The following is a 57671-nucleotide window of genomic DNA, read 5'->3' as shown; positions in this document are numbered from 1 at the left end:
TTTTTCGGTCTTTTTAACAACTTCTTCAATTCTTGCAGGATGAATTCTACCATCTGTAACTAATTTATGCATAGATAAACGTGCAATTTCTCTACGTACAGGATCGAAACAAGAAAGTATAATTGCTTCTGGAGTATCATCTACAATAATTTCTACTCCTGTTGCAGATTCTAGGGCTCTAATATTACGTCCTTCTCTACCAATAATTCGTCCTTTTACATCATCTGATTCTAAGTTAAATACAGAGACACAATTTTCTACTGCTTGTTCTACACCAACTCTTTGTATAGTACCTAATACAACTTTTCTTGCTTCTTGTTCTGCTGTTAATTTAGCTTCTTCAATAGATGTTTGTACAAAAGCCATTGCTTCTGTTTTAGCCTCATCTTTTAATGATGTAACTAATTCTACTTTTGCTTCATCTGCAGATAAACCAGAGATTTGCTCAAGCATATCTACATGGCGTTTATGCATTTTATCAAGTTCTACTTCTTTAGTATCTAAAAAATCTAATTTCTTAATAAAATCGTTTTCTTTACTTTCTAAAGATTTATTTAGTCTTTTGTTTTTATCTACTTCAGATGCAACCTGAGATTCTCTATCCCTAATGCGCTTTTCAACATCAGAAATCTTTTTCTCTCTACCAAGAATTACTTTTTCATGATCAGATTTAAGTTCGATAAACTTTTCTTTAGCTTGTAATATTTTATCTTTCTTAATAGATTCTGCATCTATTTTGGCTTCTTTTAAAATTGTTGCTGCTTCTTTTCTTGTAGCATTTAGTAATTTTTTTCCTCTAGATTTCTCCATAGCTTTTGCTATTAAAAAACCAATTACTATTCCTATAATTGCTGCCAAAATTGGCAGTATCATTCCATCCATAATTTTAATTTATATATAAAAAAAGCCTACATTAGTTTGGTTTTTTTAAACTCCATTATGGTATTTATAGGACTAACTAATTGGTCAAGAATCCACTTGTTTACAGAATTAATTCTGAAAACTATGGCCTGCTTTTACAATTAAGACTCATCCTTCATAATTGAAACGTGTTGAGTTTAATAAACAATTTACTAACGTAGGCAGTGTGTTGTTAATGTGTATTTTAATGAACTTATTCTAAATGAGAATTAACTAAACTAGTTAACTCTTTTATTTTATCTACTACTTCTCTACTTGTAGAATCTTTTTCAATTGATGCTATTTCTACTTTTGAAGCAAATTGTAAAGCACACATAGCTAAAACATCTTGTTTGTCGCTAACCGCATAATTTTCTTCATACATAGAAATTAATTTATTAATAGCATTTGCGGCTTTTCTCATCCCTTCTTCTTCTTTAGTGTTATTAACACTTAAAGGATAGGTTCTACCTGCTATTACAACATTAATTTTAAGTTTTCCCACAATTTAAAGAACTTTATTCATGTAACTGAATGATACATTTATCGATTTCTCGAATTAAAGCGTTTATTTTGAGTTTTGTATCTCTTGTATTTGTACTACTGCCTTCAATAGTTTTTGCAATTTTTAGCAAATCATATTGTTTTTTCTGTTCTGCTATCAATTTTTCTCTTTCAATTATTTGATGTTGTAATTTGGTGTTACTTTGAAGCAATATCTCATTTTCATTCTTTAAAAATTCATAATTAGAAAGTAAACTTTCTAGCTTACCTTGTAGTAAATGAATTGCTTCTATTGTATTACTCATCTAAATTTTAAGAATAAAACTATAAATACAAAGTTAGCAATCTGTTTGAAACTTTACAACATTTTGTTGCTTTTTTAATAATACACTGAAAGATAGCAGTTTATAAAAAAAATGATTTTTACTATTTTTGTAACAAAACAATTGCATTTTGAAACAAACATTTTTGTTAATCTTATTTTTTTCGACTTTTTATGTCATCAGTCAAGAAAAATACCCAAAAGACTATTTTAGAAATCCATTAAACATTCCTACTGTTTTGGCTGGTACCTTTGGAGAATTAAGAAGTAATCACTTTCATTCTGGAGTAGATATAAAAACTCAAGGTAAAGAAGGTTTAAAAATTTATGCTGCCGCAGATGGATATATCTCTAGAATAAAAGTTGCACAATATGGATTTGGTAAAGCGCTTTACATAACACATCCTAACGGTTTTACTACTGTTTATGCTCATTTAAGCAAATATGCTGAAAAAATAGAAAAGTATGTAAAGTCTGTACAATACAAAAAAGAAAGATATGCAACAGGTAATTTATTTTTTAAAAAAGATAAATTTCCGGTTAAAAAAGGTGAAATTATTGCTTTTTCTGGTGATACAGGAAGTTCTGGTGGACCACATTTACATTATGAAATTAGAAATACCAAAACAGAACATATTATTAATCCTTTAATTTTTGGACTTAAACCAAAAGATTCTAAACCTCCTACTTTTCAATCTTTAAAAGTATACCCATTAAACAGTAATTCTAGAATTAATAACCAAAATAAAAGTTTCCTTTTAACGCTAAAAAATACAGAAAAAGGAAAATATGTAGCTAACAAAGTCTCTGCTTCTGGACTTATAGGTTTAGGTGTTAGTGTTTTTGATAGGTTAAATGAAGCACTTAATAAAAACGGAATTTTTAGCTTAGAAATGTTTGTAAACGGAAAACGTTTTTATCATCATGATGTAGAAACATTTTCTTTTTCAGAATCTAAATTTATAAATCTACATATAGACTATCAGCATTATAAAAAATATAAAAGAAGATATCAAAAGACCTATAAAGAAACAAAAAACAAACTTTCTACTTATAAAAATTTAATTAATAACGGAAAATTAAATATTAAAGATGGGTTAAATTATAACATAGAAATCATTGCAAAAGATTTTAAAGGCAATAAAAGCTCTATAAAAATACCAATTATTGGCAAAAAAAGTAATTCTATTTTTGCAAAACCAAAAGACACTACAATTTATAAGATAATTGCAACAAAGTTTCAAAAATTTAAAAAAGAAAACGTTACTGTCGCTTTTCCTAAAAACACTTTTTATGATGATTTATTTTTAGATTTTAAGGTTCAAAATGGCATTGTAAAAATACATACTCCTACAATTCCTTTAGATAAAAATTACACTTTAACTTTTGATGTTTCTAAATATTCAGAAACTGAAAAACAACAACTGTATATTGCTAATGTAGAATACCCAAAATATCCAAGATATCAATATACCAGGAAAAAAGATAGCACATTTTATACTACTACTAAAAATTTGGGTAAATATTCTTTAGTAACAGATAATCAAAAACCTAAAGTAAGTGTATTATATTTTAAAGACAATCAATGGATCTCTAAAAGAAAAACAATAAAAGTAAAAATATCTGACATGGGTTCTGGAATTAAAAATTACAGAGCTACTATTGATGGAGAATGGGTTTTAATGGAGTTTAACCATAAAAAAAGAATATTAACTTATAATTTTAGTGATAAAAAATTGGTTGGTAGCAAACATATCTTTAAAATTGTAGTCTCGGACAATGTTGGAAATACGAATTCTGTTTCTACAACGTTCTTTAAGAAACAAGTAAATTAACATTCGTGAAAAAAATATTATTTTTTTTATTCATTTTACCCTTTTTTGCTTTTGCTCAAAAAATGACAATTCTAAAAGGTACTGTTAAAAACAAAGACAAACAACCTATAGAAAAAGTATCTATTAAATATAATAATACAGGTACAATAACTGATAAAAACGGAAATTACACCATTAGAATCCCATATAAAGAAGAAATTACACTCGTTTTTAGTCATATATCGTACAAAACTTCTACAAAAAAATATATAGCTAAAAGTAGAAACGCTGTTAGATTATCGGTAATTCTAATTTCTAACACAGAAGAATTAACAGAAATAGTAATTAAAGACAACAAAAGAAGTGCAAAAGGATTAAAAAAAATTGATGTTGGTGTTGTAAAAAATGTTATTGGTGCAAATGCAGGTGTAGAAAATATTTTAATGACTTTACCTGGAGTTAGCAATAACAATGAACTAAGTACACAATACAATGTAAGAGGAGGTAATTTTGATGAAAATTTAGTTTATGTAAACGGAATTGAAGTATATAGACCTTTTCTAATTCGCTCTGGACAACAAGAAGGATTAAGTTTTATAAATCCTCACATGGTACAAAATATAGACTTTTCTGCTGGTGGATTTCAAGCAAAATATGGAGACAAATTGTCTTCTGTTTTAGACATTACTTACAGAAAACCAACAGAAGTTGGAATTAGTTTAGATTTAAGTCTTTTGGGAGGAAGTGTAACTTTTGAAGCTCCTTTAGTTGAAGATAAATTAACATCAATAAGTAGTTTTAGATATAGAGATAATAGTCTTTTTGTAAACAGCAAACAGATTGAAACCAACTTTAGGCCTAAATTTATAGATTTTCAAACTCTACTTTCATATGATGCTTCAGATTATTTAAGATTTAATTTTTTAGGTAATTTTTCTTTAAACAATTACAATTACAAACCTATTTCTAGAAGTACACGTTTTGGAACTGTTGCAGATCCTTTAGAGTTAAATGTATATTATAGTGGAGAAGAACAAGATAATTACTTAACCTATTTTGGAGCTTTTTCTACAGAATATGAAGTAAATGACTTTTTAACACTTACAAGTACAATTTCTAGTTACAATACACAAGAAGAAGAACATTTTGACATTGCTGCTTCATACAGTTTGGGTGAAGTTGATACTAACATTGGTTCTGAAAATTTTGGCGAAGTTGATTTTTCTGAAGGAATTGGTTCTCAATTAAATCATGCAAGAAACGATTTAGATGCTCTAATTAGCAATGCCCAAATTAAAGGAAAATACAAAATAGACAGAATGCAATTAGATTTTGGTATTAAATATCAAAAAGAAGACATAAAAGATCGTATTAGAGAGTGGGAAATTATAGATTCTTTAGGCTTTTCTATAAGACCTCCAAATCAAAATATTAATAACAATCAGCCATACCAACCATTTGAAGGCCCTCTAACACCTTATCAAGATATTAGAGTAGATAATGAAGTACAAATAAATCGTATTTCTGGATTTGCTCAATTTAGCGAACGCTTGTTTATGGGTAATAATGAAGTTTGGTACAACATTGGTGTTAGAGCTCATAATTGGACCGTAAAAGCAAACGGAATTTCATCTAAAAGTCAAACCACTATTAGTCCAAGAGGACAATTTTCTATAAAACCTAGCTGGAGAAAAGATATGCTTTTTAGAGTTTCTGGTGGTTGGTATTCTCAACCTCCTTCCTATAGAGAACTAAGAGATTTTAATGGTAATATTAATGTAGATTTAAAAGCTCAAAAATCTATTCATATAGTTACAGGTATGGATTATAGCTTTAAAATGTGGAACAGACCTTTTAAACTTACAACAGAGCTATACTATAAAGACTTAAAAGATGTAAACGCATATACTATTGATAATGTTAGAATTAGATATAGAGCAGATAATAATGCAACAGCATATGCACAAGGTCTAGATATTAGACTTAATGGTGAATTTGTACCTGGAAGTGATAGTTGGGTTAGCTTAGGATATTTAAAAACAGAAGAAAATATTAACAACAAAGGAAACATTGCTAGACCTTCTGATCAAAGAATAAAATTTGGAATATTATTTCAAGATTATGTACCTAATTTACCTAATCTTAAAGCATATTTAAATTTAGTTTATAATACGGGGGTTCCTGGTGGATCTCCTTCTTATTCTGATGTATATCAATTTCAAAATAGGTTAAGAGATTATAAAAGAGCAGATTTGGGTATTTCTTATGTAATTACAGGTGCTAAAAGACAATATAAAACTGGTTGGTTATCTAAATTTAGAGAATTAAGTGCTGGTTTAGAATTGTTTAACATGTTTGATATTCAAAACTCAATTACCAATACTTGGGTTAGAGATGTATATTCTAAAACTCAATTCGGAATTCCCAATTACATGACAGGAAGGGTTTTAAACTTTAAACTTTCCATAAAAATTTAAGAATAAAAAACGAGTTGATTTACATCAACTCGTTTTTTTAATAATTATATACTTAACTATAACTAAACTCAAATTATTTTTCTAATATCTGAGCAGAATGATCTTTTGTTTTTACTTTTAAAATAATATCTTCAATAACTCCATTTTCATCAATAACAAAAGTTGTTCTATGAATTCCGTCATAAACACGTCCCATAAATTTCTTTGGTCCCCAAACATTAAAAGCCTCTATAACAGCCTTATCTTCATCTACCAATAACGGAAACTGTAAACCATTTTTATCTATCCAATTTTGTTGTCTTTTAGCAGAATCTGCACTTACACCTAAAATAGCATATCCTTTTGCTAAAAAAGATTGATAATTATCCCTTAAATTACAAGCTTCTGCTGTACAACCTGGTGTACTTGCTTTTGGATAGAAAAAAATTACTAACTTTTTACCTTCAAAATCTGTAAGTTTTACTGTATTTCCTTTTTCGTCTTTAGCCTCAAACTGAGGAGCATTATCTCCAATCTTTAATGATGTCATATCTTTTTTCTACAAATATACAAAGTATCATTGTTTTTAAACTTATAATAAAAAAGTTTCAGTTAGATCTTTGTAACTTGCAACCTTTGAAACATTGTAACTCAATTAAATGAACAAACAAGAAAAAGTACAATTTGTTATTGATACATTGCAAGAAAAGTATCCAGAAATTCCTATACCTTTAGATCATAAAGACCCATATACTCTTTTAGTTGCTGTTTTATTATCTGCACAATGTACAGATGTTCGTGTAAATAAAATTACACCATTATTGTTTGCTAAAGCTGATAATCCTTTTGACATGGTTAAAATGACTGTTGAAGAAATAAAAGAAATTATTCGTCCTTGTGGATTATCACCTATGAAAAGCAAAGGTATTTATGGTTTGTCAAAAATATTGATTGAAAAATACAATGGCGAAGTTCCGCAAAGTTTTGAAGGCTTAGAAGAATTACCTGCTGTAGGTCATAAAACTGCAAGTGTTGTTATGAGTCAAGCTTTTGGCATTCCTGCTTTTCCTGTAGACACTCATATTCATAGGTTAATGTGGCGTTGGAATTTAACTAATGGAAAAAATGTAAAACAAACAGAAAAAGATGCAAAACGTTTATTTCCTAAAGAATTATGGAACGATTTACACTTACAAATAATTTGGTATGGTAGAGAGTATTCTCCTGCTCGTGGTTGGGATTTAGATAAAGATATTATTACAAGTACTATTGGTAGAAAGTCTGTTTTAGAGGATTATTATAAAAATAATCAATAAAAAAGTTGGCAAACAGTTTTGTTATAGATTGAAATGTATACTAAATTTTATTCATAAAAAAAGCCTCAACGTTAGTTGAAGCTTTTTCCACTCTTAATTCAAATTCAATTCAATGTAATCTTTTGATTTTGTTTTTACAAAAGTTAGCGATTTGGAAAAATTAATCAAAAATTGAACTGTTTCTTTTTTGGGTTGCATCTGAATATTAGATGACTTTCTTGAGTAAATTTGCATCATATACTATCTTTTATTCTTTGTGTTTCAATTAGATAACGATGCAAATTTTCTTTTATTGTTAGTTTACTAAAATTATATTATGTTTTTCTATTAATTTACGCATATTTATTAATGCATAACGCATTCTGCCTAAAGCAGTGTTTATGCTAACACCTGTGTTTTCACTAATTTCTTTAAAACTCATATCTTTATACATACGCATTAACAAGACTTCTTTTTGCTCTTCTGGTAATTCTTTTACGAGTTCTCTTACATCAGAAAAAATTTGTTCTTGTATAATTTGTTTCTCCGCATTTAGATTTCCATCACCTAAAACAGAAAAAATATCAAATTCGTCTGTATTTTTAAAAGTAGGCATTCTATTAAACTTTCTAAAATGATCTATAACTAAATTATGAGATATCCTCATAACCCAAGGTAAAAACTTACCCTCTTCATTATAATTTCCTTTTTTAAGAGTTCTAATCACTTTTATAAAAGTGTCTTGAAAAATGTCTTCTGTTATATCTCTATCTTGTACTTTACTATAAATAAAGCTAAATAATCTTTGTTGGTGTCTTTTTATAAGAATCTCTAAAGAAGCTTCTTTTCCTTGAATATAATCACTTACTAAAGTACTATCTGTAATTGAATTTTTTCGCAACATAACTACTTTTGAAAGAACAAAATGTTCTTCTAATTTAAGATTAAATTAATAATTTAAAAGTAGTTTTAAAGTATATGCGCCTAATTTTCTGATTCTTATGAATTTCAAATATCATTAATATTTTTGAAATCGACAAATTATTTAACAAATTTCATTCATATTAGTTTTATAATAGATGAAAAAAAAGGTATTTTTATCGCTTATATTTTTTATAAATGAATATTGACATTTCTAAAGTAAACCCTAAAGAAAACATTATAATTAAAGGTGCAAAACTGCACAATTTAAAAAATATTGATGTTGTAATACCTAGAAATAAACTAGTAGTAATTACTGGTCTTTCTGGTTCTGGAAAATCTTCTTTAGCTTTTGACACTTTGTACGCAGAAGGACAAAGGCGCTATGTAGAGAGCTTAAGCTCTTATGCGCGTCAGTTTTTAGGAAAACTGCACAAACCAAAAGTAGATTATATTAAAGGTATTGCGCCTGCAATTGCCATTGAGCAAAAAGTAAACTCTACAAATCCGCGTTCTACAGTAGGTACATCTACAGAAATTTATGATTATATAAAACTTTTATATGCTAGAATTGGTAAAACCTTCTCTCCTATTTCTGGCAAAGAAGTAAAAAAAGATACAGTTTCTGATGTTGTTAATTTTGTGAAAAAATTTGATAACAAAACAAAATTATTGCTTTTAGCACCTATTTCTATTGATGAAAATCGTGATTTAAAAACTGTTTTACAGGTTTTAGAACAGCAAGGTTATGCTCGTATAAAATATAAAGAAACAGTTTATAGAATTTCTGATTTTCCACAAGAGCAATTTAATAATGATGATTTATTTTTAGTTGTTGATAGAATTATTACTAAAAGTGATGAAGATTTTTACAACAGATTAGCAGATGCCATACAAACTGCTTTTTTTGAAGGAAAAGGAGTTTGTTTTATAGAAAATTTAGCGGATAATAAAGTAATAGAGTTTAGTAATAAATTCGATTTAGACGGTATGTCTTTTTTAGAACCCAATACTCATTTATTTAGTTTTAACAACCCTTATGGAGCTTGTCCAACTTGCGAAGGATATGGAAATGTAATCGGAATTGATGAAGATTTGGTAATACCAAACACAGGCTTATCTATTATGGAAGATTGCATTTTTCCATTTAAAACGCCTTCTTATCTTCATTATAAAGAAAACTTAATTGAGGTTGCTTATCAATTTGATATTCCTATTCATAAACCTTGGTTTGAGCTTACAAAACAACAACAAGAACTAGTTTGGAATGGAAATAAATCTTTTAACGGAATTCATCATTTCTTTTCTGTTTTAGAAGAGAAAAGTTATAAAATTCAGAATAGAGTTATGTTATCTCGTTACAGAGGAAAAACAAAATGTACTTCTTGTAATGGTAAACGTTTAAGACATGAAACTAATTTTGTTAAAATAAATGAGAAAACAATTTCTGATTTAGTAACACTTCCTTTGGATGAGTTATCTGTCTTTTTTAAAAATATAAAATTAGATAAATACGAAACAAAAATCGGAAAACGTTTGTTGACAGAAATCAATAATCGTTTGCAATTTTTAACAAACGTTGGCTTATCTTACTTAACAATTAACAGAACATCAAACACGCTTTCTGGTGGTGAGAGTCAGCGTATAAATTTAGCAACTTCTTTAGGAAGTTCTTTGGTTGGTTCAATGTACATTTTAGATGAACCCAGTATTGGCTTGCATCCAAAAGATACAGAACGATTAATTGGTGTTTTAAAAGATTTGCGCGATTTAGGAAACACAGTTGTTGTGGTAGAACATGATGAGGACATCATGAAAGAAGCAGATTATATTATAGATATTGGTCCAGAAGCAGGTACATTTGGAGGAAATGTTGTTGCAGAAGGAACTTTTAAAGATATTTTAAAATCAGAATCGTTAACAGCAAAATATTTAAACGAAGAATTAAAAATAACAGTTCCAACAAAACGTAGAACATCTAAAAACAGCATCCAAATAATTGGTGCTAGAGAAAATAATTTAAAAAATATTGATGTTACCTTTCCTTTAAATTGTTTATCAGTAATTACTGGTGTTTCTGGTTCTGGAAAAAGTACATTGGTTAAAAATATTCTCTATCCAACAATGCAAAAAAAATTGATTGGTTATGGAGATAAAGTTGGTCAACATACAGAAATAAAAGGAAGTTTTGATACTTTAAAACATATAGAATTTATCGATCAAAACCCTATAGGACGCTCATCTCGTTCAAACCCTGTAACGTATATTAAAGCCTATGATGATATTAGAGCCTTATTTTCTAATCAGAAATTATCTAGCATCAGAAACTACAAACCAAAACACTTTTCTTTTAACGTAGAAGGTGGTCGTTGTGAAGTTTGTAAAGGTGAAGGAGAAGTTACTATAGAAATGCAATTTATGGCAGACGTTCATTTAGAATGCGATGTTTGTAATGGAAAACGCTTTAAAAAAGAAATTTTAGAAGTTAAATTTGACGGAAAATCTATTGATGACATTTTAAACCTTACAATTGATGATGCAGTACAGTTTTTCTCTGAAAATTTAGTTCCTAAAATAGCTAATAAACTAAAACCTTTGCAAGATGTTGGTTTAGGTTATGTAAAATTAGGTCAATCATCTTCTACACTTTCTGGTGGAGAAGCGCAAAGAATAAAATTAGCTTCTTTTTTAGTAAAAGGAAATACAAAAGACAAAGCATTATTTATTTTTGATGAACCAACAACAGGCTTGCATTTTCATGACATAAAAAAACTACTAGCTTCATTTAATGCGCTAATAGAAAAAGGTCATTCAATTATTGTAATTGAACATAATATAGAACTCATTAAATGTGCAGATTATATTATAGATTTAGGTTTAGAAGGTGGTAAAAAAGGTGGAAATCTTATTTTTGAAGGAACTCCAGAAGAATTGGCAAGAAATAAAGAATCTTATACTGCTAAGTATGTAAAAGAAAAACTAAAATATTAATTTTTTAACGCTATGAAAAATAATACATTAATCTTAACTCTCATACTATTTACAACAAGTTCTTTTACTCAAAGATTAGATTCCTTAAAATACATCTCTACTTTTGAAAAGTATGTTTTCAATAAAAAAGATAGCTTAAATTATAAAGACTCATATTTTGAGTCTCTTTTCTCTATAGATTCTACTGCAAAATTAAAATCAGTTTTATTACAAAAAGATTTTACAGATAAGTTTATATCTAATTTGGATAGAGATAAAATTAATAAATCCAAAAACAAAAAAAAGATAAAATATTTATTCAATAAAATTCATGATAACTTTCTTATTAAATACGAAAACATTGTAAACTTTAATAAAATATTTGATGATGGACGTTACAATTGTGTTTCGGCTTCAGCTTTGTTCGCTTACGTTTTTGATAGTTTTAATATACCATATCAAATTAAAGAAACTCCTACCCATATATATTTAATTGCATTTCCTAACGAATCAAACATCTATGTAGAAACCACAATACCTGGTAATAAAGGTTTTTATAGTCCTTCAGAAAACGATATTAAAAAATCTGTAGATGAATTAATTAATAATAAAATAATTACCCAAATTGAAGTAAACAAAACTGGGTATAAAGAAGCTTATTTAAATTTTTTTTATGAAAAAGACTTTTTAAAACCTTCAGAATTAATAGGAGTACAATATTATAATGAAGGAATAAATTATTTTCAAAATGAAAATTATGAAAAAGCTTTTTACAATTTTAGTAAAGCTGAAAAATTTTATAATACAAAAAAAGTTAAATATCTTAAATTATCATGCCTATCATTAATGTTAACTAAATCGAATTTTAATGAAACTAAAGATTTGATTACTATAACTACATTATTAAACAATCTAAAATATAATAAAGACTTTGTAAAAAAAGATTTAGGGTATTATTCTTCTAATCTAATTTTAGCAAACGAAAATAATGAAGAATTTTTAATATTAGCTACAAAATATTTTGAAAAAATAGAAAACATTGAAGTTGCAAAAGTTTTAAACAAAGATTTATTTAAATATATAGCTGAAACTAGGTATAATCTAGATAAAAACCTTGATGATATCTTAAAATACGCTCTAAAAGTTTATCATTTAGAAAAAAATAATGAACATATACAAAACCTTATTAGTAAGTCTATTTTAAAAAAATATTTTTACACAACACCTAATAAAAAAACTGTTCAAAAAATAGAAGAATATGAAATCAAATACCCTTTTTTAAACAAATCTATTTTTTATACAAAATATATGATACGAGTATATTCTTATATGACAAGCCAATATTACTATAAAAAAGAGCCTCAAGTTGGTTCACTATATTTTGATAAATTAACAGAACTTATTAATAATAACAAAAAAGAAATTGAACTTGATCAAGAGCTAATTGGTAATACTTATTGGTCAATTGGAGCTTATTATTATGGGAAATCAAAATTAGAAAAAGCAAAGAAAATTCTTGAAGAAGGAAAAAAATATGCTCCAGAACATCACAAACTAAACAAAATACTTTCCTACGTAAATGATGATTTAAAATGATACAAAACCTAACAGACAAACAAAAAATAAATTGGATAAGAATAATTGCAATTATTCCTGTTTTAATCTTAATGATTTACGCTCCAAAACTTTGGGTTTCTACAAAAGTTTTTCCGACAATACCTTTGTTTGATTGGTTACCTGTTTTAAAATATCCTTTAGATTATATTTTAGGAGGATTCTTTTTTATAATTCAAATTGTGTACATTTTTCAATTTAAAAAATGGCAAGGTTGGACCATCATTTTACTTTATCTCTTTTTATCTCTTATTGATCAAAACAGACTTCAACCCTATTTCTATCAAAGTTTTTTAACCCTTTTTGCTATTGAAATTTTTGGTAGAAAAGCAGAAAGTAAAAAAATTTTATACGCCATTATTCTAATCTTTTTTGCTACTTATTTTTTTAGTGGTATTCAAAAAGCAAATGAAGCTTTTTACATACAATGGCTAAGTGCTTTAAATAAACATTTTAGTTGTGTAGATACAGTGAATAATGCATTGATATGCTTTCCTCAATGGTTTTTAGAAATATTTACTTATACTGTTCCTTGGTTAGAAGCTTTAATGGGCGTTTTATTGTTATTTAATAGAACACGAAAAATAGGCGTTTTATTTATTCTTTCTATGCACGGAATTATTACGTTCTTATTATTCTATTTAGGTTATGGTTATAATGTGGTTCCTTGGAATATTCAGAATATGCTTTCTGTGGTTATTATTTTTTGGACTCTTAAAACCTATAATCCTTTAGAGTTCTTTTTAAAATTTTTCAACAAACAAAAAGTTGCCATCTTAATTTTTACTGTTATTTTACCTATTTCTAATTGGACAACAGGTTTCTATGACAGCTTATTGTCATTCCATTTTTTTACAGCAGATTTAAATTACTACAATATTTTTATTAATGAAGAATTAGAAGATAATTTGCCTGAACATATTCGAAATTTTTATCGCTATAAAAATGGAAAAGCTTATTTAAATATAAATGAATGGGCTCAATCAGATAATAAAGTATTGTTTTATCCTGAAGAAAGAATTATTAAATATATGAATGTTTATTTACGTTCTTTTGCTAAAAACTCTGATGAAAAAGGGTTGACTGAATTGATTGTTTATAATCAAGATAAATAAGAAAACTCCTTAAGCTTTCACTTAAAGAGTTTTCAACTAAAATTAAACAAAACTTATCATTGCATAACAATCTTTTTAAACTCTTGATAATCTCCAGAAATAAACTTTAGCATATAAACACCAGAATTTAATGCGCTTAAATCTATTTCTTTATTATAAAAACCTTGTGTGTTAGTTACATTAGTTTTTAACACTCTCTGACCAGATAAATTATAAATTTCAACACTATTTTCGTTTTGATTTACTTTATTTACATCAAAAATAATATTGATTTTTTTAGATGAATTCACTGGGTTAGGATAAACTCCAAAAGCAACACTCTCCCCTACTTCTTCTATATTTAAAGTTGATGTAACATCTTCAAATTTAAATTCTACATCTCCTGTAGAACTACCAGCAAATTCGGTGAAATACAATTTATAAATTGTACCATTTTTATCTTTTACATAATATTTTGCATCGGGATTTGTAACATAGCTACCTGTATAAGTTTTCCAATCATAACCAATAGTATTAATATCTGTAGCATATGTTAAGTTAGGAGTATCATCGCCAGTAGCTTTTGCAACCTCAACATTATCAGAGAGTAAAACTCCTGTTACCGTATATTTTATAGTTGTTTCACCATATGGATAATCTGTAGTATACTTTCTAAAAACAAAATCCCAATCTGTTGCGGCTGGTTCTGCTACAACTTCTTCTTCATTTTGCAAAGAATAATAATTGTAATTATTGTCTGGATTATTAGAATTTGCTATAACCGCTGTTTTATTTTCTCCCCAAGTAGTTCCATCCCAAGAAGAATATTTAATAGTATAACCTGCTGCATATTGTTCGCAAATAAATTTCTTATATGAAGCATCTGCATACTTTAAAACAAAAATAACACTCCCTGTTACTAAATGCGTAGTTACATTATATTCTCCCCAACCATAACTTGCAGAACCTTGATTAAATGCTCCATTTGACCTTTCTATATAACTATTATATAATTGTGTCCAATTAGTTTCATTAGCGACATCAATAGTATCCCATTCTGTAATATTAGATGATGCTTCGAATACTTCTATTCCAATAGCATCATTCACCACTATAGCTTGAGAGTAACTACTTGTACGTAAAAAAGCGATGTCCCAACTATTTGCAACAAAATCTGTTTGAGTTTGTGTACTTAGTTTATAATATACTTGGTTTGTGTAACCTGCTCCTAAAGATAGGTTTACTGTTGTTTCTTGAGAAAACGTACTTAGTACTGTTAAAAAAGAAAAAATCGAAAAAAATAATTTTGTTTTCATATATTTATTATTATTAAAAAATTGTTTGCTATTGTAATAATTTATATTCAAATCTAGGATGACCACGTTCTCCACTATCATTAACTAAATCTAAAAATCGTATTTTGTAATAATTGTTATTTGCATCTTTTAAAACATAAAAAATATTTGCAGTTACTGTTCCATCAAATACATTTCGCCAACTACTACCTATAATTGTTTGGCTATCTTTTAACAAAGATTCATCTATATTTAATGATGAGAAGTTTTCATAAGAAATATTATTACCTTCTAAACTGTAAGAACTTACGCCTCCTTTTCTGTTATGAATAATAAAATCTGAAAAGCCATAAGAACCTGCACCTTCTAAAATGTTTGTAAATACGGTAAAACAAATATCCCATTGTGTTTTTTGAGGCTCTACGTTTACTGTTTCTTCTTTATTAAAACTGAAAAAAGAAAAATTAAAATCGGTATCTTTTGTTATTGTAACTTCATTGTATGAGGTTGCATCTAAATCTGCATATTGTAATTTGTAACCTTCATCATTTCTTAATATTCTTATTTTTTTCCATCCTCTAGGAGCTCCTGCAATAGCTGCTGAACCTGTTGTAGGCTTTGCTGTACCAACTTCTACACCAAGATTTACTAAATAAACTGGGTTTAAAGAATTGTCTTCTGAAATTTCTTGAATTGCAGTTTCTAAAATATTTCCATTTGGAGCATCTACATACGCTTCATTATCTGGATTAAATGTACCTACAGCAACAAGTGACTGTAATGAAGAAACACTTGCTGAATTCACACTATTTATATCTGTAGTTGTTAATGGTGCTATTGCCATATATAAAGAGCCATTAATTGTTACCCTAAATTCATCTCCTCCATAAAAGCCTAAATCCCAAGAATCTCTTTTAACAAAAGTTTCTTTATTACTACTTAAATCTATATATACTTGGTTAGGTTCATTAGGGCCACCAACAGTAGGCAAAAACGTTCCGCCTAAATATGCATTATCACTTAATTCATGAGTTGTATTACCTTGTATGTTTGAGTTTTCTACTTCTATAGAAATAATAGAAAAAGTAATTCTCATTGCATCTGTAAATGAATCATTTAACTCAACTATTTGAAAATTATTTTCAGATTCATCTACAGATATTGAAAGCGATAATTCATTATTAACAGCTTCTGGAATTGTAACAAAATCTCTTCCATACAAAGCATTTTCTGTAGTAATATTAATTTTTACAACGCTATCTTCATAAGCAGCTTCAGAATATATTAATTGAATTTCTTTTTTATTTTCAATTTCTAATAACTTACCGGAAGTTTCTTTAAAAGCGACCACAAATGGATCTTCAAAAAAAACAGGATCAGTACTACAAGAGCTAATAATTGCAATACTAAAAAGAAATAATATTTGTAACTTTTTCATAAAATTAAATATTGATATTATAGGCTAACCTTAACACATATGATCTTCCATACCCTAAATTTACTGTACTACTTGCACCTGTATGAGCACTACCAGATGTTGAGTTTGTATTACCATCTACAACATCAAATAAATTACGAACCCCAAAAGTTGCTTCTATTTTTTTATTAAAGAACTTCTTACTCATAATAACATCTAACCAACTATAAGGATTAATTTCTTGATTTTGAAAAGAACCATCTACTTGAATAAAGCGATTTGTTATTCCTATATATTTATAATAAGCAGTTAATGAAGTATTAATACCTGGAATTACATAAGAAACATTTGAGTTTAACTGAAAATTTGCTTGTCTGTTTGATATATCTCCTGTATCGTAATCAAAAATTCTATTAATGCCATAATAACTAGCTCCAAAATTCAATTGCATATTCTTATAATAAAAATCATTTTCTAGAGAAATACCCATAGACGAGAACTTATCTATATTATTATATTGTAATTGGAGGGGTGTTTCGTTTATAACTACTAATTCTATTCTATCAGTAACATTTATATAAGAAAATGTTACTTTGTTTTTCATAGAAAAATCTTTATTAAATTGAGTATGCTTTTTTAAATGAAAAAAAGTAGAAACCCCTTCTTCTGGATTTAAATTTTCATTTCCTCTTAAATCATGATTTACATCTACAAAATAAGTATACAACTCATCATAATTAGGTGTTCTTGTTCCAAAGCCTAAAACTACTCTTGCTTCCCAATTATTTTTAAATAAATGTCTAGCACTTGTAGAATAATAAAACTGTATATTAAATAAATTAGTAAAAGAGACTCTAACACCTGGCTTTATAGAAAAATTTTTATTAAAATCTATTTCAGAAGACGCAAATAAATCTGTGCTTCTAAGAGAATTTGATACTTCTTCCTCTCCAGTTACAATAGTAACAGCATCCGCAGAACCAAAACCAAATTCATTTGTAAATTCATAACCCGCTTGTAATGTAAAATTATTAGAGTTTATTAAATTATTAAACGTACCTCTAGAAAACCAAACTTCTTTTGATAAAAAAAGTTTTTCTTCTTTGTTCTCTTTTAGATCTTCTCTAATAAAATAAGTATATGATTCTCTTTTCTTTTCTTGCTTTTGATAGGAAGCAGAAATATTATAAGGTACTTTTCCTAAATCACCTGTTATATTTAAATGATGAACAAACCTTTGGTTATTAAATTTTTCATCTAACGATGAGGGATTACTTGTTTGCGTTGCTGGAATAAGGTTAGAGCGTACTATTGAATCATAACTAGAAATATTTTCATGTAAATAATCAAATTTATAAAAAGCAGAAAAATGCTCTCCTTGATGACTTAATAAAAGCTTTGCAAAATTTTGTTTTTTTGGCAACCAATTATAACCCCTTAAATTATCTTTTTCATCATCATAATACTCCCCTTTTAATTCTCCTAAAAACCCTCTAAAATCATTACGATTATAAGAAAGTCTTATATAATTATCTTTGGTTAATTGACGTCCTATACTTATAGATTGTATATGACGCCCTTGGTTAAATAATTCGTATTCTTTACCAATAGTTTCTTCTTGTAAAAATGTTTTTATCTCCCAAGAATTATTAGATTTTTTCTTTGTTATTACATTTAAAACACCAGATAAAGTATTTGCTCCATATTGCACTCCCATAGCACCTTGTACAAATTCTACTCGTTCAACATCATCTAAATTTATTAAAGTTAAATCGGTGTTCTTCCCAAAACCTTCTTCATTTACTACTGAAATATTATCAATTAAAACTTTAAAATATTTTCCATCTAAACCTAAAACATTAATATCAGATTTTCCACTAGACGAATTTTGAAAAATATCAATATTTAGCATTTGACTTAATAAGTCTGCTAAATTATTACCTGCTCTTCTTTCAATATCTTTTCTTGTAATTACTTTTACTTCAAATACAGATTTTTTTATTGACTGTGGTCTTAATTGTCCAGTAACAATTATTTCATCTAACTCCGTAACTTTTGTAGAGTCCTTTTTCTTTTCTTGACAAAAAACGGAAAAAGCAAACAACATTAATAAAATTGAAATCAACTTATTTAGAAACATTCTTAATAATTTTCGACAAATATATATCTTATTTTTATTCAATCTAAATAAATTTTATATTTTTGTCAAAAATATTTCATCATATAAAAACATAAAATGAAAAAATTAATTATAAGTTCTTTATTACTTGGTATAACTATAACAAGTATTGCTCAGAGTAAAAAAACTAAAGATCAAAATGCTATAAAAGAAATGTGTGGTTGTTTTGAAGTAACTTTTAATTTTGCAGAAACATTCAACTACAGTAAAGATTCTTTATACAAACCATCTAAAACCAAAGTAGATAAAGGTTTAGAATGGGCTGGTATTATTGCAGATGACAAGAATAAAATATCCATTCAACATATTTTACAAGTTGGTAATCCTGCTAAACCATATATAGTAAAACATTGGAGGCAAGATTGGTTGTATGAAAACACAGAATTTTACATGTTTAATGGAAATAATAACTGGACTTTTGAACAAAAAAGTAAAAAAGATGTAAAAAAACAGTGGACACAAAAAGTATATCAAGTAGATGACAGTCCACGTTATGAAGGTTCTGGAACCTGGGTTCATGTAGATGGAAAAAGCTATTGGGAAAACACAACAACTGCTCCTTTACCAAGAAGAGAATACACAAAAAGAAGTGATTATAATATTACTCTAAGAGGTAATAGACATGAAATTACAAAGTATGGTTGGGTTCATGACCAAGACAATAGTAAAGTAATTAGAGAAACAAACAAAAAAGATATTGTTTTAGCTAAAGAAAAAGGTTACAACACCTATGTTAGAGTAGCTGATAGTAGATGTAGTGCAGCTGCAAATTGGTGGAAAGCTAATACTGAAAAATGGCAAATAGCTAGAAATAAGTGGAATGAAGTTTATGGAAGAAATACAAACTTGTCTTTAAAAGCAAAAGTTAAAAACAAAGCTTTATTCAAACATTTGTTCATTGATAAAGTAGTTGAAGAAGATGCTATTAATGAGATTATTGAATCTTTTGTAAAAAAATAATATATGAAAAATTCTCATAAAATAACGCTCTTATTTTTTCTTATCAGTATTTCTATTTCAGCTCAGAAAAAAAACATTTTTCTAAATAGAGATTTCTGGAAAATAAATCCTAGTATCTCAATTATTGATAAAAAAATAGCTGAAGGAAACGATATTACTGAATTAAATATTAATGCTTTTGATGCAGTTACCTACGCTCTTTTAGAAAAAGTTGATAACAAAACGATTAAATATCTAATATCAAAAAAAGGGAATGATGTTAATAAAATAACTCATGATGGTAGAACGTATATTTTTTGGGCTGCTTATAAAAACAATGTAGAAATAATGAAACATGTTATTTCTAAAGGCGCAAAAACTGATGTAATTGACACACATGGAAATACTTTTTTAAATTTTGCTGCATCAACAGGCGTATTAAATAAAGAAGTATATAAGTACAGTTTTAAAATTGGAGCAGATATTACAAAAGAAAAAAATCATGATGGTGCTAATGCGTTATTATTGGTTGCTCCTTATCTAAAAGATGATAAAATTGTAGACTATTTTATATTAAATGGAGCTACTTTAAAAGATAAAGATAATAATGGAAATGGACTTTTTGAATATACTGCAAAAGGTGGAAATATTGATTTATTAAAAATTCTTTTAAATAAAAAAGTTGCAATTGGTAAAAACGCTATGATTTTTGCTAGTCAAGGTTTAAGAAGACAAAAAAACACTTTAACAACCTATAAAGCTTTAGAAAGTTTAGGCGTAAAAGCAAATGTAGTAGATCACAAAAGAAGAAACCCATTGCATTATATTGCATACAACAATAAAGATTTAGAAACTTATAAATACTTTATTTCTAAAGGTGTTGATACTGATTTGCAAGATATTAATGGAGATACTCCTTTAATAAATGCCGCAAATAGTAATTCTTTACAAGTTGTAGAATTTTTATCACAAAAAGTAAAAAACATAAACTCAGAAAACAAAAATGGACTTTCTGCATTAACAAAATCTGTTAATAGAAACTCAGTAGAAGTTGTCGAATTCTTATTATCTAAAGGTGCTAAAATAAATACCATAGATAAAAAAGGAAACTCACTTTCTTATTATTTAATAAATAACTTTAAATCAAGTAATCCTCTAAGTTTTAATGAAAAGTTAAAAGTTTTAGAAAAAAATGGATTGGTTGTTAATCAACCACAAAACAATCAGAACACTTTATTACACATTGCAACAGAAAGAAACAATTTACCTTTATTAACAAGGTTGTCTTCCTTTAAAATTAATGTTAATGTAAAAAATAAAGCAGGTTTATCAGCATTACAAATTGCAGCCATGAAAGCTAACGATGCAAACATCATTAAATATTTAATAAGCATTGGTGCAGATAAAAATGTAACAACAGATTTTAATGAAACTGTCTTTGATTTAGCTTCAGAAAATGAGTTATTAAAAAAACAAAACATCAATATTTCATTTCTAAAATAATTTTAAAAGATGAAAACAAGAAAAATAATTTTAATGATTCCTATTTTATTCATTGGAATTACAGCTCTATTCAGCTTCAAAAAATATACAGAAAGCACTTCGTATAAATGCATGATTCAAATGAAAAATTATACAGGTGAAGGAGCGTATATTGTTATTTCATTATTAAATCCTGAAGGAAAATATGAAAAGACTTTATATGTACAAGGTGATGATGATGAATGGTATTTTGATATTACAGAATGGTGGAGTTTTCATGGAAAAGTAAGAACAAATATAGATGCAATTACTGGTGCAACAATTAGTGGAGGAGAACGCACAGTTAGTGTAATTCAAATACCTGATAATACATTAAATAAAGGCTATAAAATTCGTTTTGAAACTGCTGTTGAAGATCAAGATTATCATAAAGATGATGTTGAATTTGAATTAACATCAGAAAACGTAACCACTAAAATTGAAGGTAAAGGTTTTATTCGTTACATAAGAATGATGCCTAAATAAATTTCATAAAATGACAATTTCTATCTGGAGATATAGCCATTTAACCCTAGCTATATTTTCTACTTTATTTATAATAATTGCATCTCTTACAGGGGTTATTTTGGCTTTTGAACCCATTTCAAAAAAACTAAAACCTTTTGATAATGTAAATATTGATAACGTTTCTATTTCTGAAACGATAAAGGCATTAGAAACAAAATATGATGAAATTATAAGCATAGAAATTGATAAAAATAATTTTATTACAGCATCAATAATTAATAATAAAGGTAAAAGCGAAACATTTTACATAAACCCAAAAACAGGAAATAAAATTGGAGAAACAATTTCGAAAACCCCCATTTTTGATTTTGCAACCAATTTACATCGTTCTCTATTTTTAAAATCAACAGGTAGATTTATTGTGGGTTTTGTTTCGTTTTTACTCTTTATCATTTCAATTACTGGCATAATTTTAATCTCAAAAAGACAAGGTGGTTTTTTAAACTTATTCTCTAAAATAGTAAAAGAAGATTTCAATCAATATTATCATATTGTTTTTGGTCGATATTTTTTAATTCCAATTATCATCATCACTTTAACGGGTATTTATCTTTCTTTAGAAAAATTTAATTTACTACCAAAAGATAAAAACAAACACCAGAAAAACTTAGCTTTAACAAAAGATACACCAAACATAAAATCTACTGATTTTGACTTTTTTAAAGCAACAAAATTAGCAAACATTACAAAAATAGAATTCCCTTTTTCTACGGATAAAGAAGACTATTTTTACATAAAATCTATTAAAAATGAATTTGCTATTCATCAATTTAATGGACAAATTGTAAGTCAGAAAAAACACTCTTTAACAACACTAGGTTCTTATTATAGTTTAATATTACACACAGGACAAGGTTCTGTTTTATGGTCTATAATTTTACTTTTAGCTTGTTTTACTATGCTATTTTTTATTTTTTCAGGTTTTTCAATAACTTTAAAAAGAAAGAAAAAAACATCAAAAATTAAAAATAAATATCATAAAGATAATGCTGAATTTATAATTCTTGTAGGTTCTGAAACTGGAAGTACTTTTAATTTTGCTTTAGCTTTTTATAAATCTTTATTAAATGCTCATAAAACTGTTTTTATTACTGAATTAAATAATTACACTACTTACAAAAATGCAAAAACCATTATAGTTTTTGCTGCAACTTATGGAGATGGAGAAGCGCCTGTAAATGCATCAAAATTTCTTACTAAACTTAAGAAAATAACTCAGAAAAATAATATTCAATTTTCTGTTATTGGTTTTGGTTCTAAAGACTACAAAGCTTTTTGTCAATTTGCAATTTTAGTACATTCTAACATGCAAATACATAAAAAATTTATTCCTGTATTACCAATTTATAAAATTAACAATCAATCTTTTACATCTTTTAAAAAATGGTTAAATGAATGGAATTCTTTTTACAAATTAGATTTAAATATTGAAAAAGAGTCTTTGCAAACCTCAAAAAATAACGAGCAAAAATTCACGATTTTAAACAAAACTAAAAAGAATATTGATGATACTTTTTTAATTGAATTAAAACCATCTAAAAAAGTAAAATTCTCTTCTGGAGATTTACTTTCTATAACACCAAAAAACGAAATTAAAAATCGTTTATACTCAATTGCTAAAGTTGATAAAAACATATTATTAAGTATAAAAAAACATGAATTTGGTATTTGTTCAAATTTTTTAAATGATATTAAGAGAGGAGATAATTTTTTAGCATCAATTCAAAAAAATGAAAATTTTTATTTTCCTAAATATAAAAAAGAGGTAATTCTTATTGCAAACGGTACAGGAATTGCGCCATTTTTAGGAATGATTTCTCAAAACAAAAAAGGAAAAATTCATCTTTTTTGGGGTGAAAGAACAAAAGAATCATATAATATCTATCAAAAATTTATAGAAAATCATTTAAAAAAAGGGCAGTTAACTTCATTTAATTCAGTTTTTTCTCAAGAACAAAAAGAGAAAATATATGTTCAAGACATTTTAACAAATTACTCAAATTTAATTTTAAAAACATTAGAAGAAGGTAATACTATTATGATTTGTGGTTCTTTAAAAATGCAACAAAGTGTTAAGAAAAAAATAAGGATAATTATTAATAAAAAACTAAATACTTCTTTAGAAAGTTTTGAAGATAATAAACAAATAAAATACGATTGTTATTAAAATAAAAATTATGTGCGAGAATTTAAAAATAATATCGAGAGTAAAAAATGGAGAACTATCTGTTTGTAAATGTTGTGAAACTTATAATTTAGTTTATAACAACATTTTTTTTCAATTTAATACAAATCAATTAAAACAATTTAAACAATATGTTTCTGAAATAGATTTAAATTATTGGTTAACATTTAATTCTTCTACAACACAGAAAAGAAAAATACCTGTACCAACTTTTCATCAAAATTTATTGTTGGTTTTTAATAATTACGAAATTCAAGAAATAAGAAAACTATTGGGTTTAAACCCTAATAAAACTGAAAAAATCATTAAAACCGAAGATGTAGATTACACATTAATTTTAAATTAAAAACGAATTCTAATGCATCTTTAACGAATTCTAATACAAACAAAATTTAAGACTACTTCCTTTCTACTTTTATAGTGTATTAACATTAAAAAAGCAGAAATCATGAGAACATTACTAAAAAAAACAGTTGTAGTAACAGGTTTAATTCTATTAAGTAGCCCTTTTATTAGTTGTGATAACAATGAAATAAAAAAAGAAAAAGAAAAAGAAACTACTATTATAGCAGACAATAAGACTACTATAAATAAAAACATAAAAATTGAAACTAGAAAACCTATTGTATTTATAGCTGGTTTTGACAAAGGAAATGAAACTTTCTACTCTAATGCAAGAACTTATTTTCAAGAAAAAGGTTTACAGGTTATAGATGGTCAATATTCTTTAGAAGAAATTATTCTTTGGATGAATGAACATGCAAATATAAATCCATATGGAGAAGTTCATATTGTAAATAAAAGCAATCCTTATAAAGGAATGAATTTAGAAACAGTTGTTAGAGGAGATAAAATTACATCAGAATCTTTACGAAAAAGCATTACACAAGGCACACTTCCATCATTAAAAAATGTAGTAAATAACAATACAAAAATTGTATTTCACGCTTCTGGTTTGGTAGAAAACAAAGAGCTTTTAAAAACATTAAAAGATGCTTTTTCGGCCCAGAGTTTACCTAAAGTTATAGCATCTCCATATCATACAATTTTTGGTGGCAAATTTGCAAATCATTTTTTAGCACAACCTTACTATGTTTTTTATCCTACAGCACATTCTCCAGGAAAAACAGATTTATCTAAAGAAATTGCAAAAAAATATCCGCAAGAAAAAGATATAGATTGGTTTGATGCCTTAAATAATGAAGAAGAAAGATATGTTGGTGAAGCTTATGCAGAACAATTTTCTATACCAATTAAATGGGAGTTTGGATACCATCATACAGATGATGAAATGCCAATTTTTACATCTCAAGAAGAAGTTATGGATTGGATCGAACAACATGAAGAATTGATGGTAGAAATTAACAAATACAACATTCCTTTAGAAAAATTTAGATGGAATTGGAGTACAAAAAACAGCACATTAATTATAAGAGGTAGAACAACTGGCTTATGCGTTTTAAAACCATTAATTAAACCTTATGGAGAGCTAAAACACATAGAACCAGACACAAGTAATAAACGTTTATACGCATTGAAATAAAATGAAATGGAGATTGTAGTTTGATAAACGTCATTACACAAAATTAAAAATAGTGTAATGACGTTTTAATTAGTAAATTTGTATAAATGCCAAAGTTTTTAAAACTCATATTCTTTCTATTCTTAATTATTTCTGTTGATATTAATTCTCAAGGAAATAATATTCAAAATATTTCTATTAAAGACGGATTACCAAATACTTCTATAAACAACATTATTCAAGATAAAATTGGTTATTTATGGCTTGCTACAGACAAAGGTTTGTTTCAATTTGATGGCGATCATTTTAAACATATAAACCTACATTCTCAATCAAAAGCTCTTTCACTTTTCGAAAAAAACAAAACTTTATTTGTAGGGCATGAAAAAGGTTTTTTTAAAATAAAAGCAGGTAAGTTCTCTTATTTAGGAAAAAACACTGTTTTAAAAACCGTTTTTGTAAAAAACAAAATTTTACTGTGTACAACTCAAGGAGTTTATGAATTTAAAGAAACTTATTTACAGCCTTTAAAAATTCATCCTCAGATAGATTTTTCTATAATTAAAGATATTATACAACATAAAAATTCTATATATATAGCCACAAATAATGGCTTATGGATAGTTGATAAACTAAATAAAACCAAAAAAGTTATAAAAATTACTGATGAACAATTCAGTTCTTTTTTATTAAATAAAGAAAACCTGATTACTTGCACATTAAATAATGAGTTAAAAATTATTGATGGAAATAAAATTATAAATAGTTTTAAAACTATTGAAAACATCTCTTCTATAAAAAAAATTAAAGATGAAATTTGGGTAACTTCCAACGGATATGGAATTGAAGTTTTAGATGAAAAAAACTATTCTTTTAAAAGAAAAATAAATAAGTATAATTCTACAATTTCAAATAACATAAATAACGTTTTTATAGACAATCAAAACACAATATGGATTGCTAGTAGAGATAAAGGATTATATAAGCTAACCTCTATTAAAAACAATAAAACACCAAACATTGCTATAGAAAGTATATCTGTAAATTATAAAAGAATTCAACATTTTTCTGATAAAGTTTTAGAATTAAAGCCAACTGAAAATAACGTATCTTTTTCTTTTAACACAATTGATTTAAAAAATGCAAAAAACATAAAATTTCGTTATAAATTAAATAAAGACTTCACACCTTGGAGTTCTCAAAACAAGGTTGATTTTGCCAACTTAAAAGCAGGAAAATATACACTTACAATTCAATCTAAAAACCTCAACAAAGTTAGTAAACCAATATCTTTTAAATTTAATATAGATTTTCCTATTTATAAAAAAGATTGGTTTTTATTAATTTGTTTAATCGTTTTTTGTTTGATTTTAGCTGGAGTTGTTGATATCTATATTAGAAAACTCAAGAAAAAAAATAATCAAAAAATTGAAGCTTTAAAACTAGAAAATCATCTACAAACTCTAGAACAAAAAGCATTACAATTACAAATGAATCCTCATTTTATTTTTAATGTTTTAAACGGAATTAAAGCCCTTGGAAACTCTGGAAACTCCAAAGAATTAAACAAAACAATTTCTTTATTTTCTATACTTTTAAGAAGTGTTTTAAACAACTCTCGTTTAAACGAAATTAGTTTACAAGATGAAATTTTAACTTTAGAAACTTATTTACAATTAGAGCAAAAAATGAGTTCGAAAGATTTTAATTTCACTTTAGAAACATCTTTAAATAATATTGATTCCGAAGAAATTTTAATTCCGCCAATGTTAGTGCAACCTTTTGTAGAAAACTGTATAAAACATGCATTTAACTCAAACAATAAAAACGCAACTATTAAGGTTTTGTTCTATGTTAAAAACAGTTTCCTTTATTTTAACATAGAAGATAATGGTGTTGGCTTTTATCAAAGTAAAAAAGAAAAAAACACATCTAATCATCAATCAATTGCCCTAAAACTAACACAAGAACGCATTAAACATTTAACTAAATACAATTCGTTTTCAATTAATGAATTAAAAGAAAAAAACACTGTTTTAGGAACAAGAATTAGTTTTAAAATTCCTTTAAAAACAGATTATTAAATTAAAATGGAAAGAAGAAAATTTATAAAAAAATCAATAATAACTGGTATTGGTGCTAGTCTATTAGGAGGATTCTATACATGGCAAATAGAGCCTTTTTGGTTAGAATTTGTAAAAGTTAAAATGCCTATAAAAAACTTACCCAAAAAATTAATAGGTAAAACACTAATGCAAATTAGCGATGTACATGTTGGTAATAAATTTGATTATAAATACATAATTGACTCGTTTAAGAAAGCAAAAATTTTTGAACCTGATTTTGTAGTTTATACTGGAGATTTTGTTTCTTATGAAACACCAGAACAATTTAATCAATTAAAAAAAGTGTTTAAACATGCAGTAAATGGTAAGCTAGGAACTGCAGGAGTTTTAGGAAATCATGATTATGGAATTGATTGGTTAGAACCTGATGTTGCCAACAGAATTTCTAATATTTTAGACAGGGCAAACATTACAATTTTAAGAAATGAAGAAGTAAATTTTAACGGTTTAAATATTTTAGGTATTGATGATTATTGGGGATCTAATTTTAACCCAGTTAAAATTATGAACAAATACAATGCTCAAAAAGCAAATATTGTTCTTTGTCATAACCCAGATGTTTGCGATTTAAATGTTTGGAACAATTATAAAGGATGGGTTTTATCTGGACATACCCATGGAGGGCAAGTAAAACCACCTTTTTTAAACCCACCTATTTTACCTGTAAAAAATACAAGATATTCTTCTGGAGAATTTGATTTATATGACGGTAGAACTCTCTATATAAATAGAGCTTTAGGTAATCTATACCAAGTTAGATTTAATGTAAGGCCAGAAATTACAATTTTTGAATTAGAAGAAAAACTTTAACCATGGTAAAAATCACATCAATTGTAGTAGAAGATAATTCTTTAGCATTAGATATGCTAGTAAATGACATTACTACACATCATAAAGAAATTGAAATAATAGGAACAGCAAAAAGCGTTATAGAAGCAGCAAAACTATTACAAAAAAAACAACCAGATATATTATTTTTAGACATTATGCTTGGTGATGGAACTGGTTTTGATTTATTAGAAATTTACCCCAACTTAACTTCAAAAATTATCTTTGTAACGGCAAGTGATGAGTACGCAATTAGAGCTTTTAAATTTGCAGCAATAGATTATATTTTAAAACCTTATTCTAATGAAGATTTAGAAAATTCAATAAAAAAAGTAAAACAACAAATAGAACCTCAAAAAGAGCAACTAAACATATTAAAACAAGCAATTACTAATCAAAAAAATAATATCAATAAAATTTCACTATACACCCAAGACAAAATAATAGTTGTAAATATAGAAGATATTATTCGTTGTCAATCAGACAATAACTACACTACATTTTATTTAAAAGATAATACAAAAATTTTAGTTTCTAAAACTTTAAAGTATTATGCAGATATGCTTAAAGACAATGGTTTCTTAAGAGTGCATCAAAGCCATTTAATAAATAAATCTCAAATTAAAGAATTTATAAAATCTGATGGAGGTTATATTATATTAAACAACAAAATGAACATACCTGTTTCTGTAAGAAAAAAAGCAGATGTAATTGATTTTTTAAAGAAGTTATAACTTTTTTTCATCAAAAAAACATTATATGTAGTGATTTTTCACTATATTTGATTATCAACAAATGAAAATCGAAGATAAAAAACGAGCAGATAGAGTTATTAAGGTTTTTAAAGATAGTGGATTTAATCAAAGACAATTTTCAGAACTTTTAGGAGTATCACAGCAATTAATAAGTGCAGTTGTCAACTATTCAAAAAAACCTAATGAAACAATTTTGCTTGCTATCATCGATAATATTCCAGAAATAGACCCTATGTGGTTACTTACTGGCAAAGGAAAATATAAGAATAACTATGCACCCCTAATGAATGAAGTTCGATCCCCTATAGAGTTTCAGATAAAACGCATAGTCAAGAAGCAATTTGAAGAATTATCTAAAGATATTGTTCAAAGAATATCAAATATTGAAGAGTCTGTTAAATAACAATTATTCCCCACAGAATATAAAATAACAACTCATATTATAGTATCTGCCCCCTAATAAAAGAAACTATAATCGTTGCAAGACCTTCAATATTTGATTCTGCTTCAGCATCAAACTAAATTATAAACCTAATATCCTTTTTTAACAAAAAGGATATTTTTTTTAAATTAAAATTCACTAAATTTTTTCTACAAAAAAAATCCTTCTCTAAAAGAGAAGGATTTTATTTTTGGGTGGAAGACGGGACTCGAACCCGCGACACTCGGTACCACAAACCGATACTCTAACCAACTGAGCTACAACCACCATATAATTGCGGGTGCAAATATAATTTAATTTTCAACATACAAAAAGAAATAATTAAATTAATTTACTTAAATTTTCTACTGCTACATAACGTTCTGAAGTAAAACCTTCTGCAAAATCAACACCTATTAATCTACCTAAATCTTTTGCCCTATAATTTATACTATCTGTAAAGTTTTTACTTGTTATTGGCGTTTCTGGCTCATCACTTTTAGGGTCATAAAACTGAGAAGAATAAGCCAAAACCGCTCTTTCTTTAACATTTATAAAACCAGATACATCTACTACAAAATCTGGCTCAATATTTTTCCATTGCACATAATGATACACCTGTTTAGGCCTCCACTTTTCTTGTTGTTTCCCTTCTATTATTGTTTCAATCTTTACCAAACCACTTAAAAAACACGAATCAGAAACTAACTCACTTCCTTTAGGATGATCAATATGTCTATCATCTATAGCATTACAAAGAACAATTTCTGGTTGATACTTTCGAATCATTTTAATAACTTTTAATTGATGCTTCTTATCGTTAACAAAAAAACCATCAGCAAAACACAAGTTCTCACGCACAGAAACGCCTAAAATTTTAGCTGCGTTTGCGGCTTCTTTATCTCTTAAATCAGCAGAACCACGTGTTCCTAATTCACCTCTGGTTAAATCAATAATACCTACTTTTTTTCCAGAAGACACTTCCTTAGCAATCAGGGCTCCACAACCCAACTCTACATCATCAGGATGTGCACCAAAAGCCAATATATCTAATTTCATCTATTTTTATTTATTAAAATTAAAAATGTAAAATTTATTTAATTAATAAACTTACACACCAAATTCTATTCAAATAACACTCTAAGAGCTTTATTTTAAAATTATAAAAAACAAAAATAACCTTTTTAAGAAGATAATTTAGTAAGCTCTTATATCTATTACGATTTCGTATCTAATTTTCTTTACTTATTTTTATCTTTTTAAATAAAATCCATAAAAATAAACATATTTTAATCTCCATGATATATATCATATCAGTGATTTTTTAATCGTTATAATTTTACCCAAATAATCTAACTAAACAAAATAGAAAACTATGATTTTAATGCTTATCATTCTAACAATCACCATTGGCTTATTTGTATGGGGTAAATACTCTCCAGATGTAATTGCACTTGTGTCTATGTTAAGCTTATTTTTATGTGGAATTTTAAACTTAAATGAAACTCTTAGTGGTTTTAGCAACCCAACTGTTATTATGATTGCTTCTCTATTTATAATTGGTGAAGGTCTTTCTCAAACTGGATGGACTGCTTTGGCAGGTAAAAAATTAATAGAATTGGCAGGTAAAAGTGTACCTAAATTATTAGTAATTATTACACTTGGTTCTGGAGTTTTATCTGGCTTTGTTAGCAATACAGGTACTGTAGCAACTTTGTTACCTGCAACGATTTCTTCTGCTTGGAGTATAGGTACAATGCCTTCTAAAATATTAATTCCTGTTGCTTTTGGTTCTAATACTGGTGGTTTGTTAACTTTAACAGGTACACCTCCTAACATTATTGCTAACAACGCATTAATTGATGCTGGTTTCGAAGGCTTTTCATTCTTCGAATTTGGATTAATAGGCTTACCTCTTTTAATTATAGCAATTTTATATTTTAGATATGTTGGCTATAAAATGTTACCTAAAAACAAAACCAACAACAAACCTATTAATATTGATTCTACTTTGCATGAATGGATTGAAGCCTACCAAATTGATAATGACTATTACAGACTTAGAATTCGTTCAATATCTCCATTAATCAATACAAAACTAAATGATTGGGATTTAGAAAATGAATATAAAATAAATGTAATTCGTTTAAAAAGAAGACATCCTAATAGATTAAAAGGAACACAACCTTTTATTGAGTTTCCAGAAAACGATACTGAATTAAGGTATCACGATATCATTACAGTAAAAGGAACTACAGAAGATATTAATAAACTAATGATTAAATTTAGACTTGGTTTACTAGTAAAAGAATCTGCAAAAAGTGAATTAAGAAACAACTTAATTAACCAAGAGGTTGGTATGTCTGAAGTTATTGTAACTCCTAAATCTCGTTTAGTTGGTAGAGAAATTAAACTACATGAATACTTTAAAAGATATGAAATTCAATTACTAGCAACTTCTAGACATAAAAAGCCTTATGTTGAAGATAAAATGAGAGTTCATGCAGGAGATAGTTTTATCATTAGGGGGCCTTGGGAAAACATTGAAGAATTAAAAAATCAGCATAAAAATATAGTTGTAGTTGGTCGTCCAGAAGAAATGTTAAAAGATGTAGATGAATTAACACCTAAATCTTATATTGCTTTAGGAGCATTAGTTTTAATGATTGCTTTATTAGTTCTAAAATTAGTTCCAGGTGCAATAGCCGCATTAATTTCTGCAGGTATTGTATTATTTACAGGTTGTGTGCCCTTTTCTAAAGCCTATAAAAGTATTAGCTGGATTAGCGTTGTTATGATTGCAGCTATGATTCCTATGGGGGTTGCAATACAAAAAACAGGTGCAGCAGAAATGATCTCTAATTCTTTAATTAGTTTCTTAGGAAAAGAAAATCCTACATTATTATTAGGTGGCATTTTCTTATTAACTACAACTTTTAGTCAATTTATAAACAACTCAGCAACAGCTGTATTAATGACTCCAATTGTAATTATGTCTGCAGCAACATTAGGTATTTCACCAGAACCATTATTAATTACTGTAGCCATTAGTGCTTCAACAGCATTTTTAACTCCAATAGGAACAACCACAAATGCTATGGTTATGAGTTCTGGAGGATATAAATTTATGGATTACTTAAAAGTTGGGTTTCCTCTATTAATCTTATTTGTAATTACTACATTACTATTAGTGCCAATAATCTGGCCTTTTTAATAAAGTTTTTTTTTCTGAAATTGGTCTCATAATCCAATTTTAGATGATTATTTGTTAGCTGAAAAAGCAAAGGTTTATCCCTTTGCTTTTTTTATTGCCTGCTCAATATCTTTTATTAAATCTTTAACCTCTTCAATTCCTACAGAAAAACGAATTAAACCACCTTTAATTCCTCTTTCCAAACGTTCTTCTTCACTCAATAAAGCATGTGTAGTTTGAGTTGGACTTACAGTTGTACTTTCTAAACCTGCTAAACTCATAGAAGGTTTTATCAATTGTAAATTATTCTGAAACTCCATTGCATCAATACCATCTGACAATTCAAAAGACAACATTGCTCCAAATCCTTTCATTTGTTTTTTTGCCAATTCATATTGAGGATGATTTTTTAAACCAGGATAATAAACAGCATTAACATTTTTATTTATTTCTAAATACTCTGCCATTTCTTGTGCATTTTTTGTTTGCTCTTTTACTCTTAAATTTAAAGTTTTTAAACTTCTTTCTAACAACCAAACTGTTTGATCACTTAAATTTCCTCCAAAATTAATAGCTGTTTTCCAAATTTGCTCAATATGTACTTTTGATGCAGCAATTGCTCCTGCAGAAATATCTGAATGACCTCCCATATATTTTGTAGCAGAATGCAACATGATATCAATTCCAAAATCTATCGGATTCTGATTGATTGGTGAAGCAAATGTATTATCTATCACTGTTAATATTCCATATTCTTTTGCTAAAACCGAAATTGCTTTCATATCTGTAATACCTAATAATGGGTTAGAAGGCGTTTCTATATATAAAACCTTCGTGTTTTTTTTAATTAATGATTTAAAATCTTCAATTTTATCAGATTCTGTAAAAGAATACTCTATTCCAAATTTATCAAACTCTGAAACAATAAAATTATAAGTACCGCCATAAATTACTTGTTGTATAACAACATGATCTCCTTTTTTTAGAAAAGCAAATAAAGCCGCAGAAATTGCTGCCATTCCAGATCCAAAAATCAATGCATCTTCCGTTTTTTCTAAAGCTGCAATTTTTTTATGCAACATTTCTTGATTTGGTGTATTAAAATAACGAGGATAACGTTTAATGTCTACACCATCAAAAGCATATGAAGTAGATGGATAAATTGGAGAAACTGCTCCTTTAAACTGCTCATCTTTTACTTCTCCAACATGAACACAAGTTGTGTTTATTCCAAATTCTTTTGATTCTGACATATCTTATCTTTTATAGATTGCTAATTTAATAAATCCTTGTGCAATCCACTAAAAAAATCAATATCTTCGTTTTATGATATCAGTATTAATTGTTGGAAAAGGAAATGTAGGAACTCATTTATATAACGTTTTTTTAAAAGTTGATAACATTAAAGTTACACAAATCAACTCACGAAAATTAAAAAATATTCCTACTACAGATGTTACTATTATTGCAGTTTCTGATGATGCCATTGCAGATGTTTCATCAAAAATTAAGAATCCTTTTGTAGTACATACTTCTGGAGCTTGCTCAATAAATGAATTAAAAAACCCAACAAGTAAAGGTGTTTTTTACATGCTACAAACATTTTCTAAAGAGAAAAAAGTTAATTTTAATGAAGTTCCTTTTTGCTTAGAAGCTGAAAATAAAAATGATAAACAATTATTAAAGGAAATAGCAAACCTAATAGGTCAAAAAATATACTCTATAAATTCTGATCAAAGAAAAGCTTTACATGTTGCAGCAGTTTTTGTAAATAATTTTACAAATCATATGTATAAAATTGGGAATGATCTTTGCAATGAACATCTTGTACCTTTTGAAATTCTGCAACCTTTAATTAAAGAAACAGCTTTAAAAATTGAAACATTAGCACCAGAAAAAGCTCAAACAGGTCCCGCAATTAGAAACGATAAAAAGACAATAAAAAATCATTTAGATTTGCTAAATAAAGAAAAACAGAAAATCTATAAAATTATTACAAAATCAATCCAAAATGGAAATTAGTTACAAACAATTATTACCTAAAATAAATACTTTAATTTTTGATGTTGATGGAGTGCTCACAAACGGAATGGTAACTATTATGCCAGATGGCGAACTAGTTAGACATATGAATATTAAAGATGGTTATGCTTTAAAAACTGCGGTAGATAAAGGGTTTAATGTTTGTATTATTTCTGGCGGAAAAAATGAAGGTGTAAGAACTAGACTTGCAAACTTAGGAATTAAAGATATATATTTAGGTGCTCATGATAAGATTAAACAATACAATGAACTAGTTAAAAAATATAATTTAAAACCAGAAAATGTATTATATATGGGAGATGATGTACCTGACTATCCAGTTATGAAACTTGTAGGAATGCCATGTTGCCCAAATGATGCTGTTAGAGAAATTCAACAAGTTGCCAAATATATTTCTGACAAAAAAGGTGGTGAAGGTTGTGTAAGAGATGTTATTGAACAAGTTTTAAGAGTACAAAAAAAATGGGAGAATAATTTTAGCGCAAAATATGATTAATATGAAAACAAAAATTACAACACTAATAATATTGTTATTTACAATTTTTATAAACGCTCAAACAGTTATTGGAAAATGGAATTCTATTGACGAAAAAACTGGAGAAATAGATTCTGTTGTAGAAGTATATGAAAAAAACGGAAAGGTTTTTGGCAAAATAATTGATATTACTGATCCAAAAAATAAAATTGCTCTTTGTACGTTATGCACAGGTAGTAAAAAAAACAAACCTGTATTAGGTATGCATATTTTATATAAACTAGAACAAAATAGTAATCAGAAATGGTCTGGAGGTTATGGTTTAGATCCTAGAAAAGGAAATTATTTTAATGTATATATAAAATTAGTAAAACCTAATAAGTTAAAAGTTAGAGGTTATGCAGGCATCCCTCTTTTTGGTAAAACTGTTTATTGGGAAAGAGTTCAATAACAAACTTTACTATAAATTACAAACACATAATCAAACAAAAAACATGAAAAAAACAATATTTACATTGGTAATATTAATGCTTTGTATAACCGTAAATGCACAATCAATTTTAGGAAACTGGAAAACAGTTGATGATGAAACTGGAGAAACAAAGTCTATTGTAAATCTTTATGAAGAAAATGGTAAAGTTTATGGTAAAGTTGTTAGAGTATTAAATAAAGACCGTCAAGATGCTGTTTGTGATAAATGTGAAGGAACCAAAAAAGACAAACTTATCTTAGGTATGGTAATTATAGAAGACCTTACAAAAAAAAGTAATGAATATAAAGGTGGTACCATTTTAGATCCTCAAAAAGGAAAAGAATATGATTGTAAAATTTGGTTAGATGAAGATGATTCTAACAAACTGTATGTTAGAGGCTATATTTCTTTTTTGTATCGTACTCAAAATTGGTATCGTTCAGAAGAATAAGAGTATTTTAATTTCTTTCTTCTAACATGGGTACAAATGCAAAATCACCTAACTCATGTTTCTCAAACTCTTTTAAAGACTTTCTAATAAACAATGTCATAATTTGAGTCTTATCTCCTACAGGAATTAACAACTTACCTCCTACTCTTAGTTGAGATAAAAGAGGTTTAGGCACATAAGGTGCACCTGCAGTAACAATTATCTTATCAAAAGGAGCTTGTTCTGGCAAGCCTTTATAACCATCTCCAAAAATAAACTTCTTTGGTTTATAACCTAACTTTGGAAGAAATAGAGATGTTTTTTTAAACAACTCACGTTGTCTTTCTATAGAATATACTTCTGCTTTTAACTCTAATAAAACTGCAGTTTGATAACCAGAACCTGTACCAATTTCTAATATTTTTTCACCAGATTTAACCTCTAAAGTTTGCGATTGAAAAGCAACTGTATACGGCATAGAAATTGTTTGTTCTGCAGCAATAGGAAAAGCTTTATCTTGATATGCGTGCGACTCAAAACTACTATCAATAAACAAATGACGTGGAATTTTACGTACTGCATTCAATACATTTTCATCTATAATTCCTTTTGCTTTTAGTACGTTAGCAAGTTGGTTTCTAAGTCCTTGATGTTTAGAAGTATCTTTCAAATTTATTTCATTTCTAGATTCTAAAAATAGTAATTAATCTTAATAAACTCTTATAAAATTGTATCTTTGTTGATGGTCTGATTTTAAAAAAATTAGAAAACACAAAACCAATGTCTTAGCGAAGAAGTAATCTAAACTCAAAAAAGATTGTTTCAAATTATTCTCTAAAGACTTAAAATATAATATATGCTTAAAGTTGGAGTATTAGGTGCTGGTCATCTAGGAAAAATTCATTTACGTTTGTTACAACAATCTGATAAATATGATTTAGTAGGATTTTATGATCCTTCTAAAGAAAATGCAAAAAAAGTGGCTAAAGAATTTGGCTATACTTCTTTTGACTCTATAGATTCTTTAATTGATGCTGTACAAGTTGTTGACATTGTAACACCAACTTTATCTCATTTTGATTGCGCAAAAAAATGTATTGAAAAAGGAAGACATATTTTTATTGAAAAACCAATAACTAAAACTGTTGAAGAAGCAGAAGCTATTTTAGTTTTGGCTAACGAAAACAATATAAAAGGACAAGTTGGGCATGTAGAGCGTTTTAACCCTGCATTTACAGCTGTTAATGAAAAAATTGAGAGCCCTATGTTTATTGAATGCCATAGATTGGCAGAATTTAATCCTAGAGGAACTGATGTACCTGTAGTTTTAGATTTAATGATTCATGATATTGATATTATTCTTTCTGTTGTAAAATCTAAAGTTAAAGATGTGCATGCAAGTGGTGTATCTGTAATTTCTGAAACTCCAGATATTTCCAATGCTAGAATTGAGTTCGAAAATGGTTGTGTTGCTAACTTAACTGCCAGTAGAATTTCGATGAAAAACATGCGTAAGTCTCGTTTTTTTCAAAAGGACGCTTATATTTCTGTTGACTTTTTAGAGAAAAAATCTGAAGTTGTTAGAATGAAAGATGTTCCTGCAAATCCAGATGAGTTTGCCATGATTTTACAAAATGCAGAAGGTGTTAAAAAACAAATTTATTTTGAAAACCTTGATGTTGAAAACAACAATGCAATTTTAGATGAATTAGAAACTTTTGCTGATGCTATTAACAATAACACAACTCCTGTTGTAAGTTTAAGTCAAGGAACAGAAGCGCTAAGAGTTGCACAAATGATTATTGATTGTTTTTAACAAATATTTTAAAAGCTCGAAAATAAAGAACCCTCAATGTGTTTCTTAAAATTAAAAGCTAATAAACAAGTGCGTTAAGGATTGAAACGGCATCCTTTTTTGAAGAATGAAAAAAAGATATAGTGTAAAGCCTGTTAAAACGCCCAAATAATTAAAAAACCAATGAAAAATATTGCAGTTATTGGAGCAGGAACCATGGGAAATGGAATTGCTCATACGTTTGCTCAATTTAATTATAACGTTAGTTTGATTGATATTTCTGAAGTTTCTTTAGATAAAGGAATGGCAACTATTGCAATAAACTTAGACAGAATGGTGTCTAAAGAAAAAATTTCTGAAGCTGATAAAAAACAAACTTTACAAAATATTTCTACTTTTACAACCATTAAAGAAGGTGTTAAAAATGCTGATTTAGTTGTGGAAGCTGCCACTGAAAATGTTGTTTTAAAAACCAAAATTTTTAAAGAATTAGATGAATTTTGTAGTGACAACACAATACTTGCTACAAATACTTCTTCTATTTCTATTACCCAAATTGCAGCAGCAACAAATAGACCTGAGAAAGTTATAGGAATGCACTTTATGAATCCTGTACCAATTATGAAATTGGTAGAGATTATTAGAGGTTATAATACTTCTGATGAAGTGATGGAAACAATTTCTGAACTTTCTAAAAAAGTTGGAAAAGTTCCTGTAGAAGTAAATGATTACCCTGGTTTTGTTGCAAATAGAATCTTAATGCCAATGATTAACGAATCTATTGAAACGCTGTATAATAATGTTGCTGGTGTTGAAGAAATTGATACGGTTATGAAATTAGGAATGGCACACCCAATGGGACCTTTACAATTGGCAGATTTTATTGGTTTAGATGTTTGCTTGTCTATTTTAAATGTTTTGTATGATGGTTATAAAAACCCCAAATACGCTCCTTGCCCATTATTAGTAAATATGGTGATGGCAGGTAAGTTAGGCGTAAAATCTGGTGAAGGTTTTTATGATTATTCTGAAAGTAGAAAAGCAGAAAAAGTAGCTAAAATATTTTCTTAAGAATGACTACAAAACAAATATTATTTTTATTTTTATTTTCATCATTCTTTGCTTTAAAAGCTCAAGAGAATAAAAAAAGTATTTTTAATGTTAAGAAAATTGGTTTCTTATACAATTATGCTGATGAAAACAATTTTTTGTTTGATGATACTGATTATTCATATTATACGAATACCTATAAAATTCAAGCTTTTTACGATTTAGGAAATTGGAAAAAATGGGATATTGAATTATTGATTCAGCCTCAGATTCAAAAGATACATCATCAATTATTAAATATTCAATTTGTTTTACCTTCTGAAGATAATTACCTAGAAAAAAGAATTGAATTTACTACGCCAAAAACAATGCATTTGTTTGGTTTAGAATTAGGTTTTGTTTTTAAAAGAGAAATTATAAAAGATTTAGATTTTAGAATTACTGCAGGTTTAGGAGTTGCTACAATTGATACTAGAACAGAACGTTTAGCAAAAGGGTTCACTTTTTTAGAGAATGGATCTTTAGGTTTTTCTTATAAAACGTTCAATAAAACTGCTATCTATATTGGCAGTAATATTGGTCATGTTTCTAACTTAGATTTTAAATCTCCCAATAACGGATATACTTTTTTAGGTTACGAAATAGGAATTTCATATTCATTAAAATAAAAAAAGAGGAACTCAAAAATGAGCTCCTCTTTTTTTATTTTAAATTCTTTTTTTACTATCCTAACCAAGAATTTAGCATCCAAATTGTTTTTTCTTGTTCAGCAATAAAATCACTCATCATAGAATTTGTTCCTTCATCATTAGCATCTCCAGAAGATTCTAAAATAACTCTTTCAATTTTTAATAATTCTGAAAGTGAATTAACTACTAATTCTACTCCTTCTACATCATTAGAAATATCTTTACCAACAGGTACAGAAGCTAAATTTATATAATCTGTAAAGGTATGTAAAGGTTTACCTTGTAATGTTAAAATACGTTCTGCAATTTCATCAATTTTAACTTGAGAATCTGTGTAAAATTCTTCAAACTTTACATGTAATTCAAAGAAATTCTTCCCTTTAATATTCCAATGTAAACCTCTTAAATTTTGATAATAAATTTGAAAATTTGATAATAAACCATTTAGTTCTTTAACTAAATTTGCAGTTTCTTTTTTGTCTAATCCTAATATTGTTTTGTTCATTTTTATAGATTTTGTTTGATAAACCAAATTTATAACAAAATATTTACGATAAGTTATAGTTATGATTGATAGATTTAATATCTTTATCAAAAATTTTTATCTAAGATGACAATTACTCAATTAAAATACGTTTTATCAGTTGCAGAATATCAAAACTTTACGGTTGCTGCAGAACATAGTTTTGTTACTCAACCTACATTAAGTATGCAAATACAAAAATTAGAAGACGAACTAGAAGTTAAGATTTTTAATCGTTCTAAAAAACCAATTGAACTTACACAAGTTGGTAAAAAAATAGTTGAGCAAGCTAAAGTTATTGTAGATGAAAGCAATAGAATTTTAGATATTGTACATCAACAAAAAGGATATATTGGTGGTGAGTTTAAATTAGGTATTATACCTACAATTATGCCTACTCTTTTACCAATGTTTTTACAAAATTTTACAAAAAAATATCCTAAAGTAAAGTTAATTATTGAAGAATTAACTACTGAAGAAATTGTACGAAAACTTTCTGATGGACATATAGATGCAGCTCTTGCAGCTACTCCTTTAGAAAATGAAACTATAAAAGAAAGACCACTATATTACGAACCTTTTGTTGGTTTAGTGCCTCAAAACCATAGACTTTTTAATCAAAAAAATATTTCTTCTGATGAATTAGAAATGGAAGACATTTTACTTCTTGAAGATGGACATTGTTTTAAAGACAGTGTTATAAACTTATGTAGAACTCATAAAATTGATAACAAAAAAGGGTTTCAACTAGAAAGTGGAAGTTTTGATACGTTAATAAAACTTTCTAAAGAAGGTTTAGGCATGACTCTTTTACCTTATTTACACACATTAGATTTAAATGATGTAGACAAAAGTCATTTACGTGAATTTACAAACCCTCCTCCTGCAAGAGAAGTGAGTTTAATATACCACAAATCGCAATTAAAAATGCAATTAATTGAAGCTTTAAAGAAAACAATTGATGGTGTTATTAGAGGTGCTATTTCTTTTTCTGATGTTAAAATTATTAGCCCTTTACAGAAAAAATAGTATGAAAAAATTTATTCTAACATTTTTAGTAATTTTATTCTCTTTTAAAACCTTCTCTCAAAATTTAAAGAAAGTTGGAAAAGATTCTGTAGATATTGATTTATTAAAAATTGTAAATAAGTCAACTTATAATATTTTTAGTACCTATAGAAAAGATGAAATACCTGAATTTTCAAAAAATATTTTTTCAAATCATTTTTTAAATGATAAATCTAAAGATAACATAACAGCGTACATTAAATCTGTTTATGAAAAATTTGGTTTATTAAGTTCTTATAATGTAGAGCAAGTTTTAATTGATGAAAATTCTACATTAACATTTAGGATAAAGGTAAAATTTAGTAAAGTAGATTTTTATTCAGAAATTAGAGTAAAAGTTAATAAAACTAATAAAATTGATGAAATAATTTGTAAATCTTTTTGGTATAACAAATACTATAAGGTTAGCGAAAATCCATTAAATGCTTTAAAAGAAATTTCATCAAAAAATATCACTAAAGCTAAGTTATTTTTAGAGAAAACTTTTAAAAATTGTGAAAAAAGAAATTATTTAAAACTAAATAATAAAATTGCTACCAACAGATTGATTAACTCTCTTACCAATAAAAAAATTCATGATGCATGTTTAGAAACTAAAAACAGATTAGGAAAATTAATTAGCTATAAGCTATATGAAGTTTTAACAGACAAAAAGTATCAAATTATATACAGATTTAAAGCTATATATGAAAAAGAAAAAACTGAATTAAGAGTTTACACAACATTACAACATAAATATAGTGGTATATATATAATGAAATATTGGAATGATAAATTTTATGCTCCAAGTAAATTACCAAAAAAGGAAGCTAAATAGCTTCCTTTTTTTATGTGTATAAATTATTAAGAATACATTTTATCTCTTAATTCTTTAACCTTTGGGTCTGCTAAATATTCATCAAAAGTTGCATATCTATCTATAACACCTTTAGGTGTTAACTCTATAACTCTATTGGCTACAGTTTGCGCAAACTCATGATCATGAGTAGTAAACAAAACTGTTCCTTTAAAGTTAATTAATGAATTGTTTAATGCTTGTATAGATTCTAAATCTAAATGATTTGTTGGTTCATCTAAAACTAAAATATTAGCTCTTTTCATCATCATTCTAGACAACATACAACGCACTTTTTCTCCACCAGAAAGCACATTACTTTTCTTTAAAGCTTCTTCTCCAGAAAAAATCATTTTTCCTAAAAAACCTCTTAAGAAAACTTCTTCACGCTCTTCTTCTGTTTGAGCATATTGTCTTAACCAATCTACCAAGTTTAATTCTCCATTTTGAAAAAATGCAGCGTTATCTAATGGTAAGTAAGATTGTGTAGTAGTAACTCCCCAATCAAATTTACCACCATCTGCTGCTTCATTACCAGTAATAACTTGATAAAAAGCCGTTACAGCTCTAGAATTTTTAGAAATAATAGCTACTTTATCTCCTTTATTTAAATTTATATGAACTTTATCAAATAATTTTTCTCCTTCAAATTCTTTTGATAAATCTTCTACATTTAAAATCTGATCTCCTGCTTCTCTATCACTTTTATAAATAATGGCAGGGTAACGTCTACTAGAAGGTTTAATTTCTTCTACATTTAACTTATCAATCATTTTTTTACGAGAAGTTGCTTGCTTAGACTTTGCCATATTTGCAGAAAAACGTCGAATAAACTCTTCTAATTCTTTCTTTTTCTCTTCTGCTTTTTTATTCTGTTGCGCTCTTTGTCTAGAGGCTAATTGGCTAGATTCGTACCAAAAAGTATAATTACCAGAAAAATGGTTTATTTTACCAAAATCAATATCAGAAATATGTGTACAAACTGCATCTAAAAAGTGCCTATCGTGAGAAACTACAATAACACAGTTATCAAAATTTGCTATAAAGTTTTCTAACCAAGCAATTGTTTCGAAATCTAAATCATTGGTAGGCTCATCCATTATAAGTACATCAGGGTTTCCAAAAAGAGCTTGTGCAATTAATACACGTACTTTTTGCTTACCATCTAAATCTTTCATTAATGTATAATGATATTCTTCAGAAATACCTAAGTTAGATAACATTGCGGCTGCATCAGAATCTGCATTCCAACCATTCATTTCTTCAAAAACTATTTGAAGCTCTCCTATTTTCTCTGCATTTTCATCTGTATAGTCTGCATACAAATCATCAATTTGTTTTTTTATTTTAAACAAATCTTTATTACCTCTAACAACTGTTTCTAGCACAGGGTACTCATCAAATGCATAATGATCTTGTGTTAACACAGACATTCTTTTTCCTTTTTCTAAATGTACTTGACCAGATGTAGGTTCTTGTACACCAGAAATAATTTTTAAGAAAGTAGATTTTCCTGCACCATTGGCTCCAATAATTCCATAACAATTTCCTGTTTGAAATTTTGTATTTACATCATCAAACAAAACCCTTTTACCGAATTGTACAGATAAGTTAGAAACTGATAACATTTTTTAATTTTTTAAAATTTCTGCAAAAGTACAAATTTGATTTATCTTTTACTCTTGATTTTCAATGGTTTTTAATAAATATTATTTACCCTTTATAAGTGTTTTTTTAGAAGTATTTTAACAATGAATTAACAAGAATAGCTATAATGTATAATTAACTTTGTCATTTAGTAAACATACTCATTGTACATGATTAAATATTTATTTCGTTTAATTTTATTATTTGCTTTTACTGCTTTTGTAGGCTGTAATTCTGTTTCAAATAATACTACTACCTATTTTGGAGGCAAAATTATAAATCCAAAATCGAACCATGTTGTGTTATATTCTATGGAAAAAGTAATAGATACTTTATTTTTAGGAAAAGACAATAAGTTTTTAGGTAAGATAGAAAACGATAATGAAGGTTTGTACTATTTTATACATGGTAATGAAAAACAACATGTTTATTTAGAAAGTGCAGATAGTGTTATGATACGCTTAAATACTTGGGATTTTGATGAATCTTTAGTCTTTGCTGGTAAAGGTGCTGAAAGAAATAATATTTTGATTGACTGTTTTTTAGAAGAAGAAAATGATAAAAAACTATTTTACGAATACAATAAATTACCTCCTATTAAATTTAAAGAAAAAATTGATTCTTTAATTGACTTAAAATTAAATACTTATAAAGAATATATAGATAAACATCCAAAAGAAACATTAGGATTTAAACAAACATTAAAAACAGCGCTAACTTTTCCTATTTATTCTAGAATAGAAAGGTACCCAATTCTTAATGTTAAATATACTGAAGATGGTAATTTTCCTACTTTAAACAAAACATTTTATAATTACAGAAATAAAATATCTATTGATAAAGACTCTTTAATGTATTACCCCCCTTACTCTAAGTACATCAGATATTATTTATACAACAAAACATATGCTTTAGGTCATGCACCTATAAAAAATAAATACTCATCAGAATTTACTGTAGATTTATTAAACATAATTGATAAAGAAATTACCACAAAAAGATCTAAAAATGCATTTTTAAGACAAACTATAATTAGCCATTTTTACAATAAATCTAACTGTGAACTTAACACTAAAGCTTTTAATACTTTCTTTACTTTAACTACTAGTTTAGAAGATAAAGAACTGGTAAACAAGTTAATTGAAGACACTAAAGCTATTACAACAAATAATTATTTACCAAATTTTAGCTTAGTAAATTATTCAAATACAAAACTACAGGTTTTTGATATCGTTAAAGGTAAAAATACTTTACTATTCTTTTGGAACCCTAAGTATGTTTCTAGATCTTACATTATTCCCAGAATCAATTATTTATCTAAAACGTATCCAAATATTAAATTTATACAAATATTAATACAAGGTAAAAAAGGAGATAGAATTCAAAAATTAGATATTAAAAATCAATTTTATTTAGATCATAATAGCGAAGCTCACAAGTTTTTAACTAGCAAAATGCCACGTTCTATTTTAATAAATAAACAAGGTAAAGTAATAAATGGCTATGGTTCTATATCTCCTAAAAATCTAGAACCTTATTTAAAAAAATTAAGTAAAAACTAATTATTTTTACTAAATATTAGTTATCTATTTAAATTACAGTATCTTTGCACGATTTTTATTTTGAGTATAACTCATTAATAATCAGGTCGAATTTATAATCGGGTTTGCAGGTCGGCGTTCTGTGAATCCAAAAAAACACAGTAATGTCAACATTTTTAGAATTAGGTTTAAAAGAACCGATTAACAGAGCATTGACGGATTTAGGTTACGAAAAACCAACCGTTATTCAAGAAAAAGCAATCCCGCAAATTATTTCTTCAACAGACGATTTAAAAGCATTTGCACAAACAGGAACAGGAAAAACAGCAGCTTTTAGTTTACCTATATTAGAGCTTTTAGATCCTTCAAACAACAATGTACAAGCAATTATTTTATCACCAACTAGAGAACTTGCAGTTCAGATTGGTAATAACATCAAAGATTTTTGTAAATATATTAAAGACATAAAAGTAACTACTGTTTACGGTGGTTCTAGTATGGAAGATCAAATTAGATCTTTAAAAAGAGGATCTCAAATTGTAGTTGGTACTCCAGGTAGAACTGTAGATTTAATTAACAGAAGAGCTTTAAAGTTAGGTAACGTACAATGGTTAGTTTTAGATGAAGCTGATGAGATGTTAAACATGGGGTTTAAAGATGAATTAGATAGCGTTTTAGATGCTACTCCAGATTCTAAACAAACTTTATTATTTTCTGCAACATTTCCAAGAGAAGTAGAAGCCATTGCAAGAAACTACATGACTAAACCAGTAGAAATTACTTCTGGTGAAAAAAATCAAGGATCAGACAATGTAAGTCATGAGTATTATTCTGTTACAGAAAGAACTCGTTACCCTGCATTAAAAAGAATTGCAGATTTAAACCCTAATATTTACGCAATTATCTTTTGTAGAACTCGTAGAGAAACTCAAGAAGTTGCAGATAACTTAATTAAAGACGGATACAACGCAGATTCTTTACACGGAGATTTATCTCAAGCGCAAAGAGATTCTGTTATGGGTAAATTCCGTAAGAAAACAATTCAAATTTTAGTAGCAACAGACGTTGCCGCTCGTGGATTGGATGTTACTGAATTAACACACGTTATCAATCATAAATTACCAGATCAAATAGAAAACTATAACCACAGAAGTGGTAGAACTGGTAGAGCTGGTAACAAAGGTATTTCTATTGTTTTAGTAAACGGAAAAGAAAAAGGGAAATTAAGACCGATAGAAAGAATTATAAAAAAGAAATTTATTGAAACTAAAGTGCCTTCTGGTAAAGAAATTTGTCAGAATCAATTAATGCACTTAATAGATAAAGTTCAAAATATAGAAGTTAACGAATCTCAAATTAATGAGTTCTTACCTAATATTTACGAAAAATTAGAAACTCTAGACAGAGAAGAATTAATTAAAAAGTTTGTTTCTTTAGAGTTTAATACAATGTTAGCATATTATGAAAATGCTAAAGATTTAAATGATTTATCTTCTAGAGATAACTCAAGAGCAAGAACGGTTAATGAAAACATGACTCGTTTCTTTATCAATATTGGTAGAAAAGACAGCTTAAATCCTGCTAAATTAATCGGTTTAATTAACGATCAAAACATAGGAGATAAAATAGAAATTGGTGCTATTGATATTTTAGATACTTTTTCTTTCTTTGAGCTAGATAAAAATTTCGAAGACAAAACATTAGAAGCTTTTTCTAGTAACAGACCAGATTTTGATGGTAGATCTGTAAATATAGAAATCACTAAAAAAGAACGCTCTGGTGGTTCTGGTGGTGGACGAAGAAGAGGCGGAAAAAAACCTTTTGGTAAAAAAGATGGTGGATTTGGAAGACGTAGAAGTTCTGAAAACTCTTCAAGAAGTAATGATGGTGGTGGTAGAAGATCTGATAGACGTTCTTCTGATAGACCAAAAAATTCAGGAGATAGAAATTCTGGTGGATTTGGTAGAAGACGTAGAGAACGTTAAAAAACAAAAAAAAGCCTCATTACTATTTAGTAATGAGGCTTTTTTTTGTATAATAAATTCTTTTTATTAATAAGTTTAGAAAAGGATTTCATAAAGCGGGGGGCATTTGAAAATTACAATAAGAGTAAAATGTTCAAAAAAAAACTCTTATTAACCTTTTCTTTTAGTTTAGAATTTTTTAAATAAAATTCTTGTAAACTTTTTTACTTAAAACCTTTCTATATTTTTTTATATAAATAAGAAAACTCCAAAAAACAGGAGGTTTTATATTATTTATTTTGCTATTAATTATACTATTGCAGCTGCAATCTTTTTATAAGTACCATTTTCTAAATTTTCTCTAATTGCAGAAAAAGCAGCAATAGTTTCATCAATATCTTCTTGAGTATGTGTTGCTGTAGGTATTAATCTTAAAATAATTAATCCTTTTGGGATTACTGGATACACAACAATTGAACAAAAAATTCCGTGGTTTTCACGTAAATCATTTACCATTGCCATAGCTTCAGGTATTTCTCCTTTTAAGAATACTGGTGTAATACATGTTTGTGTTGTTCCTAAATCGAAACCAGCATTACGTAATCCAGATTGTAAAGCATTAGTATTATCCCATAACTTAGTTTTTAACTCTGGCATTGTACGTAACATATCTAAACGCTTTAATGCGCCTTTAACCATTGCCATTGGTAATGATTTTGCAAACATTTGAGAACGCATATTGTATTGTAAATACTGAATTACTTCTTTGTTTCCTGCAAAGAAGGCCCCAATACCTGCCATTGATTTTGCGAAAGTTGCAAAATAAACATCTATTTCATCTTGAACACCTTGCTCAAAACCTGTTCCTTTACCATCTTTTCCTAAGGTTCCAAAACCATGAGCATCGTCTACTAAAAGCCTAAAGTTATATTCTTTTTTAAATGAAACAATTTCTTTTAAACGACCTTGTTCTCCACGCATACCAAAAACACCTTCAGAAATCACTAAAATTCCTCCACCTGTTTTTTCTGCCATTTTTTTGGCACGTTTAATGTTTTTTTCAAAACTCTCCATGTCATTATGCTTATAAACAAAACGCTTACCTGCATGTAAACGAACCCCATCTATAATACATGCATGTGTATCCATGTCATATACTATAATATCATTTTTTGTAACTAAAGCATCAATTGCAGATACCATACCTTGGTAACCAAAGTTTACTAAATATGCAGCGTCTTTTTCTACAAATTCTGCACATTCTCTTTCTAATTGCTCGTGATAAGGAGTATGACCAGACATCATTCTAGCTCCCATTGGATAAGCCATACCATGTTCTGCAGCTGCATCTCCATCTGCTTTTAAAACATCTGGATGATTTGCTAAACCTAAATAATCATTTATACTCCAAGTAACTACTTTTTTACCATTAAAAGACATTCTGTTAGAGATAGGTCCTTCTAATTTAGGAAAAACATAGTAGCCTTCTGCTTGTTTAGCCCATTTACCAAGAGGTCCTTTATCTGCTTCTATTCTTTCAAATAAATCTTTCGTCATTTTTTTATTTTTGATTTTTTTTTGAACTGCAAAGTAACCGCTTTTTTTGCAGTTTATCAAATTGTTAAGCGCTCAATAATCTTATAGAAAATTGTTTTGCTTCATCCAATCATCACTATAAATCTTGTTCATATAGCGAGATCCATGATCTGGAAATATTAAAACCACCATACTGTCTTTATTAAACATTTCTTTAGTTGCATATTGCTTAGTAGCTCTCATTACTGCACCGCTTGTATACCCAGGGAACATCCCTTCTTTTTTAACAATTTTTCTTGCTTCTAAAGCTGCGTCTTTATCTGATACTTTTTCGTAAATATCTATTACATCAAAGTCTGTAGCTGTTGGAATTAAATTTTTACCTAAACCTTCTATTTTATAAGGGCTTACTTCATTTAAATCCAACTCTCTAGTTTCATGATATTTTTTTAGTACAGAACCAATAGCATCTACTCCTAAAATTTTAATATTTGGGTTTTGTTCTTTTAAAAATTTTCCGGTTCCAGAAATTGTTCCTCCTGTACCACTAGCTACAACCAAATGCGTTATTTTTCCATCTGTTTGTTCCCAAATTTCTGGACCTGTTGTTCTATAATGAGCTTCTATATTTAACTCATTAAAATATTGGTTGATATAAACAGAATTACTCGTTTTTCTATGAATTGTCTTTGCTACTTCGTAATAAGATCTTGGGTCTTCTGGTGGTACATTTGCAGGACAAACATGTACTTCTGCTCCCATTGATTTTAATAAGTCTATTTTGTCTCTAGATGATTTATCACTTACTGCTAAAATGCATTTATATCCTTTAACAATACTTATCATTGCTAAGCTAAAACCGGTATTTCCAGAAGTGGTTTCTACAATAGTTGCTCCTTTTTTTAGAATGCCTTTTTTTTCTGCATCTTCTACAATATGTAAAGCAATTCTATCTTTAGCTGAATGCCCAGGATTAAAAGCTTCAAATTTTGCGTAATATGAGCCTGGTAAGTTTTTGGTTATTTTATGGAGTTTAATTAGTGGTGTTTCTCCTACTAACTCTAATATTGAATTTGTAATTCCGTTATTTCTAGTCATACTATCACTATTCTCAAAGTAAATGTCATTACAAAAAATATATAAATCTTTATCTTATGCTAAGATAAAATGACTGCTACATTAAACTTGTAATGACACTTATTTTTCTTTGATTTCAAACGCAAAAGTACGTTTAATAGTTTAATTATTTAAATTGAATTAAGACTTAATTTCTACAGCATTTAATTTACCTTCTAGAGATAAAAAGAAAGTATACATTTTTGCTGTTTCTTTTAAAGCATCAAATCTTCCAGATGCACCACCATGTCCTGCTTCCATATTTGTATCTAACAAAAGTAAGTTATTATCTGTTTTTAGTTCACGTAGTTTTGCTACCCATTTTGCTGGCTCCCAATATTGTACTTGAGAATCATGAAAACCAGTTGTAACTAAAATGTTAGGATATTCTTTTTGTTCTACTTGATCGTAAGGTGAATATGATTTTATATACTCGTAATATTCTTTATCATTAGGGTTACCCCATTCATCATACTCTCCAGTAGTTAGTGGAATACTGTCATCTAACATTGTAGAAACTACATCTACAAAAGGTACAGATGCAATAATACCATTATATAATTCTGGGTTCATGTTTACAACTGCTCCCATTAATAATCCTCCTGCAGAACCTCCCATTGCATATAAATGTTCTGGAGATGTATAATTATTATCTATTAAATATTGAGAACAATCTACAAAATCGTTAAACGTATTTTTTTTATTTAACATTTTACCATCTTCATACCATTCTCTTCCTAAGTATTGGCTTCCACGAATGTGAGCTAAAGCATAAACAAAACCTCTATCTAGTAAGCTTAAACGTGTAGTAGAAAAATTGTCTGGTATTGTATAACCATAAGAACCGTATGCATACTGCAATATTGGAGTGTTTTTATTTATCTTAGTATCTTTATGGTATACTATTGAAATTGCAACTTTTTTTCCATCTCTTGTAGTAGCCCAAATACGTTCGCTCTTATAGTTTTCTTTTTTAAATTTTCCTCCTAGTACTTCTTGTTCTTTTTTAACATCTTTAGACTTATCTTTCATGTTAAAATCTATAACAGAACTGGGGGTTGTAAACGAATTATAAGAATATCTAATAATATCTGTATTAAAATCTGGATTAGCATATACGCCTACAGAATAAGTTTCTTCAGTAAATGGTAAATAATAATCTTCCGTTTTATCCCAACGTTTAATTCTAACTTTACTTAATCCATTGGTACGTTCTTCTAGCACTAAATATTCTTTAAATATAGAAAAATCTTCTAATAACGTATTATTTCTATGTGGTATAACGTCTACCCAATTATCTTTAGAAGTCTCATTAACAGGAGTTTTCATCAATTTAAAATTGGTTGCATCATCTTTATTTGTTAACAAATAAAAATAATCTCCAAAATGTGAAATTGAATATTCTAAATCTCTTTGTCTTGGTTGTACAACTGTAAACTCTCCTGTTGGATTATCTGCTTTTAAATACCTTGCTTCAGTTGATACTGTACTGTAAGAGCCTATAATTATATATTCATTAGATTTTGATTTAGTAACATACACTCCAAAAGTTTCATCTTTTTCATGAAAAACTTCAACATCTTCAGATGTTGGGGTACCTAAAACATGTCTATAAATTTTTTCACTTCTAAGAGTTACTGGGTCTTTTTTTGTGTAAAAAATAGTTTTATTATCACTTGCCCATACAGAACCACCTGTAGTATTCTCTATTATATCATTATAAATTTTCCCTGTTTCTAAGTTTTTTATTCTTAAAAAATATTGTCTTCTACTTACAGTATCTGTAGCAAAAGCAATTAATTTATTATCATTAGAAACATTTAAACCCCCTAATTGGTAATAATCATAGTCTTTAGCCATTTCATTTACATTAAACAATACCTCTTCATCTGCTTCTAAACTTTTTTTCTTTCTACTAAAAATTGGGTATTGTTTTCCTTTTTGATAACTTGTAATATAAAAATACCCATTATCTTTATAAGGCACAGAAGAATCATCTTCTTTAATTCTTCCTTTCATCTCTTCAAACAACTCATCTCTAAAAACTTCACTATATTTGGTTACTTCTTTATAGTAAGCGTTTTCTTCTTCTAAATAATTAACTACTTTTTGAGTTTGTGCGTCTTTATTTTTTGCATTTTTTTGTTCGTCTGTTAAACGCATCCAAAAGTAATTATCTATTCTAACATCTCCATGTTTTTCTAGCTTTTGAGCTATTTTTTCTGCAACAGGAGCATTTATATCTATATTTTTCATTGTATAATCTTTACAAGCGATTGCAAATGTAAGACTAATAAGCATGAAGGTAATAACTATTTTTCTCATTTTTAGATGATTTAGAATACCTATAAATATAGTAAATTTGTATTAGAACTATAAAAAACAAAAAAAATGTTTGGAGACTTATCAGGAATGATGAATAAATTAAAAGATGCACAACAAAAAGTAGAAGAAACAAAAGTTAGACTTAACTCTGTATTAGTTGATGAAGTATCTACAGACCAAAAAATAAAAGTAACACTAACTGCAAATAGAGAAATTAAATCTATTTCTATAAACAAATCTTTACTTTCTGATGCTGAAGAATTAGAAGATTACTTAATTGTAACTTTAAACAAAGCTATAGAAAAAGCTACTAAAATAAATGAAATAGAAATGGCTGCTGCAGCTAAAAACGGCATGCCTAACATACCAGGAATGGACATGTTTAAATAACACTAGTTACTTAAATTAAAAACGATATAACACAATCGTTTTAATAAAATTTATTGTGTGTGTTTTTATATAAAATAGACATATTTAACGTTCTATAAACATAGTATAGCGTATAGAAAGTATATTTTTGCTACTACTTTAAACCAAGAATAAGAATGATGATGAAAACAGAGAAAAAGAAAAAAAGCTTAGGTAAAAAAATCTTAAAATGGTTTACAGGTGTTGCCATACTATTTATAATTGCTTTAGTAACAATTCCTTATTTATTTAAAGATAAAATTGTAGAAATGGTAAGCAATACTATTAATAACAATGTACATGCAAATGTTACTTTTAAAGATGCAGACTTAAGTCTAATAAAGAGTTTTCCTTTAGTTAGCTTAACCGTTAGTGATTTAGCTATAACTAATAAAGCTCCTTTTTTAGGCGACACTTTATTTAATGCAAAAGCATTGAGTTTAGATATGAAAATTATAGAACTTTTTAAGAAAGAAAATGAACCAATTTCTATAAAAAGTATTAATTCTTATGATGGAAACATCAATATTATTTTTGATAAAAAAGGAAATGGCAATTATGATATTGCCATTGCTAACGAAGAAAATACAACAACCTCTGCAAACAGTTCTTTTTCATTAAATATTAATGAATATACGCTTTCTAATATCAATTTTAATTATATAGACAGAAGTTCTAATACAAAGCTAAGTCTCACAAAAATCAATCATTCAGGTAAAGGGAATTTAGCAGAAGAAATCTTTAATTTAGATACAAAAACAATAGCTTTTTTATCTTTAGATTTAGATAAAACCAATTACGTGAACAACGTTAAAGTTTCTCTTGATGCAATACTGGGTATCGATTTAAAAAACAGTAAATATTCTTTTAAAGAAAACACAGGTTACATTAATCAACTGCCTTTAGAATTTAATGGTTTTATTCAGTTAACTGATGATAATCAGTTGTATGACCTTAGTTTTAAAACGCCAACCTCTTCTTTTAAAAATGCCCTAGCATTATTACCAAAACAATATGCAGGGAATTTAAATACGATTAAAACTGAAGGTAATTTTGAAGTAAATGGAATTGTAAAAGGAACTTTATCAGAAAAAACAATTCCTGCTTTCGACGTAAATATTTCATCTAAAAACGCACTTTTTAAATATGCAGATTTACCTAAATCTGTAGAGCATATAAATATCGATTCTAAAATAACAAACAAAACTGGTTTTGTAAAAGACACGTATGTTTCTATAAACAAACTAAACTTTAAAATTGATGAAGATGTATTTTCTGCAAACGGAAATGTAAAAAACATTACCACAAATCCAACAGTAAATATTGCAGCAAAAGGAACTATTAATTTAGCCAATATTGGCAAAGTGTATCCTACTCCTTTAGAAAAAGAATTGGCAGGAATTTTACAAGCAGATATTACAACTAATTTTGATATGAATTCCGTTGAAAAAGGAAATTATCAGAAAATTAAAAACGCTGGTAAAATTACGATGAGCGATTTTAAATACGAAGGAAATGATGTTGCAAATCCATTTTTAATTAATAAAACACAAATTTCATTTAATTCAAATGCTATAAAACTAAATGAGTTTGAAGCAAAAACAGGTTCCTCAGATATATCTATTAAAGGAAATATAAATAATTTCTACGGATTTATTTTTAAAGACGAAGTTTTAAAAGGAAACTTTAATTTAAGTTCTAACAACCTTATTGTTGCTGATTTTGTTGATGCAGAAAATTCTTCAGAAGTAGAAACTACAACAACCTCTTCATTAAAAATTCCATCTTTTCTTGATGTAAAACTGAATGCAAATGCAAAAAAAGTGGTGTATGACAATATCAATCTCTCTAACGTTTCTGGAGATCTTTTTATTAAAAATGAAACAGTAGAACTACAAAACTTAAAATCAGATATTTTTGGTGGTAAAATTGCTTTTAACGGAAATGTAAATACAAAAGGTGATAAATCTACTTTTAAGATGGATTTAAACTTACAACAATTAAATATTGGCGATTCTTTTAGCACTTTAGACATGCTAGGATCGATTGCTCCCATTGCAAAAACTGTTGATGGAAAAGTAAATTCTACAATTACACTTTCTGGAAATTTAAAGGATGATATGACTCCTGATTTAAAAACCATTTCTGGTAATTTATTCGGTAAATTATTAAATCCAAAATTAAATGGAAGCAACTCTAAAGTACTTTCTTTATTAGAAAATAAAGTCGATTTTTTAAATATTGATAATTTAAATTTAGACGGAATAAATGGTGTTTTTTCTTTCGATAAAGGTGTAGTTACTGTAAAACCAATTCCGTTAACTTATAAAGACATTAAAATGGAAATTGGTGGAACACATGGTTTTGATCAATCTATGAATTACGATATTGTTTTTGATGTTCCTGTAAAATATTTAGGTACAGAAGTAACTAGTTTAATATCTAAATTAACACCAAAAGACGCTGCTTCAATAAAAAGTATTCCTGTAAAAGGAAGCTTAAAAGGAAGTTTTAGCAGCCCAAGTTTTTCATCAAATTTAAAAGATGCAACTTCAACTTTAATTAAAGATTTGGTAGCAAAGCAAAAAGCCAGTTTATTAAACCAAGGAAAAGACAAATTACTTGATCTTATAGGAAATAAAATCACTAAAAAAGACACTACTAAACAAAGTAATGTTACTAATAAAGTAAAAGATGTTTTAGGTGGTTTATTTGGTAAAAAGAAAAACTAATTTTCTATAGTGCTCCTAAAGCAGAAACAATAAATAAAAGCACATATAGAGATATTGTTATAATAGTAAATACACCAATAAACTTATAATGAGACTTTAACATTTCAAAAGATTTCGCCAAAATATCATCACTTTTAGAAACTAATGCCTTTTTCATTTTGGTAGAAAACTGAAGTAAATAATACACAGGAAAAAAGTAAATTATTGCTAATAATAAATAAACTATAGACATTGTTAATCCTAAATATTCTGGAACTCTAGGTTGCATTTTAGCTGCCATATCAAAAATAGTCGTTGCAAAAGCAGCAAATATCAACATCAAACCAATTAAGATAAAACCAATAATTGCTAAAAATTTAGACCATCTAGCAGTTTCCCTTAAAAAACTTTTGGCTGTACTTGTTAACGTTAACTGTTCTAATTGTGTAATAGGGTTGTTTATCATAATAAAAATTATTCAATGTTGTTTTCATCAAAAATAAACAAAAAAAAGAAGCCACAAATTCACATTTAATTATTTGTGAATCTGTGGCTAAAATTTATATAGAAATTTTCTTATTTCTTAAACTCAGTAATTGTTTTCTTTATAATAGAAATACAGTCTTGTAATTGCGCTTTGTTCATTACCAAAGGTGGTGCAAAACGAATAATATTTCCATGTGTAGGTTTTGCTAACAAACCATTATCTCTTAATTTCATACAAATATCCCAAGCTGTAGAGCTTTCTTCAGTATCGTTAATTAAAACAGCGTTTAATAAACCTTTTCCTCTAACAGATTTTACCAACTGATTTTCTTCAGCAAAAGTTGCTAATTCACTTCTAAAAATCTGACCTAAAACCTCAGCATTTTCTGCTAACTTTTCATCAGCAACCACTTCTAAAGCAGCAATTGCAACAGCAGCAGCAATTGGGTTTCCTCCAAAAGTAGACCCATGATTTCCTGGTTTAATAACATTCATAATATTATCATTTGCTAAAACTGCAGAAACAGGGTAGGCTCCTCCACTTAAAGCTTTACCTAAAATTAAAACATCTGGTTGCACGTTTTCATGATCTACAGCCAACATTTTACCTGTTCTTGCAATACCCGTTTGCACTTCATCAGCAATAAATAAAACATTGTGTTTTGTACATAATTCTTTTGCAGCCTCTAAATATCCGTTAGAAGGCACATACACTCCAGCTTCACCTTGTATGGGTTCTACCAAAAAAGCTGCAATATTTTTACTGCTTTTTAACGTTTCTTCTAAAGCTTGTAAATTATCGTATTCAATTTTTATAAATCCGTTTGTATACGGTCCAAAATTCTTTCTAGCAACAGGATCGTTAGAAAAAGAAATAATTGTAGTAGTCCTACCATGAAAGTTGTTTTCACAAACAATAATTTCTGCTTTGTTTTCATCAATTCCTTTTACTTCATACGCCCATTTTCTAGACAGTTTTAATGCAGTTTCTACAGCTTCTGCACCAGTATTCATTGGTAATAATTTATCGAAACCAAAAAGTTCTGTAGCAAATTTTTCATATTTACCCAACATGTGATTGTAAAACGCACGCGAAGTAAGTGTTAAAGTTTTTGCTTGATTTACCATTGCATCTACAATTTTCGGATGACAATGACCTTGGTTTACAGCAGAATATGCTGATAAAAAATCGTAATATCTTTTTCCTTCTGCATCCCAAACATACACACCCTCACCTTTACTCAAAACCACAGGAAGTGGATGATAATTGTGGGCACCATATTTGTTCTCTAATTCGATTGCTTCTTGCGAAGTTAATTTGTCTAAAACAGCCATTTTTAAGCTTTTAAATGTTTATAATAATATAACCATTCCTGTTCTACCTTTATCCTTTCAGTGAGTACTGAAAATTCAGCGTGGGAAAGAAATCATCCCCGAAGTTTTGCAAAAGTAATAAAATAACTAGTTCTAATAAAAATTATTTAGGCGTTCCCTAAAGGTCGTGCTTTCACTACTCGCTTTTTGCTCTACTTTCAATAAAAATATATTTTTATTGAAAGTAGAGTAAAAGAGCTCAAACAAACCGTTCAATCACTAACGCAGATTACAAACTTAAAAGAACGTGAGTTCGACGTAAGATATTTAAAAAATAAGCAATAAAAAGCAGAATATTTTGTAAATTAAAGTACTGAATTTCAATTTACTAATAAATATTCTGCTTATGATTTCTGATGATAAAATTATAGAAATTTTCTGTTC

48 protein-coding genes and 1 tRNA gene (1 of these 49 running past the window's edge) are annotated in these 57671 nt (G+C 27.6%); 30 read left to right on the top strand and 19 right to left on the bottom strand.

The features are described 5' to 3' along the window. From rny to ABJG40_RS07045, 3 genes are all read right to left on the bottom strand, one after another. A protein-coding gene (gene rny, locus ABJG40_RS07055) for a ribonuclease Y (RefSeq protein WP_348023873.1) crosses the window boundary here: on the bottom strand, positions 1–882 show its 5' portion. Its footprint begins 684 nt before the window's first position; only the first 882 of its 1566 coding nucleotides appear in the window; it begins with the start codon at positions 880–882; the stop codon falls past the left edge of the window. A 232-nt stretch (positions 883–1114) separates the two neighbouring features. Beyond that, entirely contained in the window at positions 1115–1405 is a 291-nt protein-coding gene (locus ABJG40_RS07050; RefSeq protein WP_348023872.1) for a cell division protein ZapA, read from the bottom strand. A 13-nt stretch (positions 1406–1418) separates the two neighbouring features. Then, positions 1419–1709: a hypothetical protein gene (locus tag ABJG40_RS07045; protein ID WP_348023871.1), complete on the bottom strand. Its 291-nt coding sequence runs from the start codon at positions 1707–1709 to the stop codon at positions 1419–1421. A 148-nt stretch (positions 1710–1857) separates the two neighbouring features. On the opposite strand from ABJG40_RS07045, the gene ABJG40_RS07040 reads away from it, so the two are divergent. Next, positions 1858–3561, top strand: coding sequence for a M23 family metallopeptidase (locus ABJG40_RS07040; protein WP_348023870.1), 1704 nt, complete (start codon positions 1858–1860; stop codon positions 3559–3561). A 62-nt stretch (positions 3562–3623) separates the two neighbouring features. Further along, entirely contained in the window at positions 3624–6017 is a 2394-nt protein-coding gene (locus ABJG40_RS07035; RefSeq protein ID WP_348023869.1) for a TonB-dependent receptor, read from the top strand. A 73-nt stretch (positions 6018–6090) separates the two neighbouring features. Here ABJG40_RS07035 and bcp read toward each other — a convergent pair whose 3' ends face one another. Further along, positions 6091–6546 (bottom strand): thioredoxin-dependent thiol peroxidase, encoded by a 456-nt coding sequence (gene bcp / locus ABJG40_RS07030; protein WP_348023868.1) that lies wholly within the window; start codon positions 6544–6546, stop codon positions 6091–6093. A gap of 109 nt (positions 6547–6655) precedes the next feature. Between bcp and nth the strand changes: the two genes are divergently transcribed. Then, entirely contained in the window at positions 6656–7312 is a 657-nt protein-coding gene (gene nth / locus ABJG40_RS07025; RefSeq protein WP_348023867.1) for an endonuclease III, read from the top strand. Between the two features lie 295 nt (positions 7313–7607). On the opposite strand, the gene ABJG40_RS07020 is transcribed toward nth, so the two are convergent. After that, entirely contained in the window at positions 7608–8195 is a 588-nt protein-coding gene (locus tag ABJG40_RS07020; protein WP_348023866.1) for a sigma-70 family RNA polymerase sigma factor, read from the bottom strand. 215 nt (positions 8196–8410) lie between these two features. Here ABJG40_RS07020 and uvrA point away from each other — a divergent pair, with 215 nt between their 5' ends. From uvrA to ABJG40_RS07005, 3 genes are read left to right on the top strand one after another with little or no spacing between them, the layout of a single operon-like run. After that, positions 8411–11203 carry an excinuclease ABC subunit UvrA gene (uvrA, locus tag ABJG40_RS07015; RefSeq protein ID WP_348023865.1) on the top strand — a complete coding sequence of 931 codons (2793 nt, stop codon included), beginning with the start codon at positions 8411–8413 and terminating at the stop codon, positions 11201–11203. A 12-nt stretch (positions 11204–11215) separates the two neighbouring features. Then, positions 11216–12778 (top strand): hypothetical protein, encoded by a 1563-nt coding sequence (locus ABJG40_RS07010; protein WP_348023864.1) that lies wholly within the window; start codon positions 11216–11218, stop codon positions 12776–12778. Next, positions 12775–13911 (top strand): hypothetical protein, encoded by a 1137-nt coding sequence (locus tag ABJG40_RS07005; RefSeq protein WP_348023863.1) that lies wholly within the window; start codon positions 12775–12777, stop codon positions 13909–13911. Before ABJG40_RS07010 ends, ABJG40_RS07005 begins: the two co-directional genes overlap by 4 nt. A gap of 56 nt (positions 13912–13967) precedes the next feature. Here the strand turns inward: ABJG40_RS07005 and ABJG40_RS07000 are convergent, their stop codons facing one another. The 3 genes from ABJG40_RS07000 to ABJG40_RS06990 are packed head-to-tail and all read right to left on the bottom strand — an operon-like array spanning position 13968 to position 18742. Further along, a complete protein-coding gene (locus tag ABJG40_RS07000) occupies positions 13968–15206 on the bottom strand; it encodes a T9SS type A sorting domain-containing protein (RefSeq protein WP_348023862.1) in 1239 nt (412 codons plus the stop codon). Positions 15207–15234: 28 nt separating this feature from the next. Next, positions 15235–16623 (bottom strand): HmuY family protein, encoded by a 1389-nt coding sequence (locus tag ABJG40_RS06995; protein WP_348023861.1) that lies wholly within the window; start codon positions 16621–16623, stop codon positions 15235–15237. Positions 16624–16627: 4 nt separating this feature from the next. Continuing rightward, positions 16628–18742 (bottom strand): TonB-dependent receptor plug domain-containing protein, encoded by a 2115-nt coding sequence (locus tag ABJG40_RS06990; RefSeq protein WP_348023860.1) that lies wholly within the window; start codon positions 18740–18742, stop codon positions 16628–16630. Positions 18743–18838: 96 nt separating this feature from the next. Between ABJG40_RS06990 and ABJG40_RS06985 the strand changes: the two genes are divergently transcribed. The 10 genes from ABJG40_RS06985 to ABJG40_RS06940 all read left to right on the top strand — a co-directional run bounded on the left by ABJG40_RS06985 (position 18839) and on the right by ABJG40_RS06940 (position 29588). Further along, complete coding sequence (locus ABJG40_RS06985) at positions 18839–19741, top strand: DUF6607 family protein (protein WP_348023859.1); 903 nt, start codon at positions 18839–18841, stop codon at positions 19739–19741. Positions 19742–19744: 3 nt separating this feature from the next. Next, positions 19745–21223: an ankyrin repeat domain-containing protein gene (locus ABJG40_RS06980; protein ID WP_348023858.1), complete on the top strand. Its 1479-nt coding sequence runs from the start codon at positions 19745–19747 to the stop codon at positions 21221–21223. A gap of 9 nt (positions 21224–21232) precedes the next feature. After that, positions 21233–21727 (top strand): DUF2271 domain-containing protein, encoded by a 495-nt coding sequence (locus ABJG40_RS06975; RefSeq protein WP_348023857.1) that lies wholly within the window; start codon positions 21233–21235, stop codon positions 21725–21727. 10 nt (positions 21728–21737) lie between these two features. Then, a complete protein-coding gene (locus tag ABJG40_RS06970; RefSeq protein WP_348023856.1) occupies positions 21738–23936 on the top strand; it encodes a PepSY domain-containing protein in 2199 nt (732 codons plus the stop codon). Positions 23937–23946: 10 nt separating this feature from the next. Then, the gene (locus tag ABJG40_RS06965) at positions 23947–24300 is read left to right on the top strand and encodes a DUF6686 family protein (RefSeq protein WP_348023855.1); all 354 of its coding nucleotides are present in this window, start codon (positions 23947–23949) and stop codon (positions 24298–24300) included. A 102-nt stretch (positions 24301–24402) separates the two neighbouring features. After that, a complete protein-coding gene (locus ABJG40_RS06960) occupies positions 24403–25497 on the top strand; it encodes a hypothetical protein (protein WP_348023854.1) in 1095 nt (364 codons plus the stop codon). A gap of 86 nt (positions 25498–25583) precedes the next feature. Beyond that, positions 25584–27560, top strand: coding sequence for a histidine kinase (locus ABJG40_RS06955; protein ID WP_348023853.1), 1977 nt, complete (start codon positions 25584–25586; stop codon positions 27558–27560). Between the two features lie 6 nt (positions 27561–27566). Continuing rightward, positions 27567–28412, top strand: coding sequence for a metallophosphoesterase (locus ABJG40_RS06950; protein WP_348023852.1), 846 nt, complete (start codon positions 27567–27569; stop codon positions 28410–28412). A 2-nt stretch (positions 28413–28414) separates the two neighbouring features. Continuing rightward, positions 28415–29164 (top strand): LytTR family DNA-binding domain-containing protein, encoded by a 750-nt coding sequence (locus tag ABJG40_RS06945; RefSeq protein ID WP_348023851.1) that lies wholly within the window; start codon positions 28415–28417, stop codon positions 29162–29164. A gap of 61 nt (positions 29165–29225) precedes the next feature. Beyond that, complete coding sequence (locus ABJG40_RS06940; RefSeq protein ID WP_348023850.1) at positions 29226–29588, top strand: helix-turn-helix domain-containing protein; 363 nt, start codon at positions 29226–29228, stop codon at positions 29586–29588. A 231-nt stretch (positions 29589–29819) separates the two neighbouring features. Here ABJG40_RS06940 and ABJG40_RS06935 read toward each other — a convergent pair. Beyond that, a tRNA-His gene (locus tag ABJG40_RS06935) sits at positions 29820–29895 on the bottom strand. A 53-nt stretch (positions 29896–29948) separates the two neighbouring features. Further along, positions 29949–30665: a bacillithiol biosynthesis deacetylase BshB1 gene (gene bshB1, locus ABJG40_RS06930; RefSeq protein ID WP_348023849.1), complete on the bottom strand. Its 717-nt coding sequence runs from the start codon at positions 30663–30665 to the stop codon at positions 29949–29951. A gap of 316 nt (positions 30666–30981) precedes the next feature. Here bshB1 and ABJG40_RS06925 point away from each other — a divergent pair, with 316 nt between their 5' ends. Next, positions 30982–32820, top strand: coding sequence for an SLC13 family permease (locus tag ABJG40_RS06925; protein WP_348023848.1), 1839 nt, complete (start codon positions 30982–30984; stop codon positions 32818–32820). 74 nt (positions 32821–32894) lie between these two features. Here ABJG40_RS06925 and ABJG40_RS06920 read toward each other — a convergent pair whose 3' ends face one another. Further along, positions 32895–34052 carry a PLP-dependent aspartate aminotransferase family protein gene (locus tag ABJG40_RS06920; protein WP_348023847.1) on the bottom strand — a complete coding sequence of 386 codons (1158 nt, stop codon included), beginning with the start codon at positions 34050–34052 and terminating at the stop codon, positions 32895–32897. A 73-nt stretch (positions 34053–34125) separates the two neighbouring features. Here ABJG40_RS06920 and ABJG40_RS06915 point away from each other — a divergent pair, with 73 nt between their 5' ends. Genes ABJG40_RS06915 through ABJG40_RS06900 form a run of 4 tightly spaced genes read left to right on the top strand, consistent with a single transcriptional unit; the run spans position 34126 to position 36240 of the window. Beyond that, positions 34126–34821, top strand: coding sequence for a DUF2520 domain-containing protein (locus ABJG40_RS06915; RefSeq protein WP_348023846.1), 696 nt, complete (start codon positions 34126–34128; stop codon positions 34819–34821). Then, positions 34811–35338 (top strand): HAD-IIIA family hydrolase, encoded by a 528-nt coding sequence (locus ABJG40_RS06910; protein WP_348023845.1) that lies wholly within the window; start codon positions 34811–34813, stop codon positions 35336–35338. The genes ABJG40_RS06915 and ABJG40_RS06910 overlap by 11 nt, the downstream gene beginning before the upstream one ends. 1 nt (position 35339) lies before the next feature. Next, positions 35340–35768: a DUF2147 domain-containing protein gene (locus tag ABJG40_RS06905; RefSeq protein WP_348023844.1), complete on the top strand. Its 429-nt coding sequence runs from the start codon at positions 35340–35342 to the stop codon at positions 35766–35768. 43 nt (positions 35769–35811) lie between these two features. Beyond that, positions 35812–36240, top strand: coding sequence for a DUF2147 domain-containing protein (locus tag ABJG40_RS06900; protein ID WP_348023843.1), 429 nt, complete (start codon positions 35812–35814; stop codon positions 36238–36240). 7 nt (positions 36241–36247) lie between these two features. Here the strand turns inward: ABJG40_RS06900 and ABJG40_RS06895 are convergent, their stop codons facing one another. Beyond that, the gene (locus tag ABJG40_RS06895) at positions 36248–36889 is read right to left on the bottom strand and encodes a protein-L-isoaspartate(D-aspartate) O-methyltransferase (protein WP_348023842.1); all 642 of its coding nucleotides are present in this window, start codon (positions 36887–36889) and stop codon (positions 36248–36250) included. Positions 36890–37075: 186 nt separating this feature from the next. Between ABJG40_RS06895 and ABJG40_RS06890 the strand changes: the two genes are divergently transcribed. The 3 genes from ABJG40_RS06890 to ABJG40_RS06880 all read left to right on the top strand — a co-directional run bounded on the left by ABJG40_RS06890 (position 37076) and on the right by ABJG40_RS06880 (position 39732). Continuing rightward, positions 37076–38035, top strand: a complete 960-nt coding sequence (locus ABJG40_RS06890; RefSeq protein WP_348023841.1) for a Gfo/Idh/MocA family oxidoreductase — start codon at positions 37076–37078, stop codon at positions 38033–38035. Between the two features lie 162 nt (positions 38036–38197). Beyond that, positions 38198–39085, top strand: coding sequence for a 3-hydroxybutyryl-CoA dehydrogenase (locus ABJG40_RS06885; RefSeq protein ID WP_348023840.1), 888 nt, complete (start codon positions 38198–38200; stop codon positions 39083–39085). A 2-nt stretch (positions 39086–39087) separates the two neighbouring features. Next, positions 39088–39732, top strand: coding sequence for an acyloxyacyl hydrolase (locus ABJG40_RS06880; RefSeq protein WP_348023839.1), 645 nt, complete (start codon positions 39088–39090; stop codon positions 39730–39732). A gap of 55 nt (positions 39733–39787) precedes the next feature. Here the strand turns inward: ABJG40_RS06880 and ABJG40_RS06875 are convergent, their stop codons facing one another. Next, the gene (locus ABJG40_RS06875; RefSeq protein WP_348023838.1) at positions 39788–40258 is read right to left on the bottom strand and encodes a Dps family protein; all 471 of its coding nucleotides are present in this window, start codon (positions 40256–40258) and stop codon (positions 39788–39790) included. Positions 40259–40363: 105 nt separating this feature from the next. Here ABJG40_RS06875 and ABJG40_RS06870 point away from each other — a divergent pair, with 105 nt between their 5' ends. Further along, complete coding sequence (locus ABJG40_RS06870; RefSeq protein WP_348023837.1) at positions 40364–41305, top strand: LysR substrate-binding domain-containing protein; 942 nt, start codon at positions 40364–40366, stop codon at positions 41303–41305. A gap of 1 nt (position 41306) precedes the next feature. After that, positions 41307–42161 (top strand): hypothetical protein, encoded by an 855-nt coding sequence (locus ABJG40_RS06865; RefSeq protein ID WP_348023836.1) that lies wholly within the window; start codon positions 41307–41309, stop codon positions 42159–42161. 26 nt (positions 42162–42187) lie between these two features. Here ABJG40_RS06865 and ABJG40_RS06860 read toward each other — a convergent pair whose 3' ends face one another. Beyond that, complete coding sequence (locus tag ABJG40_RS06860) at positions 42188–43807, bottom strand: ATP-binding cassette domain-containing protein (RefSeq protein WP_348023835.1); 1620 nt, start codon at positions 43805–43807, stop codon at positions 42188–42190. A gap of 189 nt (positions 43808–43996) precedes the next feature. Here ABJG40_RS06860 and ABJG40_RS06855 point away from each other — a divergent pair, with 189 nt between their 5' ends. Next, positions 43997–45388, top strand: coding sequence for a hypothetical protein (locus tag ABJG40_RS06855; RefSeq protein WP_348023834.1), 1392 nt, complete (start codon positions 43997–43999; stop codon positions 45386–45388). A 143-nt stretch (positions 45389–45531) separates the two neighbouring features. Further along, complete coding sequence (locus ABJG40_RS06850; protein WP_348023833.1) at positions 45532–47352, top strand: DEAD/DEAH box helicase; 1821 nt, start codon at positions 45532–45534, stop codon at positions 47350–47352. Positions 47353–47640: 288 nt separating this feature from the next. Here the strand turns inward: ABJG40_RS06850 and ABJG40_RS06845 are convergent, their stop codons facing one another. The 3 genes from ABJG40_RS06845 to ABJG40_RS06835 form a co-directional block, all read right to left on the bottom strand. After that, a complete protein-coding gene (locus ABJG40_RS06845) occupies positions 47641–48888 on the bottom strand; it encodes an aminotransferase class I/II-fold pyridoxal phosphate-dependent enzyme (RefSeq protein WP_348023832.1) in 1248 nt (415 codons plus the stop codon). Between the two features lie 81 nt (positions 48889–48969). Next, complete coding sequence (locus ABJG40_RS06840; RefSeq protein ID WP_348023831.1) at positions 48970–49965, bottom strand: pyridoxal-phosphate dependent enzyme; 996 nt, start codon at positions 49963–49965, stop codon at positions 48970–48972. 159 nt (positions 49966–50124) lie between these two features. After that, positions 50125–52239, bottom strand: coding sequence for a S9 family peptidase (locus ABJG40_RS06835; RefSeq protein ID WP_348023895.1), 2115 nt, complete (start codon positions 52237–52239; stop codon positions 50125–50127). A gap of 135 nt (positions 52240–52374) precedes the next feature. On the opposite strand from ABJG40_RS06835, the gene ABJG40_RS06830 reads away from it, so the two are divergent. Both ABJG40_RS06830 and ABJG40_RS06825 read left to right on the top strand, forming a co-directional pair. Then, positions 52375–52698: a YbaB/EbfC family nucleoid-associated protein gene (locus ABJG40_RS06830; protein ID WP_348023830.1), complete on the top strand. Its 324-nt coding sequence runs from the start codon at positions 52375–52377 to the stop codon at positions 52696–52698. Between the two features lie 155 nt (positions 52699–52853). Next, complete coding sequence (locus ABJG40_RS06825) at positions 52854–55448, top strand: AsmA-like C-terminal region-containing protein (RefSeq protein ID WP_348023829.1); 2595 nt, start codon at positions 52854–52856, stop codon at positions 55446–55448. 4 nt (positions 55449–55452) lie between these two features. Here the strand turns inward: ABJG40_RS06825 and ABJG40_RS06820 are convergent, their stop codons facing one another. Together ABJG40_RS06820 and rocD are read right to left on the bottom strand one after the other, a co-directional pair. Further along, the gene (locus ABJG40_RS06820; RefSeq protein ID WP_348023828.1) at positions 55453–55893 is read right to left on the bottom strand and encodes a DUF5362 family protein; all 441 of its coding nucleotides are present in this window, start codon (positions 55891–55893) and stop codon (positions 55453–55455) included. A gap of 110 nt (positions 55894–56003) precedes the next feature. Further along, entirely contained in the window at positions 56004–57248 is a 1245-nt protein-coding gene (rocD, locus tag ABJG40_RS06815; protein ID WP_348023827.1) for an ornithine--oxo-acid transaminase, read from the bottom strand. Positions 57249–57671: the final 423 nt, after the last annotated feature.

This window comes from Polaribacter sp. (assembly GCF_039939415.1).
GTDB lineage: Bacteria > Bacteroidota > Bacteroidia > Flavobacteriales > Flavobacteriaceae > Polaribacter.
The sequence above is the reverse complement of the archived record's forward strand: the minus strand, read 5'-3'. Positions and strand labels throughout refer to the sequence as shown.

Excerpts from the sequence above, each read along its gene's own strand:
- ABJG40_RS06820 (WP_348023828.1), bottom strand. The coding sequence starts at position 55,893 with ATGATAAACAACCCTATTACACAATTAGAACAGTTAACGTTAACAAGT.
- ABJG40_RS07045 (WP_348023871.1), bottom strand. The coding sequence starts at position 1,709 with ATGAGTAATACAATAGAAGCAATTCATTTACTACAAGGTAAGCTAGAA.
- uvrA (WP_348023865.1), top strand. The coding sequence starts at position 8,411 with ATGAATATTGACATTTCTAAAGTAAACCCTAAAGAAAACATTATAATT.
- ABJG40_RS06915 (WP_348023846.1), top strand. The coding sequence starts at position 34,126 with ATGATATCAGTATTAATTGTTGGAAAAGGAAATGTAGGAACTCATTTA.
- ABJG40_RS06855 (WP_348023834.1), top strand. The coding sequence starts at position 43,997 with ATGATTAAATATTTATTTCGTTTAATTTTATTATTTGCTTTTACTGCT.
- ABJG40_RS06890 (WP_348023841.1), top strand. The coding sequence starts at position 37,076 with ATGCTTAAAGTTGGAGTATTAGGTGCTGGTCATCTAGGAAAAATTCAT.
- ABJG40_RS06920 (WP_348023847.1), bottom strand. The coding sequence starts at position 34,052 with ATGTCAGAATCAAAAGAATTTGGAATAAACACAACTTGTGTTCATGTT.
- ABJG40_RS06945 (WP_348023851.1), top strand. The coding sequence starts at position 28,415 with ATGGTAAAAATCACATCAATTGTAGTAGAAGATAATTCTTTAGCATTA.
- ABJG40_RS06925 (WP_348023848.1), top strand. The coding sequence starts at position 30,982 with ATGATTTTAATGCTTATCATTCTAACAATCACCATTGGCTTATTTGTA.
- bshB1 (WP_348023849.1), bottom strand. The coding sequence starts at position 30,665 with ATGAAATTAGATATATTGGCTTTTGGTGCACATCCTGATGATGTAGAG.
- ABJG40_RS06875 (WP_348023838.1), bottom strand. The coding sequence starts at position 40,258 with ATGAACAAAACAATATTAGGATTAGACAAAAAAGAAACTGCAAATTTA.
- ABJG40_RS06995 (WP_348023861.1), bottom strand. The coding sequence starts at position 16,623 with ATGAAAAAGTTACAAATATTATTTCTTTTTAGTATTGCAATTATTAGC.
- ABJG40_RS07020 (WP_348023866.1), bottom strand. The coding sequence starts at position 8,195 with ATGTTGCGAAAAAATTCAATTACAGATAGTACTTTAGTAAGTGATTAT.
- ABJG40_RS06990 (WP_348023860.1), bottom strand. The coding sequence starts at position 18,742 with ATGTTTCTAAATAAGTTGATTTCAATTTTATTAATGTTGTTTGCTTTT.
- bcp (WP_348023868.1), bottom strand. The coding sequence starts at position 6,546 with ATGACATCATTAAAGATTGGAGATAATGCTCCTCAGTTTGAGGCTAAA.
- ABJG40_RS06980 (WP_348023858.1), top strand. The coding sequence starts at position 19,745 with ATGAAAAATTCTCATAAAATAACGCTCTTATTTTTTCTTATCAGTATT.
- ABJG40_RS06830 (WP_348023830.1), top strand. The coding sequence starts at position 52,375 with ATGTTTGGAGACTTATCAGGAATGATGAATAAATTAAAAGATGCACAA.
- ABJG40_RS06850 (WP_348023833.1), top strand. The coding sequence starts at position 45,532 with ATGTCAACATTTTTAGAATTAGGTTTAAAAGAACCGATTAACAGAGCA.
- ABJG40_RS06905 (WP_348023844.1), top strand. The coding sequence starts at position 35,340 with ATGAAAACAAAAATTACAACACTAATAATATTGTTATTTACAATTTTT.
- ABJG40_RS06840 (WP_348023831.1), bottom strand. The coding sequence starts at position 49,965 with ATGACTAGAAATAACGGAATTACAAATTCAATATTAGAGTTAGTAGGA.
- ABJG40_RS06985 (WP_348023859.1), top strand. The coding sequence starts at position 18,839 with ATGAAAAAATTAATTATAAGTTCTTTATTACTTGGTATAACTATAACA.
- ABJG40_RS07005 (WP_348023863.1), top strand. The coding sequence starts at position 12,775 with ATGATACAAAACCTAACAGACAAACAAAAAATAAATTGGATAAGAATA.
- ABJG40_RS06825 (WP_348023829.1), top strand. The coding sequence starts at position 52,854 with ATGATGATGAAAACAGAGAAAAAGAAAAAAAGCTTAGGTAAAAAAATC.
- ABJG40_RS06860 (WP_348023835.1), bottom strand. The coding sequence starts at position 43,807 with ATGTTATCAGTTTCTAACTTATCTGTACAATTCGGTAAAAGGGTTTTG.
- ABJG40_RS06970 (WP_348023856.1), top strand. The coding sequence starts at position 21,738 with ATGACAATTTCTATCTGGAGATATAGCCATTTAACCCTAGCTATATTT.
- ABJG40_RS06880 (WP_348023839.1), top strand. The coding sequence starts at position 39,088 with ATGACTACAAAACAAATATTATTTTTATTTTTATTTTCATCATTCTTT.
- ABJG40_RS06975 (WP_348023857.1), top strand. The coding sequence starts at position 21,233 with ATGAAAACAAGAAAAATAATTTTAATGATTCCTATTTTATTCATTGGA.
- ABJG40_RS06965 (WP_348023855.1), top strand. The coding sequence starts at position 23,947 with ATGTGCGAGAATTTAAAAATAATATCGAGAGTAAAAAATGGAGAACTA.
- ABJG40_RS06960 (WP_348023854.1), top strand. The coding sequence starts at position 24,403 with ATGAGAACATTACTAAAAAAAACAGTTGTAGTAACAGGTTTAATTCTA.
- ABJG40_RS06865 (WP_348023836.1), top strand. The coding sequence starts at position 41,307 with ATGAAAAAATTTATTCTAACATTTTTAGTAATTTTATTCTCTTTTAAA.
- nth (WP_348023867.1), top strand. The coding sequence starts at position 6,656 with ATGAACAAACAAGAAAAAGTACAATTTGTTATTGATACATTGCAAGAA.
- ABJG40_RS06955 (WP_348023853.1), top strand. The coding sequence starts at position 25,584 with ATGCCAAAGTTTTTAAAACTCATATTCTTTCTATTCTTAATTATTTCT.
- ABJG40_RS06870 (WP_348023837.1), top strand. The coding sequence starts at position 40,364 with ATGACAATTACTCAATTAAAATACGTTTTATCAGTTGCAGAATATCAA.
- ABJG40_RS06885 (WP_348023840.1), top strand. The coding sequence starts at position 38,198 with ATGAAAAATATTGCAGTTATTGGAGCAGGAACCATGGGAAATGGAATT.
- rocD (WP_348023827.1), bottom strand. The coding sequence starts at position 57,248 with ATGGCTGTTTTAGACAAATTAACTTCGCAAGAAGCAATCGAATTAGAG.
- ABJG40_RS06950 (WP_348023852.1), top strand. The coding sequence starts at position 27,567 with ATGGAAAGAAGAAAATTTATAAAAAAATCAATAATAACTGGTATTGGT.
- ABJG40_RS06910 (WP_348023845.1), top strand. The coding sequence starts at position 34,811 with ATGGAAATTAGTTACAAACAATTATTACCTAAAATAAATACTTTAATT.
- ABJG40_RS07035 (WP_348023869.1), top strand. The coding sequence starts at position 3,624 with ATGACAATTCTAAAAGGTACTGTTAAAAACAAAGACAAACAACCTATA.
- ABJG40_RS07000 (WP_348023862.1), bottom strand. The coding sequence starts at position 15,206 with ATGAAAACAAAATTATTTTTTTCGATTTTTTCTTTTTTAACAGTACTA.
- ABJG40_RS07010 (WP_348023864.1), top strand. The coding sequence starts at position 11,216 with ATGAAAAATAATACATTAATCTTAACTCTCATACTATTTACAACAAGT.
- ABJG40_RS06940 (WP_348023850.1), top strand. The coding sequence starts at position 29,226 with ATGAAAATCGAAGATAAAAAACGAGCAGATAGAGTTATTAAGGTTTTT.
- ABJG40_RS06900 (WP_348023843.1), top strand. The coding sequence starts at position 35,812 with ATGAAAAAAACAATATTTACATTGGTAATATTAATGCTTTGTATAACC.
- ABJG40_RS06835 (WP_348023895.1), bottom strand. The coding sequence starts at position 52,239 with ATGAAAAATATAGATATAAATGCTCCTGTTGCAGAAAAAATAGCTCAA.
- ABJG40_RS06845 (WP_348023832.1), bottom strand. The coding sequence starts at position 48,888 with ATGACGAAAGATTTATTTGAAAGAATAGAAGCAGATAAAGGACCTCTT.